Origin of the sequence: Natronosporangium hydrolyticum (assembly GCF_016925615.1) — a bacterium.
Classification (GTDB): Bacteria; Actinomycetota; Actinomycetes; order Mycobacteriales; family Micromonosporaceae; genus Natronosporangium; species Natronosporangium hydrolyticum.
In genome coordinates this window covers 1,148,785-1,206,455 of record NZ_CP070499.1, presented here as the reverse complement: position 1 = coordinate 1,206,455, position 57,671 = coordinate 1,148,785, and the positions used below count along the sequence as shown (strand labels likewise).

Annotated in this window: 48 protein-coding genes (2 of these 48 only partly in view); 26 read left to right on the top strand and 22 right to left on the bottom strand. The window is 70.3% G+C overall.

Going from position 1 to position 57,671, the window contains the following annotated elements; genetic code table 11:
* Positions 1-155, top strand: the end of a protein-coding gene (locus JQS43_RS05560; RefSeq protein WP_239677989.1) for a HEAT repeat domain-containing protein. The gene continues 982 nt to the left of window position 1, outside the view; only the last 155 of its 1,137 coding nucleotides appear in the window; its start codon lies beyond the left edge, outside the window; the stop codon is at positions 153-155.
* Positions 152-1,600: a glycosyltransferase family 2 protein gene (locus JQS43_RS05555; protein ID WP_239677988.1), complete on the top strand. Its 1,449-nt coding sequence runs from the start codon at positions 152-154 to the stop codon at positions 1,598-1,600. The genes JQS43_RS05560 and JQS43_RS05555 overlap by 4 nt, the downstream gene beginning before the upstream one ends.
* 69 nt (positions 1,601-1,669) lie before the next feature.
* Here JQS43_RS05555 and JQS43_RS05550 read toward each other — a convergent pair whose 3' ends face one another.
* A complete protein-coding gene (locus JQS43_RS05550; RefSeq protein ID WP_239677987.1) occupies positions 1,670-2,761 on the bottom strand; it encodes an effector-associated domain 2-containing protein in 1,092 nt (363 codons plus the stop codon).
* 124 nt (positions 2,762-2,885) lie between these two features.
* Between JQS43_RS05550 and JQS43_RS05545 the strand changes: the two genes are divergently transcribed.
* Both JQS43_RS05545 and JQS43_RS05540 read left to right on the top strand, forming a co-directional pair.
* Positions 2,886-3,065: a hypothetical protein gene (locus JQS43_RS05545; protein ID WP_239677986.1), complete on the top strand. Its 180-nt coding sequence runs from the start codon at positions 2,886-2,888 to the stop codon at positions 3,063-3,065.
* 25 nt (positions 3,066-3,090) lie between these two features.
* The gene (locus JQS43_RS05540; protein WP_239677985.1) at positions 3,091-5,034 is read left to right on the top strand and encodes an HEXXH motif domain-containing protein; all 1,944 of its coding nucleotides are present in this window, start codon (positions 3,091-3,093) and stop codon (positions 5,032-5,034) included.
* 29 nt (positions 5,035-5,063) lie between these two features.
* Here JQS43_RS05540 and fxsT read toward each other — a convergent pair whose 3' ends face one another.
* The 10 genes from fxsT to JQS43_RS05490 all read right to left on the bottom strand — a co-directional run bounded on the left by fxsT (position 5,064) and on the right by JQS43_RS05490 (position 18,854).
* The gene (gene fxsT / locus JQS43_RS05535) at positions 5,064-9,305 is read right to left on the bottom strand and encodes an FxSxx-COOH system tetratricopeptide repeat protein (protein ID WP_239677984.1); all 4,242 of its coding nucleotides are present in this window, start codon (positions 9,303-9,305) and stop codon (positions 5,064-5,066) included.
* On the bottom strand, positions 9,302-10,387 hold the full coding sequence (locus JQS43_RS05530) for an AAA family ATPase (protein WP_239677983.1): 1,086 nt from the start codon (positions 10,385-10,387) through the stop codon (positions 9,302-9,304). Before JQS43_RS05530 ends, fxsT begins: the two co-directional genes overlap by 4 nt.
* Positions 10,384-11,946, bottom strand: a complete 1,563-nt coding sequence (locus tag JQS43_RS05525; protein ID WP_239677982.1) for a VMAP-C domain-containing protein — start codon at positions 11,944-11,946, stop codon at positions 10,384-10,386. Before JQS43_RS05525 ends, JQS43_RS05530 begins: the two co-directional genes overlap by 4 nt.
* 112 nt (positions 11,947-12,058) lie before the next feature.
* A complete protein-coding gene (locus JQS43_RS05520; protein ID WP_239677981.1) occupies positions 12,059-12,901 on the bottom strand; it encodes an NAD(P)H-binding protein in 843 nt (280 codons plus the stop codon).
* A gap of 88 nt (positions 12,902-12,989) precedes the next feature.
* Positions 12,990-13,514 carry a class I SAM-dependent methyltransferase gene (locus JQS43_RS05515; protein WP_239677980.1) on the bottom strand — a complete coding sequence of 175 codons (525 nt, stop codon included), beginning with the start codon at positions 13,512-13,514 and terminating at the stop codon, positions 12,990-12,992.
* 72 nt (positions 13,515-13,586) lie between these two features.
* Positions 13,587-14,189, bottom strand: coding sequence for a GTP-binding protein (locus JQS43_RS05510; protein ID WP_239677979.1), 603 nt, complete (start codon positions 14,187-14,189; stop codon positions 13,587-13,589).
* Complete coding sequence (locus JQS43_RS05505) at positions 14,170-14,544, bottom strand: DUF742 domain-containing protein (protein WP_239677978.1); 375 nt, start codon at positions 14,542-14,544, stop codon at positions 14,170-14,172. Before JQS43_RS05505 ends, JQS43_RS05510 begins: the two co-directional genes overlap by 20 nt.
* 1 nt (position 14,545) lies before the next feature.
* Positions 14,546-14,968: a roadblock/LC7 domain-containing protein gene (locus tag JQS43_RS05500; protein WP_239677977.1), complete on the bottom strand. Its 423-nt coding sequence runs from the start codon at positions 14,966-14,968 to the stop codon at positions 14,546-14,548.
* Positions 14,969-14,971: 3 nt separating this feature from the next.
* Entirely contained in the window at positions 14,972-17,404 is a 2,433-nt protein-coding gene (locus tag JQS43_RS05495; RefSeq protein WP_239677976.1) for a sensor histidine kinase, read from the bottom strand.
* A gap of 34 nt (positions 17,405-17,438) precedes the next feature.
* Positions 17,439-18,854, bottom strand: a complete 1,416-nt coding sequence (locus tag JQS43_RS05490; RefSeq protein WP_239677975.1) for a cytochrome P450 — start codon at positions 18,852-18,854, stop codon at positions 17,439-17,441.
* A gap of 181 nt (positions 18,855-19,035) precedes the next feature.
* Between JQS43_RS05490 and JQS43_RS05485 the strand changes: the two genes are divergently transcribed.
* Entirely contained in the window at positions 19,036-20,388 is a 1,353-nt protein-coding gene (locus JQS43_RS05485) for a hypothetical protein (protein ID WP_239677974.1), read from the top strand.
* Here JQS43_RS05485 and JQS43_RS05480 read toward each other — a convergent pair.
* Both JQS43_RS05480 and JQS43_RS05475 read right to left on the bottom strand, forming a co-directional pair.
* Positions 20,369-21,625 (bottom strand): serpin family protein, encoded by a 1,257-nt coding sequence (locus JQS43_RS05480; RefSeq protein ID WP_239677973.1) that lies wholly within the window; start codon positions 21,623-21,625, stop codon positions 20,369-20,371. The two genes, JQS43_RS05485 and JQS43_RS05480, sit on opposite strands and share 20 nt — an antisense overlap.
* 75 nt (positions 21,626-21,700) lie before the next feature.
* Entirely contained in the window at positions 21,701-22,717 is a 1,017-nt protein-coding gene (locus JQS43_RS05475) for a LacI family DNA-binding transcriptional regulator (protein ID WP_239677972.1), read from the bottom strand.
* 156 nt (positions 22,718-22,873) lie between these two features.
* On the opposite strand from JQS43_RS05475, the gene JQS43_RS05470 reads away from it, so the two are divergent.
* The 3 genes from JQS43_RS05470 (at position 22,874) to JQS43_RS05460 (ending at position 25,979) form a co-directional block, all read left to right on the top strand.
* Positions 22,874-24,022: a Gfo/Idh/MocA family protein gene (locus JQS43_RS05470; RefSeq protein WP_239677971.1), complete on the top strand. Its 1,149-nt coding sequence runs from the start codon at positions 22,874-22,876 to the stop codon at positions 24,020-24,022.
* The gene (locus tag JQS43_RS05465) at positions 24,019-25,170 is read left to right on the top strand and encodes a dihydrodipicolinate synthase family protein (protein WP_239677970.1); all 1,152 of its coding nucleotides are present in this window, start codon (positions 24,019-24,021) and stop codon (positions 25,168-25,170) included. The genes JQS43_RS05470 and JQS43_RS05465 overlap by 4 nt, the downstream gene beginning before the upstream one ends.
* Positions 25,171-25,235: 65 nt before the next feature.
* Positions 25,236-25,979: a sugar phosphate isomerase/epimerase family protein gene (locus JQS43_RS05460; protein ID WP_239679321.1), complete on the top strand. Its 744-nt coding sequence runs from the start codon at positions 25,236-25,238 to the stop codon at positions 25,977-25,979.
* Between the two features lie 102 nt (positions 25,980-26,081).
* Here JQS43_RS05460 and JQS43_RS05455 read toward each other — a convergent pair whose 3' ends face one another.
* The 4 genes from JQS43_RS05455 to JQS43_RS05440 form a co-directional block, all read right to left on the bottom strand.
* Positions 26,082-27,368, bottom strand: a complete 1,287-nt coding sequence (locus tag JQS43_RS05455) for an ABC transporter substrate-binding protein (RefSeq protein ID WP_239677969.1) — start codon at positions 27,366-27,368, stop codon at positions 26,082-26,084.
* A 111-nt stretch (positions 27,369-27,479) separates the two neighbouring features.
* Positions 27,480-28,382 carry a carbohydrate ABC transporter permease gene (locus JQS43_RS05450; RefSeq protein WP_420847652.1) on the bottom strand — a complete coding sequence of 301 codons (903 nt, stop codon included), beginning with the start codon at positions 28,380-28,382 and terminating at the stop codon, positions 27,480-27,482.
* Positions 28,369-29,343, bottom strand: coding sequence for a carbohydrate ABC transporter permease (locus JQS43_RS05445; RefSeq protein WP_239677967.1), 975 nt, complete (start codon positions 29,341-29,343; stop codon positions 28,369-28,371). Before JQS43_RS05445 ends, JQS43_RS05450 begins: the two co-directional genes overlap by 14 nt.
* 13 nt (positions 29,344-29,356) lie before the next feature.
* Entirely contained in the window at positions 29,357-30,370 is a 1,014-nt protein-coding gene (locus tag JQS43_RS05440; protein WP_239677966.1) for a LacI family DNA-binding transcriptional regulator, read from the bottom strand.
* A 231-nt stretch (positions 30,371-30,601) separates the two neighbouring features.
* On the opposite strand from JQS43_RS05440, the gene JQS43_RS05435 reads away from it, so the two are divergent.
* The 10 genes from JQS43_RS05435 to JQS43_RS05390 all read left to right on the top strand — a co-directional run bounded on the left by JQS43_RS05435 (position 30,602) and on the right by JQS43_RS05390 (position 43,460).
* Positions 30,602-31,957, top strand: a complete 1,356-nt coding sequence (locus JQS43_RS05435; RefSeq protein ID WP_239677965.1) for a Gfo/Idh/MocA family protein — start codon at positions 30,602-30,604, stop codon at positions 31,955-31,957.
* Entirely contained in the window at positions 31,944-33,365 is a 1,422-nt protein-coding gene (gene uxaC, locus JQS43_RS05430) for a glucuronate isomerase (protein ID WP_239677964.1), read from the top strand. The genes JQS43_RS05435 and uxaC overlap by 14 nt, the downstream gene beginning before the upstream one ends.
* A complete protein-coding gene (locus JQS43_RS05425; RefSeq protein ID WP_239677963.1) occupies positions 33,362-34,651 on the top strand; it encodes an enolase C-terminal domain-like protein in 1,290 nt (429 codons plus the stop codon). The genes uxaC and JQS43_RS05425 overlap by 4 nt, the downstream gene beginning before the upstream one ends.
* On the top strand, positions 34,648-36,159 hold the full coding sequence (locus JQS43_RS05420) for a mannitol dehydrogenase family protein (RefSeq protein WP_239677962.1): 1,512 nt from the start codon (positions 34,648-34,650) through the stop codon (positions 36,157-36,159). The genes JQS43_RS05425 and JQS43_RS05420 overlap by 4 nt, the downstream gene beginning before the upstream one ends.
* Positions 36,156-37,337: a Gfo/Idh/MocA family protein gene (locus JQS43_RS05415; protein WP_239677961.1), complete on the top strand. Its 1,182-nt coding sequence runs from the start codon at positions 36,156-36,158 to the stop codon at positions 37,335-37,337. Before JQS43_RS05420 ends, JQS43_RS05415 begins: the two co-directional genes overlap by 4 nt.
* A gap of 94 nt (positions 37,338-37,431) precedes the next feature.
* Positions 37,432-38,820, top strand: a complete 1,389-nt coding sequence (locus tag JQS43_RS05410; RefSeq protein WP_239677960.1) for a pectate lyase family protein — start codon at positions 37,432-37,434, stop codon at positions 38,818-38,820.
* Positions 38,821-39,051: 231 nt separating this feature from the next.
* Positions 39,052-40,473 carry a pectate lyase family protein gene (locus JQS43_RS05405; protein ID WP_239677959.1) on the top strand — a complete coding sequence of 474 codons (1,422 nt, stop codon included), beginning with the start codon at positions 39,052-39,054 and terminating at the stop codon, positions 40,471-40,473.
* The gene (locus JQS43_RS05400) at positions 40,474-41,319 is read left to right on the top strand and encodes a DUF6807 domain-containing protein (protein WP_239677958.1); all 846 of its coding nucleotides are present in this window, start codon (positions 40,474-40,476) and stop codon (positions 41,317-41,319) included.
* Positions 41,320-41,370: 51 nt separating this feature from the next.
* The gene (locus JQS43_RS05395) at positions 41,371-42,744 is read left to right on the top strand and encodes an NADP-dependent succinic semialdehyde dehydrogenase (RefSeq protein WP_239677957.1); all 1,374 of its coding nucleotides are present in this window, start codon (positions 41,371-41,373) and stop codon (positions 42,742-42,744) included.
* Between the two features lie 83 nt (positions 42,745-42,827).
* Positions 42,828-43,460: a permease prefix domain 1-containing protein gene (locus tag JQS43_RS05390; RefSeq protein WP_239677956.1), complete on the top strand. Its 633-nt coding sequence runs from the start codon at positions 42,828-42,830 to the stop codon at positions 43,458-43,460.
* Here the strand turns inward: JQS43_RS05390 and JQS43_RS05385 are convergent.
* Positions 43,457-43,792, bottom strand: a complete 336-nt coding sequence (locus JQS43_RS05385; protein ID WP_239677955.1) for a PadR family transcriptional regulator — start codon at positions 43,790-43,792, stop codon at positions 43,457-43,459. The genes JQS43_RS05390 and JQS43_RS05385 overlap by 4 nt on opposite strands.
* A 69-nt stretch (positions 43,793-43,861) precedes the next feature.
* On the opposite strand from JQS43_RS05385, the gene JQS43_RS05380 reads away from it, so the two are divergent.
* Positions 43,862-45,415 (top strand): multicopper oxidase family protein, encoded by a 1,554-nt coding sequence (locus JQS43_RS05380; protein ID WP_239677954.1) that lies wholly within the window; start codon positions 43,862-43,864, stop codon positions 45,413-45,415.
* Between the two features lie 31 nt (positions 45,416-45,446).
* Entirely contained in the window at positions 45,447-45,926 is a 480-nt protein-coding gene (locus tag JQS43_RS05375) for a DUF6232 family protein (RefSeq protein WP_239677953.1), read from the top strand.
* A gap of 30 nt (positions 45,927-45,956) precedes the next feature.
* On the opposite strand, the gene JQS43_RS05370 is transcribed toward JQS43_RS05375, so the two are convergent.
* Positions 45,957-46,739, bottom strand: coding sequence for a carbohydrate-binding protein (locus JQS43_RS05370; RefSeq protein ID WP_239677952.1), 783 nt, complete (start codon positions 46,737-46,739; stop codon positions 45,957-45,959).
* 131 nt (positions 46,740-46,870) lie between these two features.
* A complete protein-coding gene (locus JQS43_RS05365; RefSeq protein WP_239677951.1) occupies positions 46,871-47,632 on the bottom strand; it encodes a class I SAM-dependent methyltransferase in 762 nt (253 codons plus the stop codon).
* Between the two features lie 209 nt (positions 47,633-47,841).
* Here JQS43_RS05365 and JQS43_RS05360 point away from each other — a divergent pair, with 209 nt between their 5' ends.
* The 3 genes from JQS43_RS05360 (at position 47,842) to JQS43_RS05350 (ending at position 51,476) form a co-directional block, all read left to right on the top strand.
* A complete protein-coding gene (locus JQS43_RS05360) occupies positions 47,842-48,852 on the top strand; it encodes a LysR family transcriptional regulator (protein ID WP_239677950.1) in 1,011 nt (336 codons plus the stop codon).
* A 91-nt stretch (positions 48,853-48,943) separates the two neighbouring features.
* On the top strand, positions 48,944-50,092 hold the full coding sequence (locus tag JQS43_RS05355) for a S1 family peptidase (RefSeq protein WP_239677949.1): 1,149 nt from the start codon (positions 48,944-48,946) through the stop codon (positions 50,090-50,092).
* A 265-nt stretch (positions 50,093-50,357) separates the two neighbouring features.
* Positions 50,358-51,476 (top strand): S1 family peptidase, encoded by a 1,119-nt coding sequence (locus JQS43_RS05350; protein WP_239677948.1) that lies wholly within the window; start codon positions 50,358-50,360, stop codon positions 51,474-51,476.
* A gap of 6 nt (positions 51,477-51,482) precedes the next feature.
* Here the strand turns inward: JQS43_RS05350 and JQS43_RS05345 are convergent, their stop codons facing one another.
* Positions 51,483-52,607 carry a mechanosensitive ion channel family protein gene (locus JQS43_RS05345; protein WP_239677947.1) on the bottom strand — a complete coding sequence of 375 codons (1,125 nt, stop codon included), beginning with the start codon at positions 52,605-52,607 and terminating at the stop codon, positions 51,483-51,485.
* Positions 52,608-52,729: 122 nt separating this feature from the next.
* Positions 52,730-54,502 carry a hypothetical protein gene (locus JQS43_RS05340; protein WP_239677946.1) on the bottom strand — a complete coding sequence of 591 codons (1,773 nt, stop codon included), beginning with the start codon at positions 54,500-54,502 and terminating at the stop codon, positions 52,730-52,732.
* 205 nt (positions 54,503-54,707) lie between these two features.
* On the opposite strand from JQS43_RS05340, the gene JQS43_RS05335 reads away from it, so the two are divergent.
* The 3 genes in view from JQS43_RS05335 to JQS43_RS05325 are tightly spaced (each overlapping or abutting the next) and all read left to right on the top strand, a layout consistent with a single transcriptional unit that may run on beyond the window.
* On the top strand, positions 54,708-55,985 hold the full coding sequence (locus JQS43_RS05335) for an ABC transporter substrate-binding protein (protein WP_239677945.1): 1,278 nt from the start codon (positions 54,708-54,710) through the stop codon (positions 55,983-55,985).
* Complete coding sequence (locus JQS43_RS05330) at positions 55,982-56,944, top strand: carbohydrate ABC transporter permease (RefSeq protein WP_239677944.1); 963 nt, start codon at positions 55,982-55,984, stop codon at positions 56,942-56,944. Before JQS43_RS05335 ends, JQS43_RS05330 begins: the two co-directional genes overlap by 4 nt.
* Positions 56,944-57,671 carry the 5' portion of a carbohydrate ABC transporter permease gene (locus tag JQS43_RS05325; RefSeq protein ID WP_239677943.1) on the top strand. Its footprint extends 115 nt past the window's final position, so 728 of the gene's 843 nt are visible here — the first part of the coding sequence; its start codon is at positions 56,944-56,946; the stop codon falls past the right edge of the window. Before JQS43_RS05330 ends, JQS43_RS05325 begins: the two co-directional genes overlap by 1 nt.

The window sequence follows — 57,671 nt, the reverse complement described above, 5'->3', positions numbered from 1 at the left end:
CCGCCCTCAACCGGGCGGCCGCGACGCAGGCGACCGCTACCGGGCCGGCCCGACGCGGCGCCGAGCACGCCAACGCGGTACTCGACCGGATAGCGAGGTCCGCCGCGGCCCGGGAGCCGGCCCCCGCCCCGAAGCGGGAAGCCCTGCGCTCATGAACCAGCTAAGTTACTGGGTCGGCGAGGTCCTCCGCTACACCGACGTGGTGATTCTCGGCTACTTTCTGCTCCTCAACAGCTCGCTGCTGGTGCTGGTGCTGCTCGGCGGTTGGGAGCTGGCCAGCAACGTCCGGCGGCGCGCGTTCGCCGGGCTCGACCTCACCTTCCGCAGCCCGCTGACCCCCTCGATCTCAGTGCTGATGCCGGCCCACAACGAGGGTGCCGGGATCGTCACCGCGGTACACGCAATGCTCGCGCTGCGCTATCCGCGTACCCAGGTGGTGGTAATCGACGACGGCTCGACGGATCAGACGACCGCGCTGTTGATCGACGAGTTCGACCTCACCGAAACCCCGATGGTGATGCCGCCGGACGTGCCGGTCGCCGGCGAGATCCTCGGCGTCTACGCGCCCCGTACCGGCGCCAGCTCGCCGCTGCTGGTCCGCAAGACCAACGGCGGCCGCTCCGACGCGGTCAACGCCGGCATCAACATCGCCGACGGCGAACTGGTCTGCATGGTCGATGCCGACTCGGTGCTCGACTCCGACTCGCTGCTCACCGTAGTGAAGCCCTTCATCGACGACCCGCTCCGGGTAGTCGCCACCGGCGGCGCGATCCGGGTCGCCAACGGCTGCACCATCGTCGGCGGCCGGGTCATCGACGTCCGGATGCCTACCGGCTGGCTGCCCCGGATCCAGGTGGCCGAGTATCTACGCTCGTTCCTGCTTGGCCGCTCCGGCTGGTCCCGGCTGGGCAGCGTAGTGATCATCTCCGGCGCCTTCGGCCTGTTCCGCCGCGACCTGGTGGTCCAGATCGGCGGGCTGGCCCGCGACACCGTCGGCGAGGATGCCGAGCTGGTCTTCCGGCTCCATCGCCGGCTCCGGGAGTGGCGGGCCGACTACCGGATCGTGTTTGTGGCCGAACCGGTCTGCTGGACCGAGGTGCCGAGCACCTTGGCCGTACTGGGGCGGCAACGGCGCCGGTGGCACCGCGGCCTCACCGAACTACTGCTACTGCACCACCGGAGCATGATCGGCAACCGCAGGTACGGCCGGATCGGCCTGCTGGCGCTGCCGTTCTACCTGCTGTTCGAACTGCTGGCGCCGGTGGTGGAGCTGGCCGCACTGGTGCTCATCCCGGCCGGGATGCTGGCAGGGGTGGTCGACATCGACTTCGCGTGGCGGTTCCTGCTCGTCGCCTACGGGTACGCGATGGTGGTCAGCCTGTTGGCGCTGGTGATGGAGGAGCTGGTGTTCCACCGGTACCGGCGGTGGCGCGACATCGCCGCGATCGCCGCCGGGGCGGTGCTGGAGAACGTGGGCTACCGGCAGCTCACCGCCTGGTATCGACTCCAGGGCAGCTGGTCGGTGCTGCGCGGCAGCAAGCCGGTCTGGGGCACGATGACCCGGCAAGGACTCGGCAGCGCCAGCAAGTCCTCGGGGTAGCAGACCCTGGCGGTAGCAGACCTGGCGGTAGCAGACCTGGCGGTAGCAGTGGCGGGTCAGCGCCGCGGCTCACGCCTCCGGCGCCGGCGGCCGCACCAGCCCCTGCTCGACCAGGCTCGCCTGGAACCGGGCGGCCGCCGGATGGTGCGGCGCCAGCACCCGGACCGCCTCGGCGAGCGCCTCCCACGCCCCCGACTCCCGATAATCCTCAATGGTCATCAACACCCCGAGCAGCTCGGTATGCGCGACGCTGTTGCGCGGCAGGTGTTGCCGGACCGGCCCCGGCAACAACCGGTAGAGCTGTTGCCGCCAGGCGGGGTCGTCGCTACCCGGCACCGCCAGCAGATCGGCAGCCAGCCGCTGATAGGCGATCCGATCGGGGCCGGCGGCGACCGGGCCGGGACCAGCAACGGCCGCCGGCCTGGTCGGTGCAGCGACCGGGTCGGAGACCGACCGCTGGAGCGGCAGCACCGGGGGCGCTGTCAGCTGTGTGAGCTGGTGCCGCAGCGCCGTGTACGACGGGTGGGCGTGCGAATCGGGCTGGATGATCGAGGAGTGGTCTCCCGGCAGCGTTCCACCGTCGGGAAAGACGCCGAGCGCCACCGCTGGCGGCACAACCGCATCGCTGTCCGCGGCGTAGACCACCACCCGAGTATCGCCCGCACCGTGCACCACCCGGTTCAAGACCACCCGCTGCGCCCTGGTGACGGCCGCCTGCAGCGGCCGAAGGTGACGCTCCTGCGGGTTCCGCCAGAACCAGGCGGCCCGGCGCAACGGCAGCAACAGATCCGAGCCCGCGTGCGGGCACGCGAACATCACCACCAACCGGATCCGGGACAACAGCGCCCGGTCGTCGTCGGCTACCGCCTGCGCCAGCAGCTGCTGCACCACCAACCCACCCTGGCTGTGTGAGACCAGCACCACAGGCCGCTGGTCGGGCAACCGCTCGGTGAGGAACGTACGCAGACCGTCCCCGAGCTCCGGCAGGCGGGGGATCCGCCGCAGCGGATGCAGCGAGAAGGCCGGGCTGCGGTAGCCGAAGGTGTGGGTGGAGCACTCCGCCAGCTGCGGGTCGGCTGAGATCAGCCGTTGGAATCCCGACCAGACCTTCACCGACGACAGGAAGCCGTGGACGAAGGTGATACCTACGTGGGGGGACACGGTAGCCAAGTTACCGTATGGTGACCCCCACAGGCCGTACAGTGGGCCGATCGCTGCCCCCACAATGGCCGTTCGGTCTGGTACTAATTGCTAGCCGAACCCGACTCGAGAAGGGCCTACCGGAGTGAATCAACCGACCGCCGCGGACGTCGAGTCGGACCTAGTCGATCTCGCCGACCTCACCCTCGCCGACCTGCCCGAACTCGACGCGGCGGTGATCGCACCGGTGATGGGGCGGCTGCTCCGCCGGGTCGACGATCCAGACAGCATCACCAGTGGCTACAACCCCCAGCGCCTCGACTAACCCGAACGTCTGTTGTGGAGGAATGATGACCGGTGACCAGGCGCTGGGGCCGTCTGACCGGACCCTGGTTCGGCACCGGCTCCCGCAACCGCACGTCGCCGTCCTCACCGCTGGGTACGGCGACGAGGAGACGGTCCGCCTGCTACTGGCCGCCGAACGGAGCTGGCGGCTGATCCAGCTCCGCGCGGTGCTCGACGCGGTCGCCGAGCAGCCAGCCGCGACCGCCCCACTGCCGGAGCTGGATGAGGCGTGGCGACTGCTCGTGACGGCGGAGCGGCACCAACCCTCCGAGATGGACAAGATCCTGCTGCATCCGCAGGTCGGGACCTGGGCCGGGTACGCGCTCCGGCGGCTGCGGGGCGCTACCACGGCCACCGCGCCTCGTTGGGTGGACCTCGGCTACCTACACGCACTCGCCGCCGCAGCCGCGTTGCGCACCGGACTCACTTTCGCGATCAGCATTCCGATCCGCGACGGGTACGCGGCGCTGCCCACCCTCGGCGGCTGTTGGCTACCGACCGGCCAGACCTGGGCCGTAGCGGAGATCACCGGCGCCGACGGTACCGGCACCATCACCGCCGGCGGGGCCAGCGTCACGATCCCGGCGCCGACCGCCCCGGATGCCGCGCCAGCGGGCTCCGACCCCGACGCCGCGGCCTGGGTCGCACTACCCACCATCACCGCGGAGCACGCCGGCCACCGGCTCAGCGTCACCCTCGACCACCTCGACCCGTACCGGAACCTGCGCTCCCCGACTCCGCCCGACCGGCTCTCAGCGGAGCAGGTGGCCCGGTGGCGAACCCTGCTCACCCGGGCCTGGGAGTTGATCGTCGACGCCAGTCCGGGCTTCGCTCCGGCGATCGCGGCCGGGCTGTCCTCGGTGGTCCCGCAGCCGGCTGCCGAACGGTTCCGCACCATGAGCGCCTCCGCCGGGGACGCCTTCGGCAGCACGATCGTCTCTGAGCCGGAGGACGCCCCGGAACTCGCGGTGACGCTGGTCCACGAATTTCAACACATCAAGCTGGGCGGGCTGCTCCACCTCACCCCGTTGCACCGCGCCGAGCCGGCGGAACGCCTCTACGCTCCGTGGCGGGACGACCCCCGCCCGCTCGGCGGCCTGCTGCAAGGGGTCTACGCCTTCGTCGGCATCACCGAGTTCTGGCGGGCGCTACGCGGCCGGGCCACCGGCCGGACCGCCCGGCTGGCACAGCTCGAATTTGCCAAGTGGCACAGCCAGGTGAGTCTCGTCCTGGCGACGATCGGCACGCTGCCGGAGCTCACCGAGGCCGGTCGGACGCTGGTCAGCAACCTGGCCGAGACTGCCCGACAGTGGTCGGCCGAGCCGGTGCCCGCTGAGATCAGCTCCGCCGCGGACGCCGCCGTCACCGACCACCGCGCCCGCTGGCGACTCCACCACCTGCGCCCCGCCCCGGAGACGATCGAGGCATTCGCCGCCGCTTTTCTCGCCGGCACCGCCCCGCCGACCGGGGCTGAATCCTCCTCCACAGTGGTAAGCGATTCGGCCGCCCGACGGCTGGACACCCGCGCGGTGTTGACCATGTGGCGGCTCACCGACCCCGACGGCTTCGACCAACTGCAGAAAGACCCCGCGGCCCTGGCCGAGCAGGTCTCCGGCGCGACCGCCGCCGACCTGGCCTACGCGGCGGGAGACCTCGCGCTGGCGAGACGGGGCTACCTGGCAGAGCTCGCCACCGATCCTGGTTCGGCCAGTGCCTGGTCTGGACTGGGGTTGGTCGAGTCGACGCAGGACCCCGACAGTGCGGCCGCGGCCGCGCTGCGCCTCCGGCCGGAGCTGATCTGCGCCGTCTACCAACGGGTCGTCACCACCTCCCCGCCCGGAGCCGGCACGGGCGAGGCCGCCGGCGCCGATGTCCCGACCGATCGCACCCCACTGGCGCTTCCGCTACGGCTGGCCGAGTGGTTCGGCGCCGACCCGCTCGCCCGCTAGGCGTCCGGGTCGGCGCCGACCGGCTCCGTTTACAACGGCATCGGGTCTAGGTCGCAGGTCCCGCGGACGGTGAGGTCGCTGCCTGCGACGGTCGCCGGGTGGTTCTCGCCCAACGCCCGGTGCAGGCCGGCGGAGACCTCCGCGTGCAGCTCATACGCTTCGCTCTGCCGGTCCATCGCCAACAGATCCATCGCCAGGTTGCCGAGACAGATCAACGTGGTCGGATGCTCTGGGCCAAACACCCGCCGCATCCGGTCCGCGGTCTCTAGGTCGCGGGCGTGCGCCGCGCTCACCTCACCCTGCGCGTACAGGTCGTTGGCGAGATTGACCGCGCCCGCCAGGCTCAGCGGATGATCCGCCCCGAGCAGCCTGGTCAACACCGAAACCCCGTCCTCATTGATCTGCCGGGAGCGGGCCACGTCGCCCCGCAGGTGACGGGAGATCGCGACGTTCAGCTGGGCCGCCACCGTATACGGATGGTCGGCACCGAAAAGCCGTCGGTACTCGTCCTGCACCTGCTCGCCGAGCTGGACGGCCTCGTCGAAGTGACCGGTGGCGCGCAGGTCCACGGCGAGCCCGAGCGCGGCCAACAGCGCATCCGGATTGTTCTCACCGTACCGGGAGGCGTAGCCGTCGCGGGCCTCCTCGGAGAGCTGCCGGGCGGTCCGGTGGTCGCCGGCCTTGCGTACCGCCGACGCCAACCGTCGCAGCGCCCGTAGCGTCTGGGTCTGTTCGGCGCCCTGCTCCTGCCGGAGCCGGTCGACGATATCCTGCATCTGGATCCGGGCGGTGATGAACTCCCCCAGCTCCCGCCGGTCGATCACCAGGTTCAGCAGGCTCTCCTGGGTGAACGCGTGGTCCTCCCCGAAGAGCAGCACGCGGCGCTCGTAAGTGTCCTGATCCACTTCGTATGCCCGGGAGAGGTCGCCCGTGAGCCGAAGACTGACCGCCAAGTTGTGGGCGGCGTTGAGGGTGTTCGGATCGTCGATCCCCAGCGCCCGTACGTGCCGCTGATAGAGGTCCTGCTCCATCTCCAGGGCGGCGGCGAAGTCGCCTGCCACCCGCCGGTCCGCCGCGACCGCACCGACCGCTTTCAGTAGCTCCTCGGAATCCTCGCTGGTGGTGCGCTGGTAGGCGGCCAGGATCTCGGCGTTGTGTTGCGCCGCCTCCGCGTAATGCCCCAGCATGTAGAGCATGAACCCGAGCCAATGGCCGATCTTGAGCGTGGCGGAGGCATCCTGCCCCAGCTGACCCCGCCAGGTCTCGTACGCCCGCCGGCTCAGGTCCAGCGACGCCTCGTAGTCGCCGCCCCAGTACAGATATTTTGCTTCGTTCTCTACCAGCTGCTGCACCCAGGGCACCGGTGACAGAATCGCGCCCGACGCCTCGACATGTGGATAGAGCTCGGCATAGCTGCGCCAGTTCGCCGGCGAGTTCGGATCGTTCCGATCACCCGAGGCGAGCAGCAGGTGAGCGCTGCTCCGCATGGACTCCCGCTCCGGCTCGCTCATCCGGTCGTTGAGCACCGCCTGGATCAACCGGTGCATCTGAATCGAGTTGGTCCGGTGGTTGACCCGGGCCAGTGCATACCGGTTGATGTCCCGGATCGCCCGGTTGAGCCGCATCGGATCGCGCAGCGCCGCGTTCAGTTCGGGGTGCACATCGGTGTTGTGAGCACCACCGAGCAGCGTCCGCGGGATCGGCTCCGGCGCCAGGAACGAACAGAGCTGCAGCAACCGGAAGGCGGCGGGGTTGGAGACCACCAGCCGATCAAGCGAAACGTTCCACGCCGCGGCGACCGGCAGTTGATAGTCCATCGGCGCCGCCTGGGCGAGCAGATCGATGCGCTTGCGTTCGAAGAGCCGCAGATATTCTTCGGCGGGCATGCCGGTCTCGGCCCGCCACGCCGCTGCCTGCTCCAGTGCCAGCGGCAGGTCGCCGAGCGCCTCGGCCAACCGGTCCGCCTCGACATCGTCTAGGTCCGGGCCGCGCAGCCGCAGCAGCTGCACGCTCTCTTCCCGGGTGAAGACGTCCACCTCCAGCGTGCGGGCCACGCTCGCCCAGTGCGGATTGCGGGAGGTCACCATGATGCTGCCCGTGCCGCCCGCCGGGAAGAACTGGCGCACCGCCTCGGGACTCTCAGCGTTGTCGAAGACGAGCAGCCACTTCGCATAGGGGCTGCCGAGGCGCAGCGCCTCCTGCACCGCATTTCGGGCGCTGGCGACGTCCGGCCCGGCCGGGAGATTCATCCGCTGCGCCAACTCGACGAGGGAGGCGCCGATCTGGGCCGACCGCTCCGCCGGAATCCACCAGATCAGGTCATACTCGCTCTGATGCCGGTAGACATACTCGATGGCCAAGTGGGACTTGCCGACTCCGCCCATCCCATGCAGCGCGTGCGGCAGCACCGCCGTCGCGCCTCCCTGCATCTGCTCATGCAGCAGCTCAAGGAGCTTCGACCGGCCAGTGAAGTTGGGGTTGCGGGGCGGGATGTTGCCCCAGATCGCCGGGGGTTTCGACGGGGTCCGCGGCGCCGCCGTCGAGGGGGCGGTCGCTGATGGGGAACTGCTGGTAGACACGCCGACTCCTTCCCTTTCGGGAGGACGAACTTGATGAATGTCCGCCGGTCCATCCATTGTTACATCTTCACGGCCCACGGTGGAGTGACGCGCGGTGTCGGTTTCAGGCGGACCACCGAGCTGATCATCCAGTCGTCGTGCTCGATCCAGGTAACGCCCGGAGAGCGCCCGCAGCACCGCCTGCTCGACCCGCAGAAACGCCACTGTCTCGGCGGTGACCGGCGGCAGCGGAGTCCGCTCCGGATCGTCGATCACGCGGCTCAATTGGGCAACGGCCGGCACCGCCGCCCCCAGCACCGCCTCCACCACCCGCCAGACCCGGGGGGCGTCGGCTCGCCGGCCCGCAGTGAGTAACTCCTCCCGAACGCCGGGTTCGAACTCAAGCGTCACCATCGGTGACTCACCCGCCGCCACCTCGGGAACCGGCCGGAGCAGCCCGCTGGTGAGCACCTCAGCCAAGTGCGTGGCGTCCGAGTCCGGCAACAACCGATGCTGTAGCTCCCGGATCAGCGCCACACTGAGCGGGGCCGCCGCCAGCAGCCCAGCCAGCCGGACCGCCAGCGGAGTCGCCCGGGCCGCGAACTCCCGTACCCGCTGGCGCGCCGCTGGCCGTCGCTCCCCGGGCTCGGCGGGGACTGCCGGTGTGTCGACGGCGGCGGGCGCCGGGCGGGTCGCCAGCACCGCGGGTAGCCCTAGCCAACCCCCGTGGTCGCCCGCGACCAGCTGCGCCCAGGCAGCCAACCACCGCGGTCGCAGCTCCAACACCGGGACCGGGACGGGCCGCTCGGTCGCCGATCCGCTCTCGTCGGCCGGTTCCAGCCACGGCTCGCGACGCCACCAGCTCAGCTCACCATTGGCGGCTCCCGGCCGGGGCGCCCACAGCCGGAGCCGCTCAGGGCAGAGACCGCTGCGGTGCCAGTGCTGCTGCGGCAGCAGCTGTACGATCGCCACCGGCGCCCGGCGCGCCCACCGCCCCACCTCCGGCAACGCGACCCCCGCCGACCAGGCCGGCCCGGCGCCGTCGGTCAGCACGAAAATGATCCGCTGACGATCAGTGGCCGGCAGCCCCACCGGGTGGTGCCGCCGACCCGGGCGGGAGAGTTGGACCTCGGCCGGGTCCTTGGTGTCCGTGTGCAGCCGGCGCAGATGGACCTCGTGGAAGGCGGCTTGCCGGCGCAACAGAGCGACGAACTCGGCTACCTGGTCCCACCAGATCGTCATCGACACATGATCATCAGCGACCACCACCGCGTCCCAGCGCGGCGCCGGCGCTGGCGTCCAGACCGGCAGCCATAGCCCATCCTGGGCGGCCCGTTCGGCGGTGGCCGCCTCGTCGAGCAGCCGAATATGACGTGACGGCACCGGCTGCCGCAACGGCCGCAACCGCCGCGCGATCGCCCCCGCTCCGGGCAGGACAGGCTGGGTGACGCGCGGCCGGGGCGGATCCGCCGCGGGCATCTTCCCCGCCATGGTGGACGCCTCGACCGCCGGGACCGGCCGACCACTTCCGGCCGGGTCGCGCCGCGCCCGCGACTCATCGTGGCTGGTCGGCGGCGAATCGGCGCGACGGAGACCGCGCCCGACCTCGGGCGTCCGTGCCGGCGACGGTAGGGCCGTCGCCGGCACGGACGAGCTGATCCGGGTCGCCAACCATACTGCCTCGGCGACCTGCTGCCAGCTCGGATCACTCATTCGGCCCCGATCGGCGAGAGCCGGTGCCAGATCGCCTCGATCAACCGACGCAGGCTCTCCTCATCGGTGGTGGTGAACGCGCCCGCCATCCGCAGCTGGAACGCGTTGAGCAGCTGGTCCGCCGCCAGGCCATCGAGCCGGTCCCGGCGCTCCAGGTAGGCACGAATAATCTCGCGGGCATCCGCTAGCTGCTCGTCCGGGAAGTGCGCCGCCACCATCGCCGCCAGCTTCCCGGCATCCGGCTCCGGGACCCGCAGATGCAGGCACCGCCGCAGGAACGGAGCGGGGAATTCCCGCTCACCGTTGCTGGTCATCACCACGATCGGAAACTCGTGGCACCGTACCCGGCCGTGCCGGATCGTCGCGGTCCCCGCCGGATCAGCGGTATGGACGACGACCTCGGGTACCCGGGCCGCCGACCGCATCAGCTCCCGCAGCTCGAACTCACCCTCCTCGAAGACGTTGAGCAGATCGTTTGGAAGGTCCACATCACCCTTGTCGATCTCGTCGATGAGTAACACCCGGGGCATCCGGTACGGCAGCAGGGCGGTACCCAACGGGCCGAGGTGTAGGAAGTCCCCGATCTCCGCTTCGGCGTCGGAACGGTCGGCGGCGCCTTCGGCCGCCGGTCGGCCGGCCCGGTGCCGGCTCGCCGCGTGCACCCGACCGATGGCGTCGTACTCGTAGAGCCCCGCCTGCAGCGTGCTCCGGGTCGTGATCGGCCAGCGGAGCACCCGGCCTAACTGGAGCTCCCGGGCGATCCGGTAAGCCAAGGTGGACTTGCCCGACCCGGGCCGGCCGGTGACCAGCAACGGGCGGCGGAGGTAGACCGCCGCGTTGATCATGTCGACCTCGTGGATGTCGACCCGTTCGGAGACCACCACCGTGCCCAACCGTCGCTCCAGGTCCTTGGCGTCGCTCGGCGGCGCCGGTTCATCGGGCCCACCATCGAAAGTACGCCAACGCGGCGGCGCGGGCCACCGGCGTTCTCGCTCCTCGGTATCCAGTACCTGCCCGGTGCCTCGGTAGATCCACCAGCCGGGAGCGGGCTCCCCGCTAGCGCCGGTGCTATCAGGGGTCATCTGTTGGCTCCTCCGATCCGGTCCTCCGGACCATCCAACTCCGGTCTGCGCTCCGGGTCGTCCCAGAGCAGGACCACATGCCGTCCGATGTGTTGATCACGCTGATCCGGCTCTGCTCGCAACGCGTCCAGGCGCAGCTGCCGAACGTGAATCGGCAGGCGTAAAGTGCCGCCGTCGCCGACCAACTCCCGAAGCTCGTCCCAGAGCCGGTCGGTGGTCGGTTCGCTCCGATGCCAGATAATCGCCGGCAGGCCGGCGCGCAGGCCGGTCAGGACCTCCTGGATGCCGGTCGCCGCCCCGGGCGCCGGCGGCTCACTCAACACCAGCGTCCCCCACCTGGCGTCGCCGGTCAGCTCGGCCTCCATGGTGGTGAAATAGTCCGCGCCGTGAGGTCGGCTGCGGTAGACGCGGTCTCCGGCCGGCTCCCGGCGCAGCTGCTCCCACCGCCGGCGCCACGCCCCGTGCCATCGACGCTGCCGCAGCCGGTCCAGGCTGCGCACCACCACCGGGTAGGTCATGGCCAACACCCTCGCCCCCAGGTACGCGGCTGGTCGCTCCGCCGGCCACCAGGCGATGTCCTCGTTGAGCAGCTGCCACGGGAGCACCACTTCAATGGCGACCTCGGCCCGACGATCCGCCCACTCAAGCTCTACCTGCGCCACGATCTCCTCTACGACCAGCGCCAGGCGGGCCCTCGACACATCCGGGAAGACGCCGCGCAGCGGCGAGTGCCAGGACTCGTCCCCCAGCCACTGCCGGTAGTGGGAGACCGTGAACACGGCCGGCTCCGCGTTCTCCCCGAGCTCCGGCTCCCACTCCTGCTCCACCTGGATCAACACATAGAGTTGAGGGTCGGCGGGCAGGTCGGCGCGGCGATCGGTCAACGCCCGCCGCTGATCCAGCTGGGCGGTCAACCCGAACTTACTCGCCTGCCGTTGGTTACGGCGACGGATCCGGGCCGCGGCCTCCTCATCGACCTCCTGTTCCAGCAACAACAGAAAGACCATCTCGGGCGGCAGGCTCTCCGGTGGGGTGTACTGCCCGGCAAGGTAGACGAAGATGTCCCAGGCGTCGACACACCAGATCGGCGGGCTCGCCGCCCGGTGCCCGGTCGCCCGCTGGAACAGCCGCCCGAGCTGGCTGGGTCGGATCGCCGTCAGCAGCGCCCGCAGCTGCGCCCAGTCTTCCTCGGACAGGACGTCACGGACCTCCTCCTCATGCTCGCGCAGCAGCTGGTCGTGCAGCTTCACCCACTCCTGCTGCAGCTCCACGACCTGGGCGAGCTGCGGCGCGTGCGGGTGGAAGGATGCCACCACCTCGATCACCACCTGCCAGGAGTCGGGCGAGGCCAGGCACACCTCCACGATCTCCACACATTGGTATCGAGGCTCAGCGATATCATACACCGGAATGTCCGGCCCGAGCCGGCGCCGGAGCATCCGCACCAACTGCTGCCGGCTGTCCGGCTGCTGCATCACCGGAAGCCCGGCGAGCGCCTCCACCAGCTCCGCTTCCAGCCGGTGACGGCGCTGGTCGCCGGGCGAGGCAGGGGGTGTCATAGACCAACCGGGGCGAGCGCGTGGACATGGACCACCACCGGTCCCCCCGAGCCGGTGGTGTGCCAACAGAGTACCCCGTCGACACCCTAGGTAGGTGTCCGCTTACCGACACTCAGTCAGTCTCCTCGGACGGTTTCGGCCGGAACTCGGCCGCGTGCTCAGCGACCCACTCCGCGAACCGGCGGGGTGGCCGGCCCGTCACCTCCGCCACCACCGGCGAGACCACCGCCGCCTCCGGCGGCGGGCTCGCTTCATAGTCCAGGACGTAGTCCGCGACCTCCGGCAACACCCCGTCGGCGAGCATCCCAGCCCGCGCCTCCGCTCGGGTCAGCGGTTTGAACCGCACGGTCCGGCCGATCACTTCACCGATGGTCTCGGCGGCAGCCGGGCGGCTGAGCACCGCCGGGCCGGTCGGTGAGTACGTCGCGCCATGATGCCCGTCGGCAGTGAGCCCAGCCACCACGACCGCCGCCACATCGGCCTCGTGCACGATCGCCATCGGCGCCTCACCGAACGCCGCCACGGTGCCGTCCTGGGCGATCGACGGCCCCCACGCCAACTTGTTGGCCATGAACTCCAGCGGCCGCACATGCGTCCAGCTCACCCCGCTGGCCGTCACCGCCCGAAGCACCGCCAACTCGTCGTCGCTGCCGGTGAGCACCGTTACCCGACCCACCCCGGCGGCACCCGCCATCGCCATGATCTCGTCGCCGGTCCGCAGCGGCGCATAGTCGTCGCCGCCGATGCTGATCAGGTGCATCGCGGTCACCCCTGACAGGGCCGACGCCAACGTCGCCGGCCGGGCGAGGTCGCCGCCGACCACCTCCACCCCGGCCGGCACCACCGCCGTCTCCGGGGTACGGGTCAGCGCGCGCACCCGGTGACCAGCCTCGGCCAGTTGTCTGACCACCTGGCGACCGATGGTGCCGGTAGCTCCCGTAACCAGAATCGTCATTATCTCCCCCTCGTATCGGCCGCCTGCCACGGCCTCCGATACGAGGCGCTAGGTCGGGTCTGGCATCGCGAGCCGCCACGCAGCCCGGTCAGGGCGCAGCGACCACGGCGAGCAGCGCGTTGCCGCGCCGGGTCCGGTCGTGCGCCAGCCTGACCTCGTACCCCTCGGCGGTCAGCGCCGCCTCCAGCCGCTTCGCGACCGCCTCCGCCCGGTCGACCACCGGCAGCTCGTAGATCAGGTGCAGCGTCCCGCCCGGCCGGAGCAGCCGCGTGATCAACGCCAGGTCGTAACCTGCCGGGCGGACCCAGAACAGGTTGACGTTCAGCGCCACCACCGTGTCGTAACTCCCCGCCGCCGGGTCGAGACGATCCAACGAGGTGGTGTGGAAGACCGCCCGGCCGGCGGCGACATGGTCAGCGTTACGCTCCCGCGCCTGGCGGATCATGGTGGCGGAACGGTCGACCGCGACGATCTGCCCGTCGACCAGCCGGTCGCAGACCTGTGAGACCAGCGTCCCCCGGCCACAGCCGATCTCGAGTAGCCGGTCGCTCGGGCCGACCACCAGGCGGGACATCGCCCAGCTGACCCGTTCGGGGATCGGACTCGCCGCCACCCCACCAGCCTAACGCCAGCGCGTCGCGGTCGGACCGACTGTCGTGGTAGTCGAGCCGCGCCCGCCCGTGGGCTAGTCGCCGCGGGTCCGCAGCACCCGCTCCACTAGCGTGACCAGCACCGTCTTGGCGGACTCCCGATCGCGGGCGTCGCAGATCACCACCGGCACGTCCGGGTCCAGGTCCAGCGCCAGCTGCACATCAGCGGGCTGATAGTGCTTCGGCGCATCGTCGAAGACGTTCACCGCAACGATGAACGGCAGACCCCGCCGCTCGAAGTAGTCGACCGAGGCGAAACAGTCGGCCAACCGGCGGGTGTCGGCGAGCACGACCGCTCCGAGCGCCCCCAGCGCCAGCTCATCCCAGACGAACCAGAACCGGTCCTGACCAGGCACCCCGAACAGGTAGAGCATCAGCTCGTCGTTGATGGTGATCCGGCCGAAGTCCATCGCCACCGTGGTGGTGCCCTTCCGCTCCACCCCCGACATATCGTCGACGACCAACCCCTCGTCGGTGAGGTACTCCTCCGTCCGCAGCGGCATGACCTCGCTCACCGCGCCGACCAGCGTCGTCTTGCCCACCCCGAAACCTCCCGCTACCAACGCCTTCACCGCCGCTGGCACCGGCTGCCTCGTGCCGGTCGAGTGTGGCTTCTCCTCAGAGCGCCCGTAGCCCATCACGTATCGCCTCAAGTGTGTCTCGATGGTAGTAACCCGCCGGGTACGGCTGGCTGATGCTGATCAGCTCGGCGTCGAGCAGATCCCCCAGCAGCACCTGCACCAGGCTCGCGGGAAGGTTCAACTGGGCCGCCAGTTCGGCCAGCGAGATCGGACGCTGTGCCAGTGCGACAATCGCCCGCTGCTCCGGGGTACGGTCCACCGATGCCGCCGCCGACCCGACCGCCACCACCATGGAGACCAGATCGAGCCGGCCCCGGCTCGGCCGGGTACGACCGGAGGTGACGGTGTACGGGCGGACGACGGGCCCGGCCTCGTCGTAGTCCTGGCCGGCTTCGGGCGGCGGAAACGGCATCTCAGTTCACCATGGTCTCCGAGGCGAAGGGAGGCACCCGAACTCCGGTGCTGAGGTATCTCCCGACCCCGGTCACGAGCTTGGCCATCTCGTAGGCGACCACACCGACGTCCGCCTCGGCGGTCGCCTGCACCGCAAGGCTGGCCCCGGAACCGGCCGCGGTCACGAAGAAGAACGACCGCTCGAACTCGACCACGGTCTGCCGTACCGCGCCGCCACCGATGCACCTGCCGGTGCCGCGGGCGAGGCTCTGGAACCCGGAGGCGGCCGCCGAGAGATGCTCGGCGTCCTCCTGGGAAACGTTACGGGACGCGGCGATCAGCAGACCGTCGTTGGACAACACGATCGCCCGTTCCACCTCCGCCACCCGCCCCGTCAGGTCGTCCAACAGCCACGCCAGATCTTTGGCTGGGCTCTGCGCCACCGATCATCCCTCCTGTTTCTCCTGCGGAACGTCACTGCTGCGGACCCGTCCGATCGCTGGCGGCGGTGGGTCCGCCGCCTCCTGCCGACCAAGCCGGGTGCCATGCTGGTAGGCGCTCATCATCCGGCGTACCTCCTCGGGGTCGCGATCGGCCGGCTCGTCACCGGGCGATCCGGACCCGGTCTCGCAGCCCGGTTCGTCGGCGCCGGCCTGGCCCGCACCGGCCACCTCCGAACGAAGTTGCCGGGGTAGGTTCGCCTGCCGGACCCGCCACGGTAGACCCGCCGCGGTCTGTCCAGCGGCCGACTCCGCCGGGCGGGCGGCGCCGTTGACCGGGGTGGTGGCGTCACTGTCCGGGGTTTTGGCGAAACTGCCCGAGGTGCCGGCGGCATGCTCGGTCTGCGGCGTTGCCGGCTGCGGCCCGGTCGGCGGCACGGCGGTCGGCCCGGCGGTCGGCCCGGCGGCTGACCCGGTGCGCTGGTCGGAGCCCACCTCGATCTCCTCGGTGTGCTGGCCGGCGCCGCTGGTCCGCTCCCGACGCGGAAGCTCCGCGCTGGCCAACGCCGGTTCCAGCACCAACGCCTGCGGTATCAGCGCCACCGCCGAGACTCCCCCGTAGGGAGACGACCGCAGCTGGACTCGGACCTCGTGCCGTTGCGCCAGCTTCGCCACCACGTAGTGGCCCAGGTGGGAGGCGTCGGCGAGGTCGAAGTCCGGTGGGTCGGCGAGCCGGCTGTTCACGGCGGCCAACTCCGATTCGCTCATGCCCAGCCCACGATCCTCGATCTCGATCGCGAAGCCGCGGGCCACCCGCTGCCCGGAGACGGTCACCGGCGCGTACGGCGGCGAGTAGGCCGCGGCGTTCTCCACCAGCTCGGCGAGCAGGTGGATCAGGTCGCCTGCGGCCTGGCCCGGCACCGCCCCCTCGTCCACCGCCAGCACCGTAACCCGGGTGTACTCTTCCACCTCCGAGATGGCGCCCCGGATCAGGTCCACCATCGACACCGGGTGCCGCCAGGTGCGGCCGGAGCTGGCGCCCGAGAGCACGATCAGGTTCTCGGCGTTTCGCCGCATCCGGGTGGCGAGGTGGTCGATTCGGAACAGCTCCGCCATCTTGTCCGGGTCGGCTTCCCGTCTTTCCGCCTCATCCAGCACCTTCAGTTGCCGGCTGACCAGACCCTGGGTACGCCGGGCCAGGCTCAGGAAGACGTCGCGCACGCCCCGCCGCAGCTCGGCCTGTTCCACCGCGGCTTGGACCGCCGCCTGCTGAACCCGGTTGAACGCGGTCGCCAGCTCGCCCACTTCCCCGCCGCCGGGGTCGGCCAGTGGCGGCGCCTCGGCCGCCACATCCACCGGTTCGCCGCTGCGGAGTCGGCGGACCACCGCCGGCAGCCGTTCACCAGCTAGCGTCGAGGCGTGGTCGGTCAGCGTCTCCAGTCGACGGATGATGGTCCGGCCAGTGGTGATCGACAGGAGCACGGCTACCAGTCCGAGCCCGCCGACGAGTAGCAGCCGCACCAGGATGCCGGCCACCACCGGCATCGCCCCCTGCACCACCACCTCCGTACCGGCGAGCTCCAGCTGGCGCATGCTCGCCATCGCCGCGGTGACCGCGGACCGCCACTGCTCATCGGCGACCGGCGCCGCCGCTCCGGGGTCGGCCTCGGCCATGAGCCGGTCCTGCAGGCGCCGCAGCTCCGACACTGCCGGGTCGGCGACCGCGGTGTCATAAAGGCTGCGGACATCGGGCGGCAACTCGGCCGCGATGCGTTCGTAGAGTCCTCGCTGGGCGCCGACCAGCTGCACGAACTCCACCAGCTCCGGCTGGGCCAGCTGACCCCGCTGGTAGGCCGCCGCGAGCAGAGCGTCCTGTTGGGACAGCAGTTCCCGGGCCTGGCTGAGCTCGACGAGCAGCCCGGACTGGCGGGCCACCTCCTGGTCATCCAGTCCGGACATGGCACGGTAGATGGCGAACCCCGCGGTGACCGTCCCGGTGTAGGTCTGTCGCACCTCCTCCGGGGTGGCCGAACCGGCATCGAGCTGCCCCCGCACCACCGGCAGGTCGGCCAGGTGTGCGTCGAAGCGCTGGTACCGCTCGGCCAGCCGGTCGCTGGCGGCGAACCGCTGACTGGGCCGGTCGACGAGGTCGCGCCAGCCGGCGACGAGCAGATCGGTCCGTCCGCGCACGGCCGCCAACTCATCGTGCAGGTCGGCGTCGCTGCCGCCGGCGGCCACCGCGGCGGAGAGCCGCCGCTCCTGCTGCATCGCCTCCACCAGCTCCTCGGTGGTGACGCCGGCGGTCTCCAAATAGTTGAGCACCAGCAGGTTGAAGCTCTCCCGGGCGGTCACCCACGCCGCGAACGCCCACAGCAGCACCAACACCGACAGCAGCGCCGCGATCCGGGCACGCACGCTGCTACGCCGGAAGAACCTCATGACACATCCCTCATCGTCGGTGGTTGGCCCGGTCTCACCGGCGCGGCGCGAGCGTGAGTTCGGCCTCGCCGCGAGGGCGGAGCGACGCGGTCGCCCGCGGCTCCAGCGCGTCCTGGGGCGCCGCCACCGTGGGTCGCCACCGGTGCAGCATCGCCGCCACCACCAGCTGGCCCTCCAGCAACGAGAAGTGGTTACCTAGGCATTGGTGCGGCCCGGCGCCGAACGGGAGATAGGCGAACTTGTGACGGCCGGCGCTGCGCTCGGGGCTGAACCGCTCCGGGTCGAAGACCGTCGGCTCTTCCCAGAACTCGGACAGCCGGTGGGTGAGGTACGGGCTGAGGATCACCGTCTTGCCGGTCTTGACCGGGTTTCCGGCCAGTTCGTCGTCGGCGATCGTCGTCCGGGGCAGCAGCCACCCCACCGGATAGAGCCGTAGCGTCTCCTGCAGCGCCATCTTGGTGTAGCGGAGCCGATCGAGGTGGGCCGGCTCGGGCGGCCCGGCCGCCACCACCTCGGCGACCTCGTCCGCCACCCGGGTGGCCAGCTCGGCCCGCCGGTGGAAGAGCAGCCAGAAAAAGCTCAGCGTGAGCGCGGTGGTCTCGGTGCCGGCCACGAACATGCTCACCAGGTCGTCCCGGACCCGCTGGTCGTCCAGGTGCCCCCCGGCTTCGTCGGTGGCCTGGACGAATCGGGTGACCAGGTCGTCGCCGGCGGGGTCCTGGCGGCTCTGCCGGACCAGCGGATAGATCACCTCGTCGGCGATCGCGACCGCCTTACGGAACGCCCGGTCGCCCGGCATCGGGAACCAGTGGGGCATGAACGGCAGCAGTAGCCGGGCGCCGAGCGAACCGAACGCGTCGTTGATCGCGCTGCCGAGCCGGTCGGAGTCGGCCGGCGAGATCCGGTCGCCGAAGAAGACCCGGACCATCACCCGCTGCGTGATCCGCATCATCTCCGGCACCAGCGCGACTGGCCGCTGGTCGGCGGCTCGGGCGTCGAGGGCGTCGAGCGCCTCGTCGACGGCCGCGGCCATGGTGGGCAGCAGACCACGCAGGTGCCGCATCGCCAGCAGCGGCTGCAGCAACCGGCGGCTGTTGCGCCAATCTTCGCCGACGCCGGAGAGGCCGTCGCCCTGCAGCCGGCGGATCGGCTTCCAGAGCATGCCGTCGCGTTCGAAGTTGGGGTTGAGTAGCAGCTGTTGCGCGTGCTCCGGGTGGCTGATCAGCAGCGGCCGGATCAGGCCGAGGTTGAGCTGCACCGGGGCGCCGTCGGACTCGCGGCCCAGCGCCGCCAGCGCCCGCATCGGGTCGCGAGCCAGCTGCGGCAGCGTCCGCCGGGCCGGGAGTCGGTACAGCGGGGCGGAGGCGGATCGGGCGGGGGCGGGGGCGGGGGCGGATGCGCCGGTGGGGGTGGCCGGGCCGGCGGCGGTCTGGCCGGTGGGGCTACTCATCGGGATTCTCCGATTCGTTACGCACGGCAGGACAGACCATACCGTAGGTCATGATGACGAGCTTTGAAAGGGATGGACCGCGATGGGAAGGATAAACCGCCCGGGAGCTGGAGAAGCATCGGGGTATCCGATCATGTCTATCTAAGCGGTTAGCGGCATTTAGTTATTTTATGGTTTTGATATGGTTTCGCCCGAAGGGCCCGGGGCAGCCCCCGGCGACGCCGCGGGTCCGCCGCTGGCAGACGATGAGCGGGCGGAGCTCAACCGGTTACGCCGGGAGGCCGCCGAGTGGTCACGACGCCGGCCGCGTACGGGCCGCTGGGTCGCCGCCATCGTGCTGCTGCTCCTCGGGGCGGTGCTCGCGACCGCCTCGGTCGCGGCGGTCTTCGTCCGCCAAGAGGTCTTCGACACCGACCGGTACGTCGCGACCGTCGCGCCGCTGGTCGAGGAGCCGGCCGTGCAGGCTGAACTCGCCCGGGTGCTCAGCACGGAAATTGTCACCGCCCTCGACCTCGAGGAGCGGATCCAGCAGCTCGCCGACGAGGCCGAAGAGCTCGGCGCCCCGGAGCTGCTCGACGTCCTGGTCGCCCCGGCGGCAGACCGGATCGAGGTGTTCCTAAGGTCCGAGCTGCGCACCCTCATCGAAACCGAAGAGTTCGCCCAGCTATGGCGGGAGACGAACCGGCTGGCCCACGACGAACTGGTCGGACTGCTCACCACCGGCCAAGGGGAGCTACTGCGCGCCGAAGGAGACCAGATCTACCTCGACCTCGGGGCCGTACTTGAGCTGGTTCGGCAGCGGCTCGTCGACGCCGGTTTCCCGTTCGCTGCGGAGATTCCGACCGATCTGTCGATCGAGTATCCGTTGCTGCACACCGACGCGCTGCCCCGACTGCAGGACGCCGCGTACCTGCTCGACCAGGCCGGGTGGCTGCTGCCGCTGCTCGCGATCGGGCTGCTACTCGGGGGCGTACTGCTCGCCCCGGACCACCGCCGTGGCGCGCTGACCGCCGCGGTCGCGGTGGCGGCCGGCGCGCTACTCGGCGTGGCGATGCTGGCCCTCGCCCGGGCCTACTACCTGGACCACCTGCCACCGCAGGTGCAGTCCCGCCAGGCCGCCGCGGACTTCTACGACACCATCACCCGGTTCCTCGCCGGGTGGCTACGGACCCTGATCGGGGTGGCGGTGCTCGCGGCGGTCGTGGTCTGGGCCGCGGGCCCCGGCGCAGTCCCCCGCTGGGTGCGCCGCCAGGGCGACCGCGCCCTGGACACGACCGCGGCCGAACTGGCCGGCGCCGGCCTGTCCGGTCCGGTGCCCCGGTTCCTGCTTCGCCACCGAGTGACCGTCGAGGTGGCAGCGGTGATCGTCGGCGTGGCCGCGCTGCTGCTGTGGCGCCACCCCGGGCTGGCCGGCGTCCTCTGGATCACTGCCGCGGTGCTGCTCACGGTCGTGGTCGTGGAGCTGCTCGCCCGGGCCGCTGGGCACGCGGAGGCGGGCCCGGACTCCGCGCCGCTCACCCCCGCGGGTCGGTGACCGCCCCCAGAAACAGGATGGTGCCGGTCTGCTGGTCGGAGATGGTGACCGCGAACGGGCGGTCCACCTCGAACCGCAGCTCCGGCTCCGCGGCGGTGACCCCCATTGAACCGCCGGTGGCCGCGGCCGCCTCGGTCCCAGCTTCGTCGACCTGGATGAATGTCTTCTGGACCACCGTCGCCAGGTACAGCTCTGCGGGGGACATCCCGGAGAAGTCTGCCTGGTACGGCGTGAAAGCCGACGCCAATCCCATTTCGACCAACGCGTCGTCGAGCGGCGCGCCCCACTCCAGCTGGAACCTGGGCAACGCCAGCAGGTCGACGGTGCGCGGGGCCAGGCTCGTCACCGCTTCCCGCCACTCGTCCTGATCGAGGTCGCCGACCAGGTCGCTCAGCGGCGTAGCCGGGGCCGGCAGGAAGATCTCCATCCCGTACCGACCGTCCGCACCGTAGGGGAGCCGCAGCACCTCGTAGCCGGCGCGGGCAGCATAGCCGAACTCCGCCCCGGCCAGCTGCATCGTCGGCACCTCGACGGTCTCGTCACCCGGCACCCGGAACGGTCGGGGCCCAGTCTGCTCGGGATCGAACTCGGTCTCCCACTCCCCCAGAAAGTAGACGGTGTTCAGCAACACCAGCGGGGCGTCCGGGTCGGGCAGCCCCAGCTCCGCCGCGAGCCCGTCGATCCGCCCCTGCGTCTGGTCGGCGACCCAGTCGTCGATCGCCTCGGCGGTCGCTGGCGCACCGAGATCGGCCTGGGTAGCGGTGGCATTGAAGGTGTCCCGGACGAAGCCAAGATAGTCGTCGTGCAGCGGGAGTTCGGGGTCGGCCCACAGGCCGTTCGCCGTCTCCAGCAGCACCTCGTCGGTCTCGGCCAGCCGACCCAGCAGCTCACCCATCCGGACATCGCGGGTGTCAGCGAGCCGCAGCACCTGCGCGAGCTCCGCCGCGGTCTCCCCCTCGGCGCCGGCGAGCACCATCGACAGCAGCACCGCCGCCGACAGCGGCGAGGTGACGGTGTTCTCGTCCGGCACCGCCACTGCCCGGAACAGATCGAACCCGAATCCGTTGACCGCGCTGGCCACCGCCGCCTCGTCGGCCGCGGCGAGGTCGGTCAGCAGCCCGGCCGGCGACGGGGCCGGCTCTGGTGGCTGGTCGGCGGTGGATCCAGGCCCGCCGCCGCACCCCGCGATCAGTAACACTCCGGCCAGTAGTACGGCCGGCATCCGTCGGGTACCCATCAGCTCGCACCTCCTGACCGGTTGGACGCGAGCGCTGGCCGGCTGGTTCCGGACGGGGCGACCGATGATCGAGGTCTACTCCGGGGCGGTGGCGGTACTGGCGCGGCGCACCAGCTCCGGCTCGATCGCCACGCTCCGGGGCTCGCCACTGGTCGCCAACGCCAGCCGCATCGCCTCCGCCCCGATCTCCGCCAGCGGCAACCGGACGGTGGTCAGCGCCGGCACCAGGTCCCGCGCGATCGGCATGTCGTCGAAGCCCACCACCGACAGCTGCCCGGGTACCCGCAGCGCCCGCTCGCGGGCGACCGCCAACGCGCCGATCGCCATGGTGTCGTTCAGGACCGCCAGCGCGGTCAGACCAGGCTCCGCGTCGAGTAACGCAGCTGCCGCGGCGGCGCCGGACTCCCGGTCGAAGTCGGCGTACGCGATCCGGCGGGCCGGCAGCGACCGGTTGTGCGCCCGGGCGGCCGCCCGCAACCCGGCCAGCCGGTCAGAGGTGGTGGTCAGGTCTCGCGGGCCGGCGATCACCCCGATCCGGTGGTGGCCCAGCCGGTAGAGTTCCGCGCCGGCGAGCCGACCGCCGGCCTCGTTGTCGGGCAGCACCTCGTCGCCCGGGTGGTGCAGGTGCCGGCCGACCACCGCGACCCGCCCGCCGTCGCGCGCGTACCGCCGCAGCGCCGCCGCGATCGCGGCGGCCGCGCGCCGGTCGTGGTGCCCGGAGCCAGCGAGGACGATCGCCGCCGTCCGGTGGCCATGCAACAGGCCGACATACTCGCGTTCCCGGCGCGGGTCGCGGTAACTGTTGCAGATGAACACCAGCCGGCCGGCGTCGGTGGCGACCCGCTGCAACCCGCGGGTGATCTCGGCGAAGTAGGGGTCGGAGACGTCGTGCACGATCACGCCCACCGCGGTCGGCTGCGACCGAGCCAGCTGCTGGGCGTGCGCGTTCGGCACATACTGCAGCGTCTCGGCGGCCGCTAGCACCCGGCGCCGCAGTTCCTCGGAGACCGGTTTGCTGCTGCCGGAGAGGATCCGGGAGGCGGTCGCCGGCGACACTCCCGCCCGTCGCGCCACCTCTACCAGCGTCGCCATCTGGCCACGTCTCCCCTCGACCGATCGCTCGCGCCGGCGAGGCGAGCAGCGCCGACCGGCTGTCGGTCAGCTTACGTGACCGGTGGCTTGCACCGGTCGGACCGGCCACGTAAGCTGGCCGGGAAAACGCTTTCCTAGGACGTGAGGGCTGGAGCGATGCAGAGCAAGACGATCGGCATCATCGTCAACGGCGTCACCGGACGGATGGGCTACCGGCAGCACCTGCTCCGGTCGCTACTCGCGATCCGGGAAGCCGGCGGCCTGCCGCTCGCCGATGGCGAACGGTTGATTCCCGAACTGGTGCTGGTCGGACGCAACGAAGCCAAGCTCGCCGACATCGCCGGCCGGCACGGCCTGACCGACTGGACCACCGACCTGACCGCCGCGCTCGCTCGCCCGGACGTCCAGATCTACTTCGACGCCCAGCTGACCTCGGCCCGCCAGCCGGCGCTCGCCGCGGCGATCGCCGCCGGCAAGCACATCTACACCGAGAAGCCGGTCGCCGAGTCGTTGACCGGCGCGGTCGAGCTGGCTCGGGCGGCGGACGCGGCAGGGATCCGGCACGGCGTGGTCGCCGACAAGCTGTTCCTGCCCGGACTCCGCAAGCTGAAACGACTGCTGGACGGCGGCTTCTTCGGCCGGGTGCTGTCGGTACGCGGCGAGTTCGGCTACTGGGTCTTCGAGGGTGACTGGCAGCCGGCCCAGCGTCCTTCGTGGAACTACCGGGCCGCCGACGGCGGCGGGATCGTCTCCGACATGTTCCCGCACTGGCACTACCTGCTAGAGCACCTGTTCGGACCGGTGCGGACGGTTACTGCCCACACCGCCACTCATCTGCCCCGCCGCTGGGACGAGCAGGGCGAGCCCTACGACGCCACCGCCGAGGACGCTGCCTACGGCATCTTCGAACTGGCGGGCGGGGTGGTCGCGCAGATCAACTCGTCGTGGGCGGTCCGAGTGCACCGCGACGAGTTGGTCGAGTTCCAGGTCGACGGGGTCGAGGGCAGCGCGGTCGCCGGGCTGCACCACTGTCATGTCCAACACCGCGCGGCAACCCCGAAGCCGGTCTGGAATCCTGACCTCCCCGGGGGCGAGGATTTCCGGTCCCAGTGGCAACCGGTGCCAGACAACGACCAGTTCGACAACGGCTTCCGGGCCCAGTGGGAGCAGTTCCTTTCCGACGTGGTCGCCGACCGGCCGCACCAGTTCGACCTGTGGGCCGGCGCCCGCGGGGTGCAGCTAGCCGAGCTCGGCCTGCAGTCGGCCCGGGACGGCCGCCGGCTTCCGTTGCCGGAGCTGGCATGAGCACCCGGGTGACGCTGCCCGGCGGCGAGGAGCTCCGCCTCCCGGCTGGCGACGGCTGGCCCGTGCCCACGCACCCGTTCCGCTCCCGGGTGGCGTACGCGGCGGCCCATGTGGTGCCCGACCCGACCGCTGAGAACGGTCCCGGCCAGCCGGCGACCCTCGACTGGGACACCACGCTAGCCTTCCGGCATCACTTGTGGCGGCATGGCTTCGGGGTCGCCGAGGCGATGGACACCGCCCAGCGCGGCATGGGCCTGGACTACCCGGCGACCAGGGAGCTGATCCGGCGCAGCTGCGCCGAGGCCCGGGAGGTGGGCGGGGCGATCGTCGCCGGAGTCGCTACCGACCAGTTGCCGCCCGGCCCGGCGACGCTCGATCAGGTCCGGGCCGCGTACGAGCAGCAGCTCGCTGATGTCAGCCAAGCCGGCGCGCTGCCGGTGCTGATGTGCAGCCGGCACCTCGCCGCCGCGGCCCGGTCCGCCGATGACTATCTCCAGCTCTACGATCACCTGCTGACCAGCGCTGACCGCCCGGTCCTGCTGCATTGGCTGGGTGAGGCGTTCGACCCGGCGCTCGCCGGCTACTGGGGCGCCGACGACCTGGACGCCGCCACCGAGACGGTGCTGTCGCTGATCGCGGCGCACCCGGACCGGATCGACGGGATCAAGCTGTCGCTGTTGGACGCCGAACGCGAGGTCGCGATGCGACGCCGGCTCCCGGCCGGCGTGCGGCTCTACACCGGCGACGACTTCCACTACCCGGAGTTGATCCGCGGCGACGAGCAGGGCTACTCCGACGCGCTGCTCGGGATCTTCGCCGCGATCGCGCCGGCTGCGGCCGCCGCCCTGCACGCGCTCGACGCCGGTGACGACAGCGGATATGCGGCCGCGATGGCGCCGACCGTGCCGCTTTCGCGCCATATCTTCGCTGCGCCCACTCAGTACTACAAGACCGGCATCGCCTGGTTGGCCTGGCTGGCCGGCCATCAGACGCACTTCACAATGGTCGGTGGCGGGCAGTCCGGCCGGTCACCGGTCCATCTGGCGCAGGCGCTGATCCTGGCCGCAGCCGCCGGGCTGTTGCCCGACCCGCAACTCGCTGCCGCCCGCGCCCGGGCGTTCTTCTCCGTCTGCGGGGTGCCGCAGTGACCGATGGACCCTCGCCCCGGCTCTCGTTCAACCAGGCCACGGCCAAACACTGGCCGCTCACCGAGATGGTAGCCGGCTGCGCCGCCGCCGGCCTGCGCGGCGTCGGGCTCTGGCGCGAATCAGTCGCCGAGGTCGGCGTCGGGCAGGCGGCCGCCCAGGTACGCTCCGCCGGCCTACAGGTCACCTCGCTGTGCCGCGGCGGGTTCTTCCAGCAGCCGGGCTGGTACGACGAGAACCGGCGCGCCATCGACGAAGCCGCCACGCTCGGCGCCCCGGTGCTGGTGCTGGTCAGCGGTGGTCTGCCGGCCGACGAACCAGACCTCGCCGCCGCCCGCGCCCGGGTCGGCGATGCGATCGGGGCCCTGGTGGCCCACGCCCACGCCGCCGGAGTGCAGCTGGCGATCGAACCGCTCCACCCGATGTACGCGGCCGACCGGTGTGTTGTCTCCACACTCGACCAGGCGCTCGCGCTCGCCGCGCCGTACCCGGCGGAGGTCGTGGGGGTAGTAGTGGACACGTACCACCTCTGGTGGGATGACCGTGTCTGGGCGGCGATCGCGCGGGCCGGTGCCGCTGGGCGGATCAGCTGCTATCAGCTCGCCGACTGGGTCACGCCGCTGCCGGCCGGGGTGCTCACCGGTCGCGGCCTGCCCGGGCAGGGGTGCATCGACTTCGGTCGGTTCCACACGGCCGTCGAGGCCGCTGGCTACACCGGACCAATCGAGGTCGAGATCTTCAACGAAACACTGTGGGCACAACCGGGCCAGGATATCCTCGCCGCCACCATCGACTCGTTCCCCGCCCCGTGACTTCGCGCCGATCACTTCCGGCCGATCATGAGCTTGTTGGCCGACACGCCGGGGCGTGTCGGCCAACAAGCTCATGATCGGCCACGAGGCCGGGGCGGGCGGTTAGCTAGTGGCGGCCTCGAGCTCCTGCATGAACTGTTCGGCCGCCTCGATCGGCGTCATCCGTTCGAACAGCACCTCCTCGTGCAGCCGCTGCATGATGTCGACGGCCTCGCCGGCGCCGGTCGGCGGTGGTGGCGGCGGGTCCGCCAGCTCCGGGGTAATCTCCGCCAGGAACTCGCTGACCTGCTGCTCGGTCTCGGGCAGCAGCGGTTGGATCGCTTCCCGCACCTCGAGATTCGCCGGCAACCCCCGGTCGGTCAGCATGATCTCCGCGGCCTCGGCACTGTTGAGCAGGTAGTCGACGAAGCGGGCCGCCTCCTCTGGGTGGTCGGTGTTGGCCGAAATCGAATAGAACATCGCCGGCTTGAGGTACATGCCGGGCCGCTGACCGTCGGCCTCGCCGGGCTGGCGCAACAACACCAGGTCTCGGCCGGCGGCGCCGGCGAGCGCGCCGAGCTGGTTGGTCCACCAGAAGCCCATCGCGCCGTCGTTGGTCGCCAGCAACGACTGGTCCGGACCGGAGGAGCCGATCTCCACCGACTCGGTGGCCTCCGGCGCGCCGCCGAGGAGCGTCTGGTCCAGCGACAGCGTCCACCACTCGGCCAGCGTCTCGGCCGAGAAGCCGAGGCCGCCGTCCGCCTGGTAGAGCGACTCGCCCCGCTGCCGCGCGTAGGCGTTGAAACCGGCCTCGTTGGTGCCGAAGACCTGGGCGCCGTAGCCGGCGCCGCTCTCGGAGATCTCCACCGAGAGGTCGAGGTAGTCCTGCCAGGTCCAGGTGGTGTCGTCGGGCAGCTCGACCCCGGCCTCGTCGAAGATCTCCGGGTCGGCCACGATCGTGAAGGCGTTGACCCCGGTCGCGATCGCGTATAGCCCATCACCAATCTCACCAGCGGCCAGGGCGGCTTCGTCCAGGTGGTTCAGGTCGAGGGCGTCGTCCGGCAGTGTGTTCAGGTCGAGCAGCTGGTTGTTCGCGACGTACTCGCTGACGAACCGCTCCTCCTGGGTGATGATGTCCGGCGGCCGGCCGCCGGCGGTGGCGGTGGCGAGCCGGTCCCAGTAGGAGTTCCAGTCGGTGAAGTCGCCGTTGATCCGGATGTCGGGGTTCGCCGCCTCAAAGGCGTCGATGATCTGCTGAGTCTCGTCGTGCCGGGAGTCCGACCCCCACCACGAAAACTGGAGGGTTACCGTTGTGTCGTCGCCACCACTGTCGCCGCATCCGCTGGCGACCAGTGCCAGCGCAAAGCCGACCACGACCGACTGGCGGCCGAATCGCATACTTCTTCGCACGGTGCTGCTCCTCTCAATAAATCCGATCCGGGTCGCGATGCCGCGATCCCAGGTGCCCGGTCCTGCTCCTTCCGGTTCAAATACTCACCATGGCGAGGACGAGCGGACGTCCTATTTGATCCCGGTGGTCGCGATGCCTCGGACAAGGTATCGCTGACCAGCCAGGAAAAAGCCGAAGATCGGCCCCAGCGCGACCACGGACATCGCGAACAGCGGGCCCCAGGAGGTCGAGCCGGTCGAGTCCACGAAGAGCCGCAGCGCCAGCGGCACAGTAGCCAGATCTGGGTCCGCAAGGAAGATCAGCTGGCTGAAGAAGTCGTTCCAGGTCCAGATGAAGGTAAAGATCGCGGTGGTCGCCAGCGCCGGCATCGACAGTGGCAGGATCACCCGCCAGTAGATCCCCCAATGGTTACAGCCGTCGATCCGGGCGGCCTCGTCCAGCTCCTTTGGCAGGCCGCGGATGAACTGCACCATCAGAAAGATGAAGAACGCGTCGGTGGCCAGGAATTTCGGCACGATCAACGGATAGAAGGTGTTGATCCAGTCGAGCTGGGCGAAGAGGATGTACTGCGGCACGATCACAACGTGGATGGGGAGCATGATGGTGCCGAGCATGATCGCGAAGTACCACTTCCGGCCCCGGAAGTTGAGCCGGGCGAACGCGTACGCCGCCATCGAGCAGGCCAGGAGATTCCCGATCACCGCACCGAAGACGATCACCATCGAGTTGAAGATGTATCGGTGGAACGGGTGGCGCAGCGCCGTCCACCCGTCCCGGAAATTTTCCAGGGTGGGCTGGCTGGGCCATAGCCCCGGCTCACGGAAGATCAGCTCGGTCGGGGTAAAGGCGCTGGAGATCATCCACAGCAGCGGATACAGCATCACCAGGCCGAACGTAATGAGTCCGACATGGATCAGCAGGCCTTTGACTCGACCCCGGTTGATCTGCGGCGGCCGCTGCATTCGCTGCGACCGCGCCGGATCGGGGACCGTGGTCGGCTTAGTCGTCACCATAGAACACCCAGTACTTCGCGGCCAGGAAGTTCACGGCGGTGAACCCTCCGATGATTACGAGTAGGACCCAGGCCATCGCCGAGGCGTAGCCCATGTCGAAGTTGCCGAACCCCCGTTGATAGAGGTACAGCGTGTAGAAGAGGGTCGAGTCGGCTGGCCCGCCGCTCCCGCCGCTGACGATGAATGCCTGGGTGAACGTCTGGAACGCGCCGATCATCTGCAGTACCAGGTTGAAGAAGATGATCGGGGTCAGCAGCGGCAGGGTGATCCGGCCGAACCGGGTCAGCCAGCTGGCGCCGTCGACCGCCGCGGCCTCGTAGTACATCACCGGGATCTGCCGCAGCCCCGCCAGGAAGATCACCATCGGCGATCCGAAGGTCCAGACGTTCAGCACAATCAGCGTGTTGAGCGCGTAGTCAGGATGGGAGACCCAGCCGGTGGGCTCGATTCCGAGCATGCCGGCGACGTTCGAGATCACCGGGAGCGTGAGCACCTGGTTTACCAGTCCCTCGGTGCCGAAGACCAGCCGCCACAGGATCGCGATCGCGACGCTGGCGCCGAGCAGCGAGGGAAGGTAATAGATCGAGCGGTAGAGCGGCAGCAGCCGGACGCCCCGGTCCAGCACCAACGCCAGCGCCAGCGCCAGGGCCAGCTGCAGCGGCACTGACACCACCACGTACCGCAGCGTCACCCACATCGCGCTGTGTAGCCGCGGATCGTTGAGCATCCGCTCGTAGTTCTCCAGCCCGATCCAGCTCGGCGAGCTCAGCAAGCTGTAGTCGGTGAAGGAGAGCACCAGCGAGGCGAAGATCGGACCCGCGGTGATCGCGACCAGGCCGACGAACCAGGGCCCGAGGAAGAGCAGCGCGGCCCGGCCGTCCCGTCGCCAGGTCTTCGGTTGGGTTGGCGGCGGCGATGCCGCCGGCTGCGGTACGGGTGGCGCGGCAGCGGGTCTGCCCACACTAACCACAGGATCACTCCCGGTTCGAGGTCTCGGCGCCGGCTGCGGCGGCGCTAGGGGGCGCGGTCGACTCCCGGACCACGAGCTCGGTCTGGAGCACCGCCTGTGCGGTAGTCCGGCGGTCGTCGCCGTGCTGTAGCAACATGTCGACGGCGGCGCGTCCCGCAGCCCCCGCCGGAGTCGCGACCGTGGTCAGCTTCGGCCGGGTCCGCCGGGCCAACTCGATATCGTCGATGCCGACCACACTGACCTGGTCCGGCACGCCGACCCCGAGCTCGTCCAGCCCTTCCAGCAGACCGATGGCCATCAGGTCGTTGTAGGCGAGTACGGCGGTGGCCGGGTCCCGCACCACCAGCTCGGCGGCGGCGTAACCGCCCTCCTCGGTGGGTGGGTTGGGACTGATGATCGCCAGCTCCGCCCCGGCCAACCGGGCGGCGGCCACCGCCGACCGGCGGATCTCCCGGTTGGTCCAGGAGCCACGCGGGCCACCGAGCAACGCGAGCTGGCGGTGCCCCAGCTCCACCAGGTGCTCGACGGCCCTGCGCGCCCCCTGCCCGACATCCATCACCACGCAGGGCAGGCCCGGGATCGACCGGTTGACGACCACCAGTGGGACGTCCCGCGACAACTGCTCGATCACGCTGTTGCTCATCCGAGGGCTGCAGAGCAGTACGCCGTCGACCTGTTTGGCCATCGCCAGGACGAGCTCCTCCTCGACCAATGGGTCTTCATTGGCGTCGGCGACGAAGATGTGGTGATCCCGTTGCCGCGCTTGCCCCTCGGCCGCTTTGATCAGCGGGGGGAAGAACGGGTTGGCCAGGTCGGCCACGATGAGGCCGAGATTGTGGGTCCGGCCGGTGATCAGCGCCCGGGCGGCCCGGTTGGGCCGGTAGCCGAGCTGTTCGGCGATGGCCAGCACCCGGCTGCGGGTCTCCGGGTTGACCAGGTGCGGCGCCGAGAACGTCCGGGACACCGTGGACATGTGTACGCCGGAGGCGGTGGCGACGTCGCGGATCGTTACAGGCACGCGGGTTCCTCGGGGTGTGGTGGTCGTCACGTGTGACCGCAATTAATGCAAACGATTGCGGGCATGTCAACCGGCAAAGTATGCAGATTTGTTGCAGGATAACAACTCACACGTTAACACGCACCTGTTTCGTCCTACTTTGTCGGTGTTACCACGGTCAATGATTGACGTCGGTGGCGGGTTCATGGTTGGCTCCGCTACAAACCTTTGCTGTCGCTTCGAGGAGGAGCCGTGCCGCACCGGTACGCCATCGTCGGCGCTGGCGCGCGCGCTCAACTGTTCGCGCGTGCCCTGGCCACCACCTACGCCGACCGGTCCCGGCTGGTCGCCTTCGCCGACCCCAACCCCGCCCGGATCGCCGCCCACAACCGGGCCCTGACCGAACTCGGTGCGCCGCCCGCGACCGGCTGGCCGGCCGACCGGTTCGCGGAGCTGCTCACCACCGAGCGGCCCGACACGGTCATCGTCACCTCCGTCGACCGGACCCACGACGAATACATCGTGGCGGCGCTCCAAGCCGGCTGCGACGTGATCACCGAGAAGCCGATGACCGTCGACGTGGCCGGCTGTCAGCGAATCCTGCAGACGGTTGCCGACACCGGCCGCAGGGTCGCCGTGACCTTCAACTACCGCTACAACCCGCTGCACGAGCGGGTAAAAGAGCTGTTGAGCGCCGGCACCATCGGCGAGGTCGGCTCGGTCCACTTCGAATGGCTGCTGGATGTCCGGCACGGGGCGGATTATTTCCGGCGGTGGCACCGGGAGAAGGCCAACTCGGGCGGGCTACTGGTGCACAAAGCTACCCACCACTTCGACCTGGTGAACTGGTGGCTGGCTGCCCACCCGGTTGAGGTCTACGCCTCTGGCCGGCTGTTCTTCTACGGCGAGCACGGGCAACGGCACGGCTACGATCGCGGCTACGACCGCGCCCACGGCTCGGCCGCAGCCGAGTCGGACCCGTTCGCGCTCCGCATGGCCGACAGTCCGCAGCTTCAACAGCTCTACCTCGACGCCGAGGCGCACGACGGCTACCACCGCGACCGCAACGTCTTCGCCCCGGGCGTGACCATCGAGGACGACCTGTCGGTACTGGTCCGATACGACAGCGGCGCCCGGATGACCTACCACCTGACCGCTTACTCGCCGTGGGAGGGGTACCGGGTGATGTTCAACGGCAGTCAGGGCCGGCTGGAGCTGGAGGTGGTGGAGAACGACCACGTCGCCGCGGCCGCTGGTGGCGGGCTAAAGGGGGCGCAGCTGCACGGCGACGCCGCTGCCGCCGAGGCCGGCGGCTACACGCTCACCGTACGACCGTTCTGGCGGCCGCCCTACCAGGTCGATGTCCCTGATCACCAGCGGGAAGGGCACGGCGGTGCGGACAGCCGGATGACCGATGTCTTGTTCGGAGCCGAGCCGGGCCGGATTCCCGACCGGCTGGGGCGCGCCGCCACCGAACGCGACGGCGCCGCCTCACTGCTCGTCGGCTTCGCCGGCAACGTTTCGCTTGAACGCGGCGCCCCGGTCCGCACCAGCGACCTGCTCGACCTGTCCCACCACCAGCCGAAGGAGTCCGATGCCCGGCGATGACGACCTGCTGTTCCCGGCCGACCCGACCACCCGGGCGCTCGCTCGGGAGCTGTTCGGGCTGGTCAAGGAGCAGCCGCTGATCAGTCCGCACGGACATGTGGATCCGCGGCTGCTCGCCGAGGACGCCCCCTTCGGCGACCCGGCGCGGCTGCTGATCGTCCCCGACCACTATCTGACCCGGATGCTGCACGCCCAGGGCGTGCCGCCGGCGCGGCTGGGGGTGCCCTCGGTGGACGGCTCGCCAGTGGCGACCGACGGCCGCACCATCTGGCGGACCTTCGCCGAGCATTGGTACCTCTTCCGAGGAACTCCCTCCCGGATCTGGCTGGAGCGGACCTTTCGCGACGTCTTCGGGGTCACCACGCCGCTGACGCCGGCGACCGCCGACGAGATCTACGACGGGATCGCGGCCCGGCTGGTCGAGCCGGAGTTTCGGCCCCGCGCATTATTCGAACGCTTCGGCATCGAGGTGCTCGCCACCACCGAGTCACCCACCGACGACCTCGGCGCGCACGCCCGGCTGGCGGCCGACGGGTGGGGCGGCCCCGGCGGCCGGGTGATCACCACCTTCCGGCCAGACAATGTGGTCGATTTCGAGTTCGACGGCTGGGCCGCCAACATCGCCCGGCTGGGCGAGCTCAGCGGCGAAGACACGACCAGCTACGACGGCTTCCTCGCCGCGCTGCGCCGACGGCGGGAGGACTTCCGCAAGGCCGGCGCCACCTCCTCCGACCACGGACATGTCACCGCCGGCACCGCCGCGCTCGACCACCGGCAAGCGGCGGCGGTCTACGACCGGGCGCTACGGGGCGAGGCCGACGCCGCCGACGCCGAGCTGTTCCGGGGACACATGCTGTTGGAGTTCGCCCGGATGTCGCTCGACGACGGGCTGGTGATGCAGCTGCACCCCGGGTCGGTGCGCAATCACAACCAGTGGCTCTACCGACGGCACGGGCGCGACGTGGGCGGGGACATCCCGCAGGCGACCCAGTACGTCGAGGCGCTCCGCCCGCTGCTCACCGCGTACGGCAATGAGCCCCGGCTCACGTTGGTCCTATACACCCTGGACGAGACCAGTTTCAGCCGTGAACTGGCGCCGCTGGCCGGCGGCTACCCGGCGGTCTACCTGGGCGCGCCGTGGTGGTTCCTGGACGCGCCGGAGGCGTTGCGCCGGTTCCGGGAAGCGGTAACCGAGACTGCCGGCTTCTACAACACCGCCGGATTCGTCGACGACACCCGGGCGTTCTGCTCGATCCCGGTACGCCACGAGATCGCCCGCCGGGTCGACGCCGGATTCCTCGCCCGGCTGGTCGCCGAGCACCGGTTGCCACTGGCCGAGGCGGCGGAGACGATCGTCGACCTCGCCTACCGCATCCCGAAACGGATCTTCCGACTGGAGCAGCCATGACCGTGACGATCAAGGACGTAGCCGTCCACGATGTGCGCTTCCCGACCGCGGACGCGGGCGACGGCTCGGACTCCATCAACCGGGGCGACTACTCCGCCACGTACGTCGAGCTGACCACCGACGGCGGTCCGGTCGGCGCCGGGCTGACCTTCACCAATGGCCGCGGCAACGAGCTGACCTGTGGTGCGGTCACCGCGCTGGCGCACCACGTCGTCGGGCGCAGCCTCGCCGAGATCGCCGATGAGCCGGTAGCCTTCTGGCGCTCGCTCACCGCCGACCCGCAGCTGCGGTGGCTGGGGCCAGAGAAGGGCGTCATCCATATGGCCACCGGCGCGCTGGTGAACGCGGTGTGGGATCTGCGCGCCAAGGTGGCGGGCAAACCGATCTGGGCGCTACTCGCCGACCTGCCCACCGCTGAACTGGTCCGCAACATCGACTTTCGCCACCTCAGCGACGCGCTCACGCCGGCGGAGGCGACCGACCTGCTCGACCGGGGCCAGCAGGGGCGCGACGACCGGCTCGCGGAGCTGCGGGCGGTCGGCCTCCCCTCGTACACCACCTCGGTCGGGTGGCTCGGCTACCCGGATGAGAAGGTCCGGGCGTTGACCCGCGCGGCGTACGCCGAAGGCTGGCGGGCGATGAAGATGAAGGTAGGCGGTGCGCTCGAGGACGACCTGCGCCGCGCCCGGCTGATCCGGGCGGAGATCGGCCCGGAGTCGCTGCTGATGATGGATGCCAACCAGATCTGGGACGTACCGCAGGCGATCGAGCACATGGCGCAGCTGTCCGAGGTGGACCCGTACTGGATCGAGGAACCGACCCACGCCGACGACGTGCTCGGGCATGCCCGGATCGCGGCGGCGGTAGCCCCGGTCCGGGTCGCGACCGGCGAGGCCGCGGCGAACCGGGTCATCTTCAAGCAACTGCTGCAGGCCGACGCTATCGGCGTCTGCCAGGTCGACGCCTGCCGGGTCGGCGGGGTCAACGAGGTGCTCGCCATCTTGTTGCTGGCCGCCAAGTTCGAGGTGCCGGTCTGCCCGCACGCCGGCGGGGTCGGCCTGTGCGAGTACGTACAACACCTGACCGCCTTCGACTATCTGCGGGTCAGTCGATCGCTGACCGGGCGGATGGTGGAGTACGTCGACCATCTGCACCAACACTTCGTCGATCCGGTCCGGATGAGCAGTGGCCGTTACCAGCTCCCGAGCGCCCCCGGCTACAGCATCGAGATGAAGCCCGAGTCGGTGGCCCGCTTCAGCTACCCGGACGGGCCGGTATGGCGATGAGGGCTGGCACGACTGACGAGCCGGGGGTGACGGTCGACCGGTTGTGCCGGGCCACGATCTCCCGGCTCCCCCCGGCGAGCCGGCCGTTGCTGGACCCGGCCGACCTCCGGCCCGGGATCCTGCACCTCGGGCTCGGCGCCTTCCACCGCGCCCACCAGGCGGTCTTCACCGAAGCGGCGATCGCCGCCCGCGGCGGCGACTGGGGCATTGTGGCGGTCGCCCCCCGCAACCGGCCGTTGGTCGACGCGCTGACCGCCCAGGACGGGCTGTTCAGCGTCGCCAGCCGCGACCAGGCGGAGACCGACATCCGGGTAGTGGGGGCGCTACACGGGGTCCGGCATGCCCCGAGCGACCCGGGCGCGGTGGTGGCGCTGCTGGCCGACCCGGCGATCCGGGTGGTCACCCTCACGGTCACCGAGAAGGCGTACCGGCTGGATCCCGCGACCGGCCAGCTCCAGCTGGACGCCGCGCTGCGGGCAGAACTCACCCGGCATACCCCACCGGCGAGCGTGCCGGCGCTGCTGGCGCTGGGCTTGTCGGCCCGGGCCCGGGCCGACGCCGGGCCGCTCGCGGTGGTCAGTTGCGACAACCTGCCGGCCAACGGTCGGCAGCTGGCCAGCATGGCCAGGCAGGCGTTGACGCTCGCCGAGCCACCAGCCGTCGACTGGGTGACCAGCCACGTCCGGTTCCCGAGCACCATGGTGGACCGGATCGTGCCGGCGACCACTCCGGAAACGCTCGCCACCGTCCGGTCTGCGCTGGGCCTGACCGACGAGGCCGCGGTCGCCGCCGAGCCGTACCGGCAGTGGGTGATCGAGGACGACTTCCCCGCCGGCCGGCCGGCCTGGGAGGCGGCCGGAGCGGTGCTGACCGACGACGCCGGCCCGTACGAGCGGCTGAAGCTCCGGGCACTCAACGGGGTCCACTCCACACTGGCCTACCTCGGGGCGCTGGCTGGGTGCCGCACCATCGACCAGGCGCTGGCGCTGCCGGGTGCGTCGGCGATGGTGTCGATGCTGCTGCGCGACGACATCGCCGCCAGCCTGACGCCGCCGGCCGGTGTCTCGGTCGCCGAGTACGGCCAGTCGGTGCTGGACCGCTTCGCCAACCCGGCCACCGGTCATCGGACCCGCCAAGTCGCCATGGACGGCAGCCAGAAGCTGCCGCAGCGGCTGGTGCATATGGTGGCTGACCGGAGATCCGCCGGTGAGCTGCCCCAGTGGGGTGCGCTGGCGCTCGCGGCGTGGATGCGGTTCGTCTGCGGGCAGGCCGACGATGGCCGGGCGTTGCCGCTCGACGACCCGCTGGCCGACGAGATCCGCCACCGGCTGGCGGCGGCGGAGCGCACTCCGGCCGGTGTGGTCACGGCGCTGTTGGGACTGGAGTCGGTCTTTCCGGCGTCGCTGCGCCACGATGCCGAGTTGGCGGACCTGCTGACCCAATGGTTGACCACCCTGGCTCGGCACGGCGTCCGAGACACCCTCGCCGGGATGGGAGTAACAGCATGAACGATGACAGCCCACCGCGGGCAGCGCTGATCGGCGCCGACGGCTACGGTCGTTGGCACCGGCGGGTGTTGGCCGAACTTGCCGATGCTGGCGAGATTACGGCCGTGGGCCTGTGTGACCCGGCCGATATCGTGCCGGCGCCCGACGCCCCGATCCCGCCCGGTGCTCGACTCTTCCGCGACTACCGCCGGCTCCTGGCGGAGACCCGGCCGGCCGTGGTGGTCATCGCGACACCGCCACACACCCATGTGGAGATCGCGGCCGCCGCCGCCGAGGCCGGCGCCGACCTGTTGTTGGAGAAGCCGCCGGTGACCAGCTACTCCGAGCACGTCGCCCTAGCGGCGGTGCTCGCCGCTACCGGGAGCGTCGCCCAGGTCGGTTTCCAGGCACTGGGGTCGGCGGCGCTGGCGGAGCTCACCGCCGCCCTGGCCAGTGGCGCGTACGGCCGGGTCACCGGGGTGAGCGCGGTCGGTGCCTGGCAACGCCCGGACTCCTACTACCGCCGGGCGCCGTGGGCCGGACGGCGCCGGCTGGCGGGTCGGCCGGTACTCGACGGGGCGTTGGCGAACCCGTTCGCCCACGCGCTGATGCAGTGTCTGGCGGTGGCCGAGCAGGTCGGTGGCGGACCCCCACAGATCACCGACCTAGCGTTGGAGCGCTACTGCGCGCGCCCGATCGAGGTGGACGACACCGCGGTGCTGCGCGCCGAACTCGACGGTGGTCTGCCGATGGTGGTGGCGGTGACCCTCTGCGCCGACCAGCACCTGGCCGGCGAGGTGATCGTCCACACCGAGCGGGGACCGGCCGTCCTCCGCTACACCGAGGACCGGCTGCAACTACCGGGCGAGTCCACACCGCGCCCGGTGCCCGGCCGGACCGGGCTGCTGGCGAATCTGCTGGCGCACCGGTCCACCGGCACACCGCTGTTGGCGCCGCTGGCGCGTACCGAGCCGTTCACCGTGCTGATCTCCGCGATCACCGGGGCGCCACCGCCCCAGCCACTGGCGCCCAGTGCCGTGGCCGCGCAGGGCGAGGGCGACGATCGGGTGGTCATGGTGCCCGGGGTGAGCGCGGTGATGCAGACGGCGGCGGAACAGTTGGCGTTGCCGAGCGAGCTCGGGGTCGGCTGGGCGACCACCCCGACACACTGCAACATATCTGCATATCGGCAGCCTTGACCGTAAGGAAAGCCCTTTCCTAAGGTGCAATGAGGAGCCCGGCTCCTGGCACGGGATGCGTCCGGGCGCCGAGTCCCGCCCCTAGGAGGCAAACATGACCTCGCGCAGATGGGCTGCCACCCTCGCCGCGACCGCACTGGCCGCGGGGGTCGCGGTCGCTCCCACGCTCGCCAGCGGTCCCGCCGCCGCGGCTCCACCCGCTGGCGGTCCCCCGTTGACCGCGCTCGGCTACGGCAAGCAGACCCTACCCACCGGAGACGGGTGGGGATCGGCCGGCGGCGGCACCACCGGCGGCTCCGCCGCTACCGCCGACCAGATCCACATCGCCACCGATCGAGCTTCGCTGATCGAAGCGCTCGGTGGCGACAACGCGACAAACGCTGGCAACGACGTTCCGAAGGTCGTCTTTGTCAAGGGCACTATCGACGGCTTCGAAGGGCCCGACGGCGAGCTGCTCGACTGCCAGCAGCTCGCCGACCCGGCGTACGACTTCGACGAATACCTGGCCGCCTACGACCCGGCGGTGTGGGGTTGGCAGGAGCGCCCGCACGGGCCGCTCGCGGAGGCGCGGGAGCGCTCGATGCGCAACCAGGAGGCGCAGACCGTCATCAACGTCGGCCCGAACACGACCATCATCGGGCTGGACCGGGGCACCCTGACCCACCTCACGCTGATGGTCAACAACGCCGACAACGTGATCCTCCGCAATCTCACCTTCCGCGACGCCTACGATTGCTTCCCCGCGTGGGATCCGCTGGACGGCGCGAGCGGCAACTGGAACTCCAACTGGGACCAGCTGTCGGTGCGGCGCAGCGAGAATGTCTGGATCGACCACAACTCGTTCCTGACCTCGCCCGATGACCTTCCCGAGTATTTTGGCCGCAAGTTCGAGGTCTACGACGGGCAGCTCGACATCACCCACACCGCCGACCTGGTGACCGTCTCCCACAACATCTTCCGGGATCACGACAAGATGATGCTGATCGGCTCCACCAACAACCCCGACGGCGGGGACCCGGGCCGGCTCAACGTCACGCTCCGGCACAATGTCTTCGATGGGATCGGGCAACGGGCGCCGCGGATGCGGTTCGGGAAGATCGATGTCTACAACAACCTCTTCCGGGTCGCGGTCACCGCGAACTCGTTCGACTTCGAGTATCTCTGGGGCGTCGGGGTCGAGTCGCAGGGGTACTACGAAAACAATTACCTCGATCTCCGCGGCTCCGGGGTCGACCCGGCCGAAGTCATCTACGAATGGGGCGGCACCGACCTCACCGAGCACGGCAGCTGGGTTCGCACCGGCCCCGGCATCGGCCGGCCGATGAGCCTGCTCGCGGCGTATAACGCGGGCAACGACCCGCCGCTCGGCGACGACGTCGGCTGGACGCCACAGCTGCGGCGCGGACCCGTGCTGCCGGCTCCCGCGGTCGCGGCGGTGGTGCCGCTCGCCGCCGGCGCTGGCAAGCTGCCCTTCTTGGGCTGACTCGGGACCGGCCCGCCGGCGGGTGCGCGGATCGCGCACCCGCCGGCGGGCTGGCGTGGGTAGGTCGCCACCACTGGGCGAAAGGCTTGCCGTACCTGCAAACCCACTTCGTTGTATTTGCAAACTAATATCTCTAGACTCACAGCATCGGGAGCCAACCCAGCCACGCCGCCCACGCACCGAGCCGGGGCCGCCGATTCGACGGCACCACCTCATCGACTGGAGTTTGACATGCGCACCCGATCCCTACGTCGCCGCAGTTTCGCGACCCTGGCGGCGTTATGTGTCGCCGCGACCAGCTGGCTGGTCGCGATGCCGAGCAGCCCGGCCACCGCCCAGGTCCAGCCGGGCACCTACTACCAGCTCATCTCCCGCCACAGCGGTCTCGCGGTCGACGTGGCCGGCGGCTCCACCAGCGCCGGCGCCGAGGTGGTCCAGCACTCCCCCGGCCAGCAGGCCAACCAGCAGTTCGAGTTCGTCCCCGCCGGCAACGGCTACTACCGGATCGTCGCCCGGCACAGCGGGATGGCGCTCGATGTCTACAACTGGAACCCGGACAACGGCGCTGAGATCCGGCAGTGGCACGACCTCAGTGGGGAGAACCAGCAGTGGCAGATCGTCGACCGGGGCGACGGGTACGCCAGCTTCATCAATCGCTTCAGCGGTAAGGCGCTGGACCTGTGGGAGTGGGCGACGCACAGCGGCGCCCGACTCTCCCAGTACGACTCCCACGGCACCTGGAATCAGCAGTGGCAGCTGGCGCCGGTCGATGGTGGTGGGGGAACCCCGCCGCCGCCCGGGGGCCCGATCGGCTGGGCGAGCATGAACGGCGGCACCACCGGGGGCGGCAACGCCTCGCCGATCACGGTAACCAGCGCCGCAGCGCTGTCGAACGCGGTCGGTTCCGCCTCCCCCGCGGTGATCCACGTCTCCGGGACCATCAACTGCTCCGGCATGCTGCGTACCCGTTCCAACAAGACCATCCTCGGAGTGGGCAGCAACGCCACCATCGCCGGCTGCGGATTCAACATCAACGGTGACCACAACGTGATCATCCGCAATATCCACTTCCGAGACTGGAACGACGACGCAGTCAACGTCCAGGAGTCGGCGACCAACATCTGGGTGGACCACAACTCGTTCACCAACGGCTACGACGGCGCGGTCGACGTCAAGCGGGAGTCGGACTTCGTCACGGTCTCGTGGAATCACTTCTACAACCACGACAAGAGCATGTTGCTGGGGCACAGCGACGGCCACACCGCCGACATCGGCAATCTGCGCGTGACCTACCACCACAACTACTTCGACGGCACCCACACCCGGCATCCCCGGGTCCGGTTCGGGAACCCGGTGCACGTCTTCAACAACTACTTCCGGGACAACCGGGAGTACGGCGTCGCCTCCACGATGGGAGCCGGGGTGCTGGTCGAGGGGAACTACTTCCAGAACGTCAGCAACCCGACCCACGTCGGCTACGCCGCGTCCGGCCCGGGCAGCCTGGTGTTCCGCGACAACGTTCTGGTCAACTCCGGCACCCCGGAGACCGGCGGCAGCGTCGCCAGCATCCCCTATTCTTACCAGCTGACCAATCCACAGAACGTGCCGTCGACGGTGGTCAACGGCGCCGGCGCCGGGAGGTTGAGCTTCTAGATGGACAGTGACCGGGTGCGGCTACGGCTACGGGATCGCGTCGTCGCCGAGTACCAGCTGGCACCAGCGCTCGACCCGACGTTGGCTCCCAGACCGTTCCTGCACCCGGTCCGCACCCTGCGCGGCACCGTGGTCACCGACGCGCTGCCCGATGACCACCGCTGGCACCTCGGCGCCTCACTGACCGTGGCCGACGTCGCGGGCAACAATCTATGGGGCGGCCGCACCTACCTGCGGGACACCGGCTACACCTGGCTGGCCGACCACGGCTCGATCCAGCACCGGGAGTTCCTCACCGAGCGCGACGACCACCTCGTCGCGCGCCTGCAGTGGCTTGGTCACGATGGCGACCTGCTCCTCGACGAGCAGCGCGAGCTGCGGGCACGACTGGTGCCCGGCCACCCCGACGCCTGGGCGTTGGAGGTCTCCTACACGCTCACCGCCCCAGCCGGGCGGGAGATCACCCTCGGCAGCCCGGCGACCAACGGCCGACCCGGCCCGTGTGGCTACGGCGGCTTCTTCTGGCGGGCGGCGGCCGGCGACGCCCCACCAGAGGTGTTCTCCGCCGCCGCCGCGGGCGAAGCGGCGGTGAACGGGAGCACCGCCGACTGGGTCGGGCTCCGCAGCGCGGGTCCGGATCCGTACACGCTCATCTTCGCCGGGCTGGGCCCGGGCGACCACTGGTTCGTACGGGCCGCTGGCTATCCCGGGGTCTGCGCCGCCTTCGCCTTCCGGCACCCTCGCACCATCCCCGCCGGCGGGACACTGCGCGGCCGGCACACGGTGGTGGTCGCCGACGGCCGGGTCTCGCAGCCCCCGCCGGGCACCGTGCCAGAGGTAGACTAGTTGATCTTAGGGCGCCCGGCGCTCCGCTCGACCTACCCCGGAGGTCCGCTCATGGCGATCGAGACCATCAACCCGGCCACCGGTGAGACGCTCAAGAGCTTCGAACCAATGACCGACCGGCAGGTGGCGCAGCAGCTCAGCCGGGCCGCGACCGGCTTCGAGGAGCTGCGGCGCAGCTCGTACCAGCAACGGTCGCAGTGGCTGCGGGCCGCCGCCGACATCCTCGACGCCGAGACTGACAGCGTCGCCCGGATGATGACCACCGAGATGGGCAAGACCCTGGTCGCCGCCCGCGCCGAGGTCGGTAAGTGCGCCGCCGCCTGCCGCTTCTACGCCGAGCACGGCGCCGCGTTCCTCGCCGACGAGCCGGCTGACGCGCCCGCGGTGGGGGCCCGCCGCGCGTACGCCCGGTACGAACCGCTCGGCCCGGTGCTGGCGATCATGCCGTGGAACTTCCCGCTCTGGCAGGCGATGCGGTTTGCCGCACCGGCCCTGATGGCCGGTAACCCAGGGCTGCTCAAGCACGCCTCCAATGTGCCCCAGACCGCCCTGTATCTGGCCGACCTGTTCGCCCGCGCCGGCTTCCCGGACGGCGCCTTCTCGACGTTGCTGATCGGCTCCGACGCGGTGCCCCGGGTGCTGCGGGACGACCGGGTGCGGGCCGCCACCTTGACCGGCAGTGAGGCCGCCGGGCGGGCGGTCGCGGCGATCGCCGGTGAGCAGTTGAAGAAGACCGTGCTGGAACTCGGCGGCAGCGACCCGTTCGTGGTGATGCCGTCGGCCGACATCGCCGCCGCCGCGGCGGCGGCGACCACCTCCCGGTGCCTGAACAACGGCCAGTCCTGCATCTCCGCCAAGCGGTTCCTGGTGCACCGAGAGGTGTATGACGAGTTCACTGACGCGTTCGTGGCCGCGATGGCCGCCCAGGTCCTCGACGATCCGATGGCGGAGACCAGCGATGTCGGGCCGCTCGCCACCGCCAGCGGCCGGGATGAGGTGGAGGAGCAGGTACGCGACGCGGTGCTGCACGGCGCCCGGGTGCGCTGCGGAGGTGACCGCCCGAACCGGCCCGGCTGGTGGTACCCGCCGACCGTGGTCACCGATCTGACCCCGCAGATGCGGATGTGGTCCGAGGAGGTCTTTGGCCCGGTCGCGGGGGTGTTCCAGGTCGACTCGTACGCCGACGCGGTCGCGCTGGCGAATGACACTCCGTTCGGGCTCGGCGCCAACGCCTGGACCGCCGACCCCGCGGAGCAGGAGAGCTTCGTCCAGGATCTGGCGGCCGGGCTGGTCTTCATCAACGGCATCGTCACCTCGCATCCGCAGCTGCCGTTCGGCGGGATCAAGAACTCGGGCTACGGCCGGGAGTTGTCGGCCCACGGCATCCGCGAGTTCTGCAATCTGAAGACTGTGTGGATGGCCTGACCGGCGGGTGCCGCCGCAAGCTCAGGGGTCGGTCAGGGCTTACCCGGATGTCTGCGACCGGTGCGGTCCCTCAGACTTGACCGGTGGACGTCATCGAGGCATACCTGGACCGGTTGTCCCGGTCGCTGGTGGGGCCGGGCCGATGCCGGCGAGACCTGGTAGCAGAGGCTCGGGACGGGTTGGTCGACGCCGCCGAGGCGTACCAACGGGCCGGCACACCCGAGGGTGAGGCGAGGCGGCGGGCGGTGGCCGACTTTGGCTCTTCCGACGAGATCGCGGCGGCGTTCCAGACCGAGCTCGCACTGTCGCAGGCGCGCCGGGCGGTGCTGCTCGCGGTGGCCCTGCTCACGGCCCAGCCGTTGTTGTGGCAGGCGGCGGGGGCGTTGCTGCTGGGCTCCGGGACGGCCCGTTGGCCCGGCGGGTACGCGGTGCTCGATCAGGTGCTGAGTTGGCTGGGGACGGCGACCGTCCTGGCCGCGGTCGCGGCGTTGGTCGCCAGTGGGGCGGCGACTCGGCGGTGGGCGCCGGCGGCGCTCGCCCGCGGGCTGGGCTGGGCGGTGCTGACCGCCTGCGTGGTCTTCGGAGTGCTCGGCGCGGCGATGACCGTGGTCGCTCCGGGCGGGTTGGTAGTCAGCGTGGCGCTCTCCGTCGGGCTGCTGCTGGTGCCGCTGCTGGTGGTTGCCCGCTCGGCGCGGCGCGCTCTCGTCGCCGGTTAGCCGGCGCCGGCCGGGCCGGCTCGGAGCACCCCCTCGACCACGGTGCTGAACTCCCGCCACTGGGTCCGCTCCGCGCGGAGTGCGCGGGCACCGCCCTCGGTGAGCTGGTAGGTCCGGCGCTGGCGGCCACCGACGGTGCTCCAGTCGCTGCGAAGGTAGCCGGCCCGTTCCAGCCGACGCAGCGCCGGATAGAGCGTGCCGGTCGGCAGGTCGAGCGCTCCGCCGCTGCGCGCCTGTAACGCCTCCATGATCGCGTAGCCGTGCCGGGGCTGGTGCTCCAGCACCGCCAGAATCATCGCGTCGAGATGGCCGCGCAGCAGATCGGGCTTCATGTAGCCAGCCTACCTGTAGAGTGCTAGAGTAGCCAGCCTACATGTAAGCAACCTACAAGTAGGGACGCCATGCGACGCATCCCCATCCTCATCGCGAGCGCATTAGCGCTGGTCCTGCTCGGCGGCGCCGCGCTGGCGGGTGCCGGCGCCTGGACCTGGCAACGAGCCGTTCTCGACACGACCGGCCAACTCGCCTTCGACCAGCCGCTGGCCATCCCGCCGCTGCTCGAGGGTGAGCTCGACGACGACGGGCACCGGGTCTTCGACCTCGCCGCCGGCGTCGGCCAGCACGACCTCGGCGGCGGCCCCATGGAGACCTGGGGCTACAACGGCGACTACCTCGGCCCGACGCTCCGCGCCAGCCGCGGCGAGCAGGTCACGGTCAACATCGACAACCAGCTCCCCGACCCCACCACCGTGCACTGGCACGGGATGGGGCTCCCCGCCGCGATGGATGGCGGCCCGCACACCGCCATCGGGCCCGGTGAAAGCGCGGCCCCCAGCTGGCGCATCGACCAACCCGCCGCCACCTTGTGGTACCACCCCCACCCACACGGCGAGACCGAACAACAGGTCTACCGCGGCCTCGCCGGACTCTTCCTGATCGAGGACGAGCCCGGCGCCGCGCTGCCGCTGCCGGACGAGTACGGCGTCGACGACATCCCCGTCGTGGTGCAGGACAAACAGTTCGACGACGGGGAGCTCGACGCCTCCGCCAACTTCCTGAGCGGGGTGGGCATCCTGGGCGACTCGATCGTGGTCAACGGCACCCCGTCGCCGTACCTGGATGTGACCACCGAGCGGGTCCGGCTGCGGCTGCTGAACGGATCCACCGCCCGCAGCTACGACTTCGGCTTCGCCGACGACCGTCGGTTCGCACTGATCGGAACCGACGGCGGCCTGCTCAGCGAGCCCCACCACACCACCCGGGTCATGCTCTCCCCCGGTGAACGGGCGGAGCTGGTGGTCGAGCTGGCGCCTGCCGAGACGGCCACACTCCGCAGCTACCCACCTGAGCTGGGCGTCAACGCCTATGGCAGCCGCTTCGGCGGCGGCGACGACACCCTCGACATCTTGCAGCTGCGGGCGGCCGACCAGCTGGCGCCACGCCCGGAGGTGCCGACCGACCTGGTCGAGGTGCCCCGGCTGGACCCGGCCGAGGCGGTGGCGACGAGGTCGCTACAGCTGGGCGGAAGCCACATCAACGGCCAGCGGATGGACATGTCGCGGATCGACTTCGCGGTCACCGCCGGCAGCGTCGAGGTATGGCGGGTGCAGAACGCGGACGGCACTCCGCACAACTTCCACATCCACGACGTGCAGTTCCAAGTACTCTCCGTCGGCGGCGCCGGGCCGCCGCCGGAGTTGGCCGGCTGGAAAGACACCGTCTATCTACCCGCGGGGGTGAGCTTCGAGCTGATCGCACGCTTCTCCGACTACCCCGACCCCGACATCCCGTACATGTTCCACTGCCACCTGCTCCGCCACGAGGACGACGGCATGATGGGCCAGTTCGTGTTGGTCGAGGAGGGGCAGTCGGCCGGTGACCTCGACCAGCACGAAGATCACGGGCACGGCCACCACGATGGCCACGGAGCTAACCACGACCACGATCAGCAGTGACCGAATCGCACAGTGCATCTACTCTGGAGAGGTGACCACTTATTACCGGGACAGCCAGGTACGGGTCACCGACCGCGCGATCGAGGTCGGCCCGCGGGTCTTCCCGACCGACGAACTGACCTACGTCTGGCACGAACGGGGCCGCCCGACCCTGGAGACCACCACCCGCCGGTTCGCCCGGTTCGGCCTGATCGCGATCCTGACCGTGCCGGTGTTCATCGGCGGGGTGCTGGCGGCGGGTTTCATCGCCCGCGAACACGGGATCGCGGCGCAGATCGGGCTCGCGGTGGCGCTGGTCGGGCTCGGCGTGGTGCTACTGATGCTGCTCGCCCCGCTGCTCGAATTCCCGATGATGGCGCTGGAACGCTCCTACGACCGGGGCACCTCGGTGCACGAGATCTGGGTCCGGTGGCGTCACCAGGATCTGCTCCTTTACCGCACCGACAACGCGGCCCGGTTCGGCGCGATCTACCGCGCCATCCAGCGGGCGGTCGAACGGGAAGAGGTGTGACCGGGCAGGGTCAGGGGCGTCTCCGGGCGCTCAGCCGGTGATGGTGATCCGGTCCAGCGAGGGCGCTAGGCCGGCCGGGTTGCCGATCTGCACCTCGTTCGCGCCGGCCGTCAGCGTTATCAGGAGGCTCACCTCACCGACCTCCCGACCGGTGGCGAGCCCGGGGAACTCGACAATGATCGGTTCGTCGCCGTTGACGGTGACCGCGGCGCTGCGGTCCTGCGGCGCCACATAGTAGATGGTCAACTCGTACTCGCCCGGGTCCTCGACCCGAATGTCCAGGAAACGCACGTGACTGTCGCGGTGCCGACCGATCGAACCCACCACCGCCCCGCCGGAGGCGTCGGGCAACGGGAAGATCTGGACGAAGCCGCTCAGCTCGGCGTGCTCCGCCTCGTAGTTGCGCACCACCGGGGAGCGCGCCGGGCTGGCGGGCGCCTCGCTGGTCGGGCTGGACTCCACCGCCGCGGACGGAACGGTCGACGGGGAGGCGGTCGGCTCCGGCGGCGGCGCCCCGGTGGCCGGTTGCGGCGGTGAGGGCGGCACCGGCACCGGCCCACCGGCGGTCGCCTCTACCGCTTCGGGCGCCGCCCGGCCGGCCGGCGCCGCCGGGGCGAACCGCTCGCTCGGCACCGTCGCGGCGAACGCCCCGCCACCGACCAGCACCGCACCGGCGGCCAACGCGGGGAGCGCCAGCCGTCGATAACCACACCATCGGCCGGGGACCCGACGATGCCCCCGGTAACCACGGACCGGCGCGGCCACCGAAGTGCCGCGCCGGCTCCGCCCGTGCGAGTGGCGTTCGTCGCCCATGTACGCCTCTCGGTTGCGCTCTCGTCTCATCCCGTCGCCGCCGCCTCACCCACCGCCGGCAACGGCGCACGTCGATGCGATCTTACCCCCAGCAACCGACTCCCGGGCCGCGGGTGTGACGGAGAACGCGCTCAGCGCACCCCGGCGACGGCCCCCTCCGCGCCCCCGCGCCAGACCGAGCCCACCTCAGTAAAGCCTGCGCTACGAAGCGCCGTCAGGTGCCACGACAGCGGCGGGAAGGATTCCGAGGAGCGGTGCTCGATCTCGAAGATCTTGGCCCGCTCGGCCGCTAGCGGCCCCAGCACCGGATCGTTCGCCACGTGCTCCCACCAACCCTGCCAGGACAGCACCGCGCCCGCTGCCCACCGGGCATGCCGCCGCTCGCGCGCCCGTTGCTCCAGTCGCTCGGCGAGGCTGGGTAGCCCGTCGTCGATGATGTGGTCCACATTGGCAAAGACTCCGCCGGGCCGGAGCACCTGCCACGCCTCCGCGTAGATCTCGGCGACCCGCTCGGCCGGGAACCAGTGCAGTGCGGTGGCGGTCAGCACGGCGTCGTACTCCCGGTGAGGTAGCGCCGCCAGCCAGTCCGGGTCGGACAGGTCGGCGCTCACCACCGAAGCGCCGCCCGGCAGTGACGCGCGGGCGATGGCGAGTAGCACCGGGTCGATGTCGACCACCGTGGTGACCACATCGGGGAACCGCTGCCGGACCCGCAGCGAGAGGGAACCCGGGCCGCCGGCCAGGTCGAGCACCCGCATCGGTTGACCGCCGGTCACCGCATCCACCACATCCAGTAACGCGGAGAAGCGTTGCTCGCGGTCGGGCATGAAGGCTTCCTGCTGTCGATCCCAGCTCTCGTGCCATGCGACAGGGTCGATGTCGTAAGGAGTCATAGGTCTTAGGCTAGTTACCGGCCGACGGGTCCGACAACCCGGGGCCGGCGCGTCGGCAAAGGTCGATTACGAATCGTCACCAGTGCTCTACAGCTAAATGTCCGCTAAGCGCGCTATGCCACCACGACCAGCCCCGCAAGCATCGGTTGTTCGATATTTCTCGACCAGAAGGTCTTCCGGGTTTTGGCTTTTCGTCCTACCGTCGCGCTATGAAGCTCGAGCTGCGGCATCTGCGGATCGTGTGCGCGATCGCGGACACCGGCAGCATCACTAAGGCAGCCGCCGCGCTGGGGCTCGCGCAGCCTGCTTTGGCCGCCCAACTTAAACGGATCGAGCGGGCGATCGGCGGCCAACTATTTGAACGCGACCGGCACGGCGCCCGCCCTACTCCGCTCGGTGAACTCATGCTCACTCGAGCCCGGATCCTGCTACCCGCGATCCAAGGGCTGGAGGATGAGGCCGCCCGGCTCGCCAGCACCGCCGCGACGACCATGAAGGCCTACCGGATCGGCACCGTAAACGGCCCGATCCTCAGTGGATTGATGCAGCGGCTCACCTCCGAGTACCCCGATGCCGTACTGTCCACACACACCTCATGGGAGGCCTCCGAGCTAGCGGAGATGCTCGCTACCGGCCGGCTCGACTATGCCCTCGTCGGCGCCTGCGGCAGCTCCTCGCCGCCGACCGCCCTCGGCTCCGGCGCCGAACGGGACCTCGCCTGGCACGTCGTCGCGGTGGACGCCGTCTTCATCCTCCTGCCCGAGGACCATCCACTCGCCGGCCAGCGCGAAGTCGACCTCAGCGATCTCGCCGACGCGTCCTGGGTGATGACCCCCGGCGACGGGTGCTTCCGAAGCTGCTTCGCCGCCGCCTGCGCCCGGGCCGGTTTCACCGCCCGCGACATGTATGAGGGCGATGTCCGCACCTGTGTGGAGCTGGTAGAGGCGGGCACCGCGATCGCACCCTGCCAGTCGAGCTTCCGACCACCGCCCGGGCTGGTCTCGGTACCGATCGCCGGCACTCCGCTGCACTGGCGACATCTGCTCGGGTGGCACCCGGAGACACCGGCTTCGCAGCACGCCGACCGGATCGCCTACTACGCCGTCGAGGCCTATCAGGACGCCGTTGAGCGACTACCCCGCTACGCGGAGTGGCTCAGGCGGCAGCCGCAGTTCGGCGCACAGCCACTCGCCGCAGCTAAGCCACTATCTACTCAGTGATATGACCGGGGTGGTATCTCCCTCGATCAGCCATGCCTGCATACCGTGAAGTCACCCCACGGTTCAACCGTTCGTCAACAGTTAGGGGACCATGATGGACCAGAGATTCGCCAAACGGCTCGGAGCAGTTACCGTTTCGGCCGCCTTCGCGGCCGCACTGCTCCCAGCAGCCGCTGGCGCCACCGAGGCTGGCACGGCCGACGAGGCCGGCACCTTCACCGGCTCCCCCGAGATGCTCACCGCGGTCGAGCGCGACCTGGGCCTCACCGCCGGAGCGGCCCAGCAGCGCTTCGATACCGAGTTCGCAGCCAGCCAAACCCTCGAACAACTCGCCTCCGACCTGGCCGACGGCTACGCCGGCGGTTGGGTCACCGACGACCAGCAGCTGGTGGTGGCGGTCACCGACGACGCCAGCGCCGAGCAGGTGCGGGCCGCCGGCGGGGAGCCACAACTGGTCAGCCACAGCGAAGCCGAGCTGAACAGCGTGATGGCCGACCTCGACGCCGCACCCACCCCGGATGCCGACGAGGTCTACGGGTGGCACGTCGAGGTCACCAGCAACCAGGTGGTGGTGCAGGCCGCCCCGGACGCGGTCGCCGAGGCCACCGCATGGGCCGAGGAGGCTGGGGTCGACGCGGTAACGGTCGAGCCCACCGAGGAGGCGCCGGAGCCGCTGTACGACGTGATCGGCGGCGATGCCTATTACCCGGGCGCCAGCCGCTGCTCGGTCGGCTTCTCGGTCGCCCCCGCTGGCTTCGTCACCGCCGGCCACTGTGGCGGTGTCGGCACCAGCACCAGCGGGTTCAACAACGCCGCCCAGGGCACCGTGCAGGGCTCCAGCTTCCCCGGCAACGACTACGGCTGGGTCTCGGTGAACAGCAACTGGAGCACGCAGCCGCTGGTCAACCAGTACAACGGCAGCGCGGTCACAGTGGCGGGCGGCCAGGCCGCCGGGGTCGGGTCGGCGGTGTGCCGGTCCGGATCCACCACCGGCTGGCACTGCGGCGAGATCACCCACCTCAACCAGACCGTCAACTACGCGGAAGGCACCGTGACCGGACTGACCCGGACCACCGCCTGCGCTGAGCCCGGCGACTCCGGCGGCTCCTGGCTCGCCGGCAGCCAGGCGCAGGGCGTGACCTCCGGCGGCTCCGGCAACTGCTCCACCGGTGGCGTCACGTTCTTCCAGCCATTGCAGCCGATCCTCAGCGCCTACGGATTGTCGCTAGTGACCAGTTAACCCCAGAGACCAGATAATTGGTCTAGACACTGGGGAACACTCCTCCGTTTAACCAGCGTGGCGGGGGCGGCGCAGCCGCCCCCGCCACGCTGTTGTGGACGCGGACCGGCTACTGCGTCGCCGCGGTATGACCCGAACGGTATGTACCCCGATCGGACAGGCCCGCATAGCGTACGAGTACCCCCGGGGAGGTCGAACTCCCTAACTTTCCCCCTGTAAGGAGACCCCCAGTATGGACCGACGTACAGTGTCTAGATTAGCTGCGGTGGCGCTATCCGCGGGCATCGCGGCCGCGTTGGCTCCGGCCGGCGCATCCGCCAGCCCGGGCCTCGGCGCCGCGGCCCCCGACGACGCCCCGCTCGGCGACGCCACCATGCTCGCCGCCATGGAACGGGACCTGGGTCTGAGCAACGACGCCGCCCTGGAGCGGCTCGCGCTCGACTTCGCCGCCACCGAGACCGAGGTGGAGCTCCGGGACAGCCTCGAATCGATCGGCGGCGCCTGGATCGACGGCGACCACCTCGTGGTGGCGGTGACCGACCAGGCCGAGGCGACCACCGTCCGGGCCGCGGGCGCGGTGCCGCGGCTGGTCACCCACACCGAGGCGCAGCTCGACTCGGTGATGACCACGCTGGATGGTGTGACCACGCCAGACGCTAGCGAGGTCTACGGCTGGCACGTCGATGTCGTCACCAACCAGGTCGTGGTGCAGGCCGCGCCGGGTGCCGACGCCGTGGCGGAAGCCTGGGTCGAGGAGGCCGGGGTCGACGCGGCGACGGTCCGGGTGGAGACCACCTCCGAGGCCCCGGAGCTGCTGTACGACATCATCGGCGGCCAGGCCTACTACCCGGGCAACAGCCGGTGCTCGGTCGGCTTCGCGGTCCAGCCGCGTGGCTTCGTCACCGCCGGCCACTGTGGCGGTGTCGGCACCAGCGTCCGCGGGCACAACCAGGTCGCGATGGGCACCGTGCAGCGGTCGAACTTCCCCGGCTCCGACGCCGGCTACGTCGCCGCCAACACCAACTGGGTGCCCCGGCCGTGGGTGACTCAGTACAACGGCAGCAACTGGGTGGTCCGCAGCTCGCAGGTGGCCGCTATCGGCGCGGCGACCTGCCGGTCTGGTTCGACCACCGGCGCCCACTGCGGCAACATCACCCACCGCAACCAGACCGTCAACTACGCCCAGGGCAGCGTGAGCGGCCTGACCCGGACCACCGTCTGCGCCGAGCCGGGCGACTCCGGCGGCTCGTTCGTGGCCTCCGGCATCAGCGCCCAGGGCGTCACCTCCGGTGGCTCCGGGAACTGCTCCTGGGGCGGCGTGACGTTCTTCCAGCCGATCAACCCGATGCTGAGCTCCTACGGGTTGACCCTGGTCACCGGCTGACGCTGGTTACCTGACCGACCGCTGATCGGGGCGGGCGCCATCGGCGCCCGCCCCACCCGGCTGCCTGAGGATGGCGCCGGCGCCGGGGACGGCAGAGCCCTCCGGCACCGCAGTCGCCGCCACATCGGTCCGCAGCCGCGGCAGGGCGGTCGGATGAACCCGCTGCAGCCACCCGATCAGCTGCTCCCGGACCAGGCACCGCAGCTGCCACTGCGCCGAACTGTCCCGGGCGCTCACCAGCGCCCGCACCCGTACCGCGTTGCCGGTGCCGTCGATCACCTGCAGGCCGCACTCCCGCCCATCCCATAACGGCGTGTTCGAAAGGACCCTGCGTAACTCCGCCCGCATCTCGTCGAACGGCACCGACCAGTCCACATCGAGCTCGACCGTACCGAGCAGCTGCCGCTCCGACTTGGTCCAATTCTCGAACGGTGTGGTGGTGAAGTACGAAGTCGGCAGGATCAGCCGCCGCTCGTCCCAGATCTTGAGGACTACGTGCCGCAGGGTGATCTCCTCGATCCAGCCCCACTCCCCCTCGACCACCACCACATCGTCGAGGCGCAGCGAGTCGCCGAACGCGACCTGCAGCCCCGCGAAGAAGTTGCTCAACATGCTCTGCGCCGCGAGCGCCGCGACGATACCCACCAGGCCGGCCGACGCCAGCAGGCTCACCCCGACGGTGCGGACACTCTCGAAGGTGATCAGCATGATGCCGCCCGCCACCGTGGAGACCACCGCGAGCGTCACCCGGTGCGCCACTTTGAGCCGGGTCCGGATCCGCCTCGCGACCAGTGGATCCCGCCCCTCCAGCCGAAGCCGGCGCAGCGCGGTGTCGGTCAGCACGTTCAGCAACGCCACCGCCAGCCAACCCCCGGCCGCGATCAGCCCAAGCAGGAGACCGTGCAGCACCGGCTCGTGCCACGGCTCGTCGGCGAGCAGCCACAGCGTGAGCCACCAGGCCAGCAACGCCGCCGCCACCTGCGCCGGGCGGTACGCACGGCTCACCAGGTCACGCGCGAGGGTGGAGCGACGACCGAGGAACCGCAACAGGCGGTGGCCGATGAAGACGAGCACCAACGCCGCCAGGGTCGCGAGCATCGGAACGAACAAGTCAGCCAAGAACGTCAGCATTCGGGTTCGCCACCTCTGCTCCACCTCGACGCCCGGAACCACCGGCAGGTCATTGCAACACAGCGGCAGCCCACCCGGTGGGGCTAGGTCGATGGCCGGCAGGTGTAGCCGGTGACGGCGGTCTAGGAGCCGTCGCTGATCTGGTGGTACGCCCCGGTAGGCGCGTCCAGCAGCACCGAACGGAACTCGCGCTGGTGCAACACGCCACCCAGCCGGTGGTCACCCCGCATCAGCTCGATACCGGTGTAGAGCTCGACGCTGTCCCACTGACCCAACACGTGGGCCTGCCCGAACATCGGTCGGGAGATGCCCGGATCGTCCGGGCTGGTTCGCTGCCAGAGCAGCGTGCCGTTGTCGCTGACGTCGGTGACGGACAACCCCGCCTCGGTCGCTTCCAACCGGACATGGACCGGGCTGACCCAGGCGGCGGCGGCCGGGTGCAGCCACGGCGCTACCGAGACCGTCTCCGGTTCATCGTCGGTGCTGCCGACCGCCACCGGGTGCCCATCCCGGACTACCAACCGGCGACGCGGCAGCTCTTCGACCACGATCGACACTGAATATGCCGGCGGGCGCGGACCGAGCTCCGTCATCGGCTCATCGTGGCGGGGGCACACGACGGTGTCGCCGACGAGTTTCGGCGCCGGTTGGCCCCGCCGCCGGAGCTCGCCGAAGGCCGGACAGTCAAAGGAGTGGCAACGCCACTCTCGACGCACCGCCGCTGCGACCGATTCCGGGTGCGCCGGATCGGTTCCGAACCGGCGCCAGGAGATCCGGGTTCTCACTGCCGGTACCGCGCTTGCGAAGCCGGTCCCCGGCGGCTGCGCCGCAACCTGCTCCGGCTCCGTCGCCGCGTCGTGCGTACCCACCGCGTTGTCAGTAGCCTCCGCGTTGTCAGTAGCCTCCGCGTTGTCAGTAGCCTCCGCGTTGTCAGTAGCCACCGCGTTGCCAGTAGCCTCCGCGTTGCCAGTAGCCACCGCGGACTCCGGGGCCGGGGCGGGAGCGGCCTCCGCCGGCTCGGGCACCTCGGTGGTCGCTGGCGATTCCTCGACATCGGTCCGCTCGGTGGTCTGACCATCGGTCGCCGCCCCGGCCGGCGGCGTCACCGTCGCGGTCACCGCCCCGACCGCCGCCGGCACCCGGTCGGCGACCGGGTCGAGCGGCAGGCCCGAGGGCGGCGCGGGTGCGGCGGCCGATGCCAGGGTCGCCGCCGAGGTCGACCCGGACGCCGCGGGCACGGCGGCGGTCGTAGTGGTGGTGGCGGCTGTCGGCGGCGCAGCCGCTTCCGACTTGGCGCGCTCCGGGGCGGCCGGCTCCGATTCAGCCGGCTCCGGGTCGGCGCTGCCGGTAGGCGAGGGCACCTCGGCCCGACCGACCGCAGCGACGGCCGCCGATGGCGACGGCTCGGCCTGCTCGGTGCCGATCAGCGGGACCAACGAAGCGACCCCGCTACCGGGGACCACCCGCAGCACTCGGCCGCCGGGGTCGGCGAGCCAGTCGTACTGCGCCGCCGGCACCGGTCGCGCACCCAGCAGAATCAGTGGCAGGCCCGTGAGGTTGGCGATCTCCAGGACCCGATCGGCGGCCCCGGCGGTGACCTCGATCAGCCCGTCGTCTGCCCACCGGCCGAGCACCATCCGCTCCTTGGAGGTGAAGCCCTGCTCCGACAAGAGCGACCGCTCGATCACGCCGTAGAGCATCGCGCCGTCGTCGATGAGATACCGGGCCAGCGCGTCCACGACCATGCCGATCCGCACCAGGTTCACCGGGCGGCCACGATCGAGCTCCACCTGTCGGACCACCGCCCCGACATCGACCACGGCCTGTGCCCCGCAGATGTCGGTGGTCAGCCGCTGCTCGATCGCGTCCATCACCTGGGTCACTGTGAAACGCACGCCCCCACCATAAGGGCAAATCCGGATTCTGTGGTGTGCGGCGGTCCGTGGCGTTCTAGTTCTTCAATGGCCGGATCCGACCCTGGATCGGCACCGTGACCGACGACCGCCGGCCGGTAACACAGCTCGCAGCAGCCTAGCAGTCTTCTCCGAAAATTTTGTGAAAACATCATCGTTAGTCTGGTTTAGCAGCAATGATGAGGTTATGCCGACCAGCCCAGGACCCCACCGCCGCGCCTGGGCCCGAGCGACCGCGGTGCTCACCGCCCTCGGGGTGGCGATGCCGCTCGCCGCCTGCGCCACCGACGCCGGCGGCCCGCCCGTGATCAACCTCTACTACGCCCCGGAGCAGAATCTGCCCGAGGTCGTAGCGACCTGCAACGAAGCGGCCCAGGGCCGCTACCGAATCAACTATCAGGTGTTGCCCCGAGACGCCGACGAGCAACGGGTGCAGATGGTCCGGCGGCTCGCCGCCGAAGACAACGACATGGATGTCCTCGGACTCGACGTCACCTGGACCCAGGAGTTCGCCAGCGCCGAGTGGGTCCGGGAGTGGACCGGTGAGTACCAGACCGCGGCGGAGCAGGACACGTTGCCGGCAGCGGTGGAGTCGGCCCGGTACGAGGACCGGCTGTACGCCGCCCCGAAGAACACCAACGTGCAGCTGCTCTGGTACCGGACCGACCTGGTCGACGAGCCGCCCGCCACTTGGGACGAGCTGATCGAGGCCGCCCAGGAGCTACGCGACCAGGGCCAGCCGTACGAGATCATCACCATGGGTGCGCAGTACGAGGGCCTGGTGGTGCTCTTCAATACCCTGACCGCCTCGGCCGGCGGCGAGATCGTCGACGAAGAAGGCACCGAGGCGGTGGTCGACGAGGGGGCGGTCCAGGCGCTGGAGCTGCTGCAGCGGTTCGCCACCGCCGGGGTGACCAGTCCGGCGTTCAGCAACGCCATGGAGGACGAGGCGCGGCTGGCCTTCCAGACCGGCGACGCCGCGTTCCAGCTGAACTGGCCGTTCGTCTACCCGGCGCTGCAGGAGGACGCCCCGGAGCTGGCCGCCGATGTCGGTTGGGCGCCGTACCCGGCGGTCGACCCGGACCAGCCCGCGCGGGTCACCGCCGGCGGCTACAACCTGGCGGTCAGCGCCTACTCCCGGTACCCGGCGGAGGCGTTCGAGGCCGCGTTGTGCCTGCGTAATCCGGAGAATCAGCTCTTCTCCGCGGTAAACGACGGGGTGCCGCCGACGATCGAGAGCGTCTACGACGAGCCGGAGCTGGCGGAGGCGTACCCCATGCGCGACGTCATCCTCGACGAGCTGCTGGATGCTTCGAACCGGCCGTTGACGCCGGCGTACCAGAACGTATCGACGGTGATCGCGACGACGTTGTCGCCGCCGTCGGAGATCGAGCCGGCGGCGACCGCGCAGCGGCTGCGGGAGCAGATCCAGGATGCGCTGGACTCCCGTGGAGTCCTGCCATGACCGCACCCAGTTCGCAGCCGGGCGCCGAGGCGGTACGCGTACAGACCGGCGGCGCGCGGCGGCGGCGTCCGGCGCGCAGCGAGGGCGCCGCGGCCGAGCGGCGGCTTGGTTGGCTGCTCTGCGCCCCGGCGGCCGTGGTCATGGTGGCGGTCACCGGGTACCCGATTCTGTACTCGGTGTGGCTCTCATTGCAACGCTACGACCTGCGGTTCCCGGATGATCGCGAGTTCGTCGGCCTGGCCAACTACGGCACCGTACTGAGCAACGAGTTCTGGTGGAACGCCTTCTTCGTCACCATGCTGATCACCGTGGTCTCGGTGGCGATCGAGTTCGTGCTCGGGTTCGGCCTCGCGCTGGTCATGCACCGGACGCTGGTGGGTCGCGGGCTGGTCCGGACCTCCGCCCTGATCCCGTACGGGATCGTCACCGTGGTCGCCGCCTTCTCCTGGCGGTACGCGTGGACGCCGGGCACCGGCTACCTGGCGAATCTGTTCACCCCAGAGCAGGCGCCGCTGACCGACCGGGCCAGCGCGCTGGCGATCATCATCCTGGCGGAGGTCTGGAAGACGACGCCGTTCATGGCGCTGCTGCTGATGGCCGGGTTGGCGCTGGTTCCCGAGGATCTACTGAAGGCGGCGGCGGTTGACGGCGCCGGCGCCTGGCAACGCTTCGTGTCGGTGATGCTGCCGGTAATGAAGCCGGCGATCCTGGTCGCGTTGTTGTTCCGGACCTTGGACGCGTTCCGGATCTTCGACAACATCTTCATCCTCACCGGCGGGGCCAACGACACCTCGTCGGTCTCGATGCTGACATATACGAACCTGATTCAGGGTCTGAACCTGGGCATCGGCTCCACCCTGTCGGTACTGATCTTCATCACGGTCGCGATCATCGCCTTCCTCTTCGTCAAGCTGTTCGGCGCGGCAGCCCCCGGCAGCACCCAGGAGGGGGCTCGCTGATGGCCGCCTTCGGCGAGGTGACGACCGGACGGAAGTGGCGCTGGGGGTTGCTGGACGCGGCGGTGATCGCGTTCGCGCTCTTCCCGGTGCTGTGGATCGTCTCGCTGTCGTTCAAGACTCCCGCGACTATCGCCGACGGCAACTTCATTCCTCGAGAGTGGACACTCGAGAACTACCAGAACATCTTCGAGACCGCGCTGTTCACCCGCTCGCTGATCAACTCGATCGGGATCGCGCTGATCTCGACCGCGATCGCGGTGGTACTCGGGATGATGGCCGCCTACGCGGTGGCCCGCCTGGACTTCCCAGGCAAACGGGCGCTGATCGGTGTGTCGCTGCTGATCGCGATGTTCCCGCAGATCTCGCTGGTGACCCCACTCTTCGAACTGTGGCGCGACCTCCGCCTCTTCGACACCTGGCCAGGACTGATCCTGCCGTACATCACCTTCGCGCTGCCGCTGGCTATCTACACCCAGTCCGCGTTCTTCCGGCAGATCCCGTGGGACCTGGAGAAGGCGGCGAAGATGGACGGCGCCACCCAGGCGCAGGCGTTCCGGCGGGTGATCGCACCGTTGGCCGCACCCGGCGTGGTCACCACCGCCATCCTGGTCTTCATCTTCTGCTGGAACGACTTCCTCTTCGCCGTCTCACTGACCTCCACCGAGGCGTCGCGAACCGCACCAGTAGCGCTGTCCTTCTTCACCGGCGACAGCCAGTTCGAGGACCC

What these genes read in the sequence shown, in the direction of transcription:
- JQS43_RS05555 (WP_239677988.1), top strand. Translation starts at nt 152, where the DNA reads ATGAACCAGCTAAGTTACTGGGTCGGCGAGGTCCTCCGCTACACCGAC.
- JQS43_RS05540 (WP_239677985.1), top strand. Translation starts at nt 3,091, where the DNA reads ATGACCGGTGACCAGGCGCTGGGGCCGTCTGACCGGACCCTGGTTCGG.
- fxsT (WP_239677984.1), bottom strand. Translation starts at nt 9,305, where the DNA reads ATGAGTGATCCGAGCTGGCAGCAGGTCGCCGAGGCAGTATGGTTGGCG.
- JQS43_RS05530 (WP_239677983.1), bottom strand. Translation starts at nt 10,387, where the DNA reads ATGACCCCTGATAGCACCGGCGCTAGCGGGGAGCCCGCTCCCGGCTGG.
- JQS43_RS05525 (WP_239677982.1), bottom strand. Translation starts at nt 11,946, where the DNA reads ATGACACCCCCTGCCTCGCCCGGCGACCAGCGCCGTCACCGGCTGGAA.
- JQS43_RS05520 (WP_239677981.1), bottom strand. Translation starts at nt 12,901, where the DNA reads ATGACGATTCTGGTTACGGGAGCTACCGGCACCATCGGTCGCCAGGTG.
- JQS43_RS05510 (WP_239677979.1), bottom strand. Translation starts at nt 14,189, where the DNA reads ATGGGCTACGGGCGCTCTGAGGAGAAGCCACACTCGACCGGCACGAGG.
- JQS43_RS05505 (WP_239677978.1), bottom strand. Translation starts at nt 14,544, where the DNA reads ATGCCGTTTCCGCCGCCCGAAGCCGGCCAGGACTACGACGAGGCCGGG.
- JQS43_RS05495 (WP_239677976.1), bottom strand. Translation starts at nt 17,404, where the DNA reads ATGAGGTTCTTCCGGCGTAGCAGCGTGCGTGCCCGGATCGCGGCGCTG.
- JQS43_RS05490 (WP_239677975.1), bottom strand. Translation starts at nt 18,854, where the DNA reads ATGAGTAGCCCCACCGGCCAGACCGCCGCCGGCCCGGCCACCCCCACC.
- JQS43_RS05485 (WP_239677974.1), top strand. Translation starts at nt 19,036, where the DNA reads ATGGTTTCGCCCGAAGGGCCCGGGGCAGCCCCCGGCGACGCCGCGGGT.
- JQS43_RS05480 (WP_239677973.1), bottom strand. Translation starts at nt 21,625, where the DNA reads ATGGGTACCCGACGGATGCCGGCCGTACTACTGGCCGGAGTGTTACTG.
- JQS43_RS05475 (WP_239677972.1), bottom strand. Translation starts at nt 22,717, where the DNA reads ATGGCGACGCTGGTAGAGGTGGCGCGACGGGCGGGAGTGTCGCCGGCG.
- JQS43_RS05470 (WP_239677971.1), top strand. Translation starts at nt 22,874, where the DNA reads ATGCAGAGCAAGACGATCGGCATCATCGTCAACGGCGTCACCGGACGG.
- JQS43_RS05465 (WP_239677970.1), top strand. Translation starts at nt 24,019, where the DNA reads ATGAGCACCCGGGTGACGCTGCCCGGCGGCGAGGAGCTCCGCCTCCCG.
- JQS43_RS05460 (WP_239679321.1), top strand. Translation starts at nt 25,236, where the DNA reads ATGGTAGCCGGCTGCGCCGCCGCCGGCCTGCGCGGCGTCGGGCTCTGG.
- JQS43_RS05450 (WP_420847652.1), bottom strand. Translation starts at nt 28,382, where the DNA reads ATGGTGACGACTAAGCCGACCACGGTCCCCGATCCGGCGCGGTCGCAG.
- uxaC (WP_239677964.1), top strand. Translation starts at nt 31,944, where the DNA reads ATGCCCGGCGATGACGACCTGCTGTTCCCGGCCGACCCGACCACCCGG.
- JQS43_RS05425 (WP_239677963.1), top strand. Translation starts at nt 33,362, where the DNA reads ATGACCGTGACGATCAAGGACGTAGCCGTCCACGATGTGCGCTTCCCG.
- JQS43_RS05420 (WP_239677962.1), top strand. Translation starts at nt 34,648, where the DNA reads ATGAGGGCTGGCACGACTGACGAGCCGGGGGTGACGGTCGACCGGTTG.
- JQS43_RS05415 (WP_239677961.1), top strand. Translation starts at nt 36,156, where the DNA reads ATGAACGATGACAGCCCACCGCGGGCAGCGCTGATCGGCGCCGACGGC.
- JQS43_RS05410 (WP_239677960.1), top strand. Translation starts at nt 37,432, where the DNA reads ATGACCTCGCGCAGATGGGCTGCCACCCTCGCCGCGACCGCACTGGCC.
- JQS43_RS05405 (WP_239677959.1), top strand. Translation starts at nt 39,052, where the DNA reads ATGCGCACCCGATCCCTACGTCGCCGCAGTTTCGCGACCCTGGCGGCG.
- JQS43_RS05400 (WP_239677958.1), top strand. Translation starts at nt 40,474, where the DNA reads ATGGACAGTGACCGGGTGCGGCTACGGCTACGGGATCGCGTCGTCGCC.
- JQS43_RS05395 (WP_239677957.1), top strand. Translation starts at nt 41,371, where the DNA reads ATGGCGATCGAGACCATCAACCCGGCCACCGGTGAGACGCTCAAGAGC.
- JQS43_RS05385 (WP_239677955.1), bottom strand. Translation starts at nt 43,792, where the DNA reads ATGAAGCCCGATCTGCTGCGCGGCCATCTCGACGCGATGATTCTGGCG.
- JQS43_RS05380 (WP_239677954.1), top strand. Translation starts at nt 43,862, where the DNA reads ATGCGACGCATCCCCATCCTCATCGCGAGCGCATTAGCGCTGGTCCTG.
- JQS43_RS05370 (WP_239677952.1), bottom strand. Translation starts at nt 46,739, where the DNA reads ATGGGCGACGAACGCCACTCGCACGGGCGGAGCCGGCGCGGCACTTCG.
- JQS43_RS05365 (WP_239677951.1), bottom strand. Translation starts at nt 47,632, where the DNA reads ATGACTCCTTACGACATCGACCCTGTCGCATGGCACGAGAGCTGGGAT.
- JQS43_RS05360 (WP_239677950.1), top strand. Translation starts at nt 47,842, where the DNA reads ATGAAGCTCGAGCTGCGGCATCTGCGGATCGTGTGCGCGATCGCGGAC.
- JQS43_RS05355 (WP_239677949.1), top strand. Translation starts at nt 48,944, where the DNA reads ATGATGGACCAGAGATTCGCCAAACGGCTCGGAGCAGTTACCGTTTCG.
- JQS43_RS05345 (WP_239677947.1), bottom strand. Translation starts at nt 52,607, where the DNA reads ATGCTGACGTTCTTGGCTGACTTGTTCGTTCCGATGCTCGCGACCCTG.
- JQS43_RS05335 (WP_239677945.1), top strand. Translation starts at nt 54,708, where the DNA reads ATGCCGACCAGCCCAGGACCCCACCGCCGCGCCTGGGCCCGAGCGACC.
- JQS43_RS05330 (WP_239677944.1), top strand. Translation starts at nt 55,982, where the DNA reads ATGACCGCACCCAGTTCGCAGCCGGGCGCCGAGGCGGTACGCGTACAG.